Source organism: Solibacillus cecembensis, assembly GCF_050272495.1.
GTDB classification, from domain to species: domain Bacteria; phylum Bacillota; class Bacilli; order Bacillales_A; family Planococcaceae; genus Solibacillus; species Solibacillus cecembensis.
Map to the genome: position 1 here is coordinate 1 of NZ_JBNNMF010000009.1, position 57,671 is coordinate 57,671.

The 57,671-nt window shown below is 36.4% G+C and carries 56 protein-coding genes and 2 pseudogenes (1 of these 58 running past the window's edge); 4 read left to right on the top strand and 54 right to left on the bottom strand.

All coding sequences use genetic code 11. The annotated features are described in order from the left end of the window. Positions 1 to 127 precede the first annotated feature (127 nt). Together ACQKIH_RS09440 and ACQKIH_RS09445 are read right to left on the bottom strand one after the other, a co-directional pair. Entirely contained in the window at positions 128 to 559 is a 432-nt protein-coding gene (locus ACQKIH_RS09440; RefSeq protein WP_427765394.1) for a homoserine dehydrogenase, read from the bottom strand. A 463-nt stretch (positions 560 to 1,022) separates the two neighbouring features. After that, positions 1,023 to 3,248 (bottom strand): YcdB/YcdC domain-containing protein, encoded by a 2,226-nt coding sequence (locus ACQKIH_RS09445; RefSeq protein ID WP_427765397.1) that lies wholly within the window; start codon positions 3,246 to 3,248, stop codon positions 1,023 to 1,025. A gap of 264 nt (positions 3,249 to 3,512) precedes the next feature. Between ACQKIH_RS09445 and ACQKIH_RS09450 the strand changes: the two genes are divergently transcribed. Continuing rightward, the gene (locus tag ACQKIH_RS09450; protein ID WP_427765399.1) at positions 3,513 to 3,707 is read left to right on the top strand and encodes a hypothetical protein; all 195 of its coding nucleotides are present in this window, start codon (positions 3,513 to 3,515) and stop codon (positions 3,705 to 3,707) included. A gap of 93 nt (positions 3,708 to 3,800) precedes the next feature. Here ACQKIH_RS09450 and ACQKIH_RS09455 read toward each other — a convergent pair whose 3' ends face one another. After that, complete coding sequence (locus ACQKIH_RS09455) at positions 3,801 to 5,390, bottom strand: Na/Pi cotransporter family protein (protein WP_427765402.1); 1,590 nt, start codon at positions 5,388 to 5,390, stop codon at positions 3,801 to 3,803. 155 nt (positions 5,391 to 5,545) lie between these two features. Between ACQKIH_RS09455 and ACQKIH_RS09460 the strand changes: the two genes are divergently transcribed. After that, the gene (locus tag ACQKIH_RS09460) at positions 5,546 to 5,791 is read left to right on the top strand and encodes a hypothetical protein (protein WP_057982591.1); all 246 of its coding nucleotides are present in this window, start codon (positions 5,546 to 5,548) and stop codon (positions 5,789 to 5,791) included. Between the two features lie 148 nt (positions 5,792 to 5,939). Here ACQKIH_RS09460 and ACQKIH_RS09465 read toward each other — a convergent pair whose 3' ends face one another. From ACQKIH_RS09465 to ACQKIH_RS09510, 10 genes are all read right to left on the bottom strand, one after another. Continuing rightward, entirely contained in the window at positions 5,940 to 6,839 is a 900-nt protein-coding gene (locus ACQKIH_RS09465) for an alpha/beta fold hydrolase (RefSeq protein WP_427765404.1), read from the bottom strand. A gap of 184 nt (positions 6,840 to 7,023) precedes the next feature. After that, complete coding sequence (locus ACQKIH_RS09470) at positions 7,024 to 7,260, bottom strand: hypothetical protein (RefSeq protein ID WP_057982589.1); 237 nt, start codon at positions 7,258 to 7,260, stop codon at positions 7,024 to 7,026. A gap of 12 nt (positions 7,261 to 7,272) precedes the next feature. Continuing rightward, positions 7,273 to 7,803 carry a tubby C-terminal domain-like protein gene (locus ACQKIH_RS09475; RefSeq protein WP_427765408.1) on the bottom strand — a complete coding sequence of 177 codons (531 nt, stop codon included), beginning with the start codon at positions 7,801 to 7,803 and terminating at the stop codon, positions 7,273 to 7,275. 26 nt (positions 7,804 to 7,829) lie between these two features. Next, positions 7,830 to 8,744 (bottom strand): TDT family transporter, encoded by a 915-nt coding sequence (locus ACQKIH_RS09480; protein ID WP_427765411.1) that lies wholly within the window; start codon positions 8,742 to 8,744, stop codon positions 7,830 to 7,832. A gap of 146 nt (positions 8,745 to 8,890) precedes the next feature. Then, positions 8,891 to 9,583, bottom strand: a complete 693-nt coding sequence (locus ACQKIH_RS09485) for a DsbA family oxidoreductase (RefSeq protein ID WP_427765414.1) — start codon at positions 9,581 to 9,583, stop codon at positions 8,891 to 8,893. A gap of 118 nt (positions 9,584 to 9,701) precedes the next feature. Continuing rightward, positions 9,702 to 11,063 carry an aspartate kinase gene (locus tag ACQKIH_RS09490; protein ID WP_427765416.1) on the bottom strand — a complete coding sequence of 454 codons (1,362 nt, stop codon included), beginning with the start codon at positions 11,061 to 11,063 and terminating at the stop codon, positions 9,702 to 9,704. Positions 11,064 to 11,468: 405 nt separating this feature from the next. Next, the gene (cdaS, locus tag ACQKIH_RS09495) at positions 11,469 to 12,089 is read right to left on the bottom strand and encodes a sporulation-specific diadenylate cyclase CdaS (protein WP_427765419.1); all 621 of its coding nucleotides are present in this window, start codon (positions 12,087 to 12,089) and stop codon (positions 11,469 to 11,471) included. A gap of 71 nt (positions 12,090 to 12,160) precedes the next feature. Next, complete coding sequence (locus tag ACQKIH_RS09500; protein WP_427765421.1) at positions 12,161 to 13,603, bottom strand: hypothetical protein; 1,443 nt, start codon at positions 13,601 to 13,603, stop codon at positions 12,161 to 12,163. 222 nt (positions 13,604 to 13,825) lie between these two features. Next, complete coding sequence (locus ACQKIH_RS09505) at positions 13,826 to 14,767, bottom strand: DMT family transporter (RefSeq protein WP_057982578.1); 942 nt, start codon at positions 14,765 to 14,767, stop codon at positions 13,826 to 13,828. Between the two features lie 363 nt (positions 14,768 to 15,130). Beyond that, the gene (locus tag ACQKIH_RS09510; RefSeq protein ID WP_427765426.1) at positions 15,131 to 16,114 is read right to left on the bottom strand and encodes an NADPH:quinone reductase; all 984 of its coding nucleotides are present in this window, start codon (positions 16,112 to 16,114) and stop codon (positions 15,131 to 15,133) included. A gap of 429 nt (positions 16,115 to 16,543) precedes the next feature. Between ACQKIH_RS09510 and ACQKIH_RS09515 the strand changes: the two genes are divergently transcribed. Together ACQKIH_RS09515 and speG are read left to right on the top strand one after the other, a co-directional pair. After that, positions 16,544 to 17,839, top strand: coding sequence for a Na+/H+ antiporter NhaC family protein (locus tag ACQKIH_RS09515; protein WP_427765428.1), 1,296 nt, complete (start codon positions 16,544 to 16,546; stop codon positions 17,837 to 17,839). 195 nt (positions 17,840 to 18,034) lie between these two features. Further along, entirely contained in the window at positions 18,035 to 18,553 is a 519-nt protein-coding gene (gene speG, locus ACQKIH_RS09520) for a spermidine N1-acetyltransferase (RefSeq protein WP_057982572.1), read from the top strand. A gap of 610 nt (positions 18,554 to 19,163) precedes the next feature. Here the strand turns inward: speG and ACQKIH_RS09525 are convergent. The 41 genes and pseudogenes from ACQKIH_RS09525 to ACQKIH_RS09725 all read right to left on the bottom strand — a co-directional run. Then, positions 19,164 to 20,390: a PoNi-like cognate immunity protein gene (locus ACQKIH_RS09525; RefSeq protein ID WP_427765431.1), complete on the bottom strand. Its 1,227-nt coding sequence runs from the start codon at positions 20,388 to 20,390 to the stop codon at positions 19,164 to 19,166. A gap of 27 nt (positions 20,391 to 20,417) precedes the next feature. Beyond that, entirely contained in the window at positions 20,418 to 20,906 is a 489-nt protein-coding gene (locus tag ACQKIH_RS09530) for a hypothetical protein (protein WP_427765434.1), read from the bottom strand. Between the two features lie 1,017 nt (positions 20,907 to 21,923). Continuing rightward, complete coding sequence (locus tag ACQKIH_RS09535) at positions 21,924 to 22,403, bottom strand: immunity protein YezG family protein (protein ID WP_427765437.1); 480 nt, start codon at positions 22,401 to 22,403, stop codon at positions 21,924 to 21,926. Positions 22,404 to 22,407: 4 nt separating this feature from the next. Next, positions 22,408 to 22,899: pseudogene (locus ACQKIH_RS09540) on the bottom strand (DNA/RNA non-specific endonuclease); the annotation flags it as partial. A 153-nt stretch (positions 22,900 to 23,052) separates the two neighbouring features. Beyond that, a pseudogene (locus tag ACQKIH_RS09545) lies at positions 23,053 to 23,787 on the bottom strand (pre-toxin TG domain-containing protein); the annotation flags it as partial. Then, on the bottom strand, positions 23,787 to 24,665 hold the full coding sequence (locus ACQKIH_RS09550) for a phage baseplate assembly protein V (protein WP_427765439.1): 879 nt from the start codon (positions 24,663 to 24,665) through the stop codon (positions 23,787 to 23,789). The gene ACQKIH_RS09550 and the pseudogene ACQKIH_RS09545, both read right to left, overlap by 1 nt. A 189-nt stretch (positions 24,666 to 24,854) precedes the next feature. Next, a complete protein-coding gene (locus tag ACQKIH_RS09555) occupies positions 24,855 to 25,205 on the bottom strand; it encodes an SMI1/KNR4 family protein (RefSeq protein WP_427765670.1) in 351 nt (116 codons plus the stop codon). Between the two features lie 406 nt (positions 25,206 to 25,611). Continuing rightward, on the bottom strand, positions 25,612 to 25,914 hold the full coding sequence (locus ACQKIH_RS09560; RefSeq protein ID WP_427765441.1) for an SMI1/KNR4 family protein: 303 nt from the start codon (positions 25,912 to 25,914) through the stop codon (positions 25,612 to 25,614). A gap of 17 nt (positions 25,915 to 25,931) precedes the next feature. Then, positions 25,932 to 26,138 carry an HNH/ENDO VII family nuclease gene (locus ACQKIH_RS09565; RefSeq protein WP_427765444.1) on the bottom strand — a complete coding sequence of 69 codons (207 nt, stop codon included), beginning with the start codon at positions 26,136 to 26,138 and terminating at the stop codon, positions 25,932 to 25,934. Beyond that, positions 26,128 to 26,694: a pre-toxin TG domain-containing protein gene (locus tag ACQKIH_RS09570; protein ID WP_427765446.1), complete on the bottom strand. Its 567-nt coding sequence runs from the start codon at positions 26,692 to 26,694 to the stop codon at positions 26,128 to 26,130. The genes ACQKIH_RS09565 and ACQKIH_RS09570 overlap by 11 nt, the downstream gene beginning before the upstream one ends. Before the next feature lie 216 nt (positions 26,695 to 26,910). Continuing rightward, a complete protein-coding gene (locus ACQKIH_RS09575; RefSeq protein WP_427765448.1) occupies positions 26,911 to 27,330 on the bottom strand; it encodes a hypothetical protein in 420 nt (139 codons plus the stop codon). A gap of 17 nt (positions 27,331 to 27,347) precedes the next feature. Beyond that, positions 27,348 to 27,764 carry a tetratricopeptide repeat protein gene (locus ACQKIH_RS09580; protein ID WP_427765451.1) on the bottom strand — a complete coding sequence of 139 codons (417 nt, stop codon included), beginning with the start codon at positions 27,762 to 27,764 and terminating at the stop codon, positions 27,348 to 27,350. Positions 27,765 to 27,784: 20 nt separating this feature from the next. Beyond that, positions 27,785 to 29,107 (bottom strand): pre-toxin TG domain-containing protein, encoded by a 1,323-nt coding sequence (locus ACQKIH_RS09585; RefSeq protein WP_427765453.1) that lies wholly within the window; start codon positions 29,105 to 29,107, stop codon positions 27,785 to 27,787. Next, positions 29,107 to 29,835 (bottom strand): phage baseplate assembly protein V, encoded by a 729-nt coding sequence (locus tag ACQKIH_RS09590; protein WP_427765456.1) that lies wholly within the window; start codon positions 29,833 to 29,835, stop codon positions 29,107 to 29,109. Before ACQKIH_RS09590 ends, ACQKIH_RS09585 begins: the two co-directional genes overlap by 1 nt. Positions 29,836 to 30,166: 331 nt before the next feature. Further along, complete coding sequence (locus ACQKIH_RS09595; protein ID WP_427765672.1) at positions 30,167 to 30,874, bottom strand: pentapeptide repeat-containing protein; 708 nt, start codon at positions 30,872 to 30,874, stop codon at positions 30,167 to 30,169. 28 nt (positions 30,875 to 30,902) lie between these two features. Continuing rightward, a complete protein-coding gene (locus tag ACQKIH_RS09600; protein ID WP_427765458.1) occupies positions 30,903 to 31,682 on the bottom strand; it encodes a hypothetical protein in 780 nt (259 codons plus the stop codon). Positions 31,683 to 31,714: 32 nt separating this feature from the next. Next, positions 31,715 to 33,193 carry a pre-toxin TG domain-containing protein gene (locus ACQKIH_RS09605; protein ID WP_427765461.1) on the bottom strand — a complete coding sequence of 493 codons (1,479 nt, stop codon included), beginning with the start codon at positions 33,191 to 33,193 and terminating at the stop codon, positions 31,715 to 31,717. Beyond that, a complete protein-coding gene (locus ACQKIH_RS09610) occupies positions 33,193 to 33,918 on the bottom strand; it encodes a phage baseplate assembly protein V (RefSeq protein ID WP_427765463.1) in 726 nt (241 codons plus the stop codon). Before ACQKIH_RS09610 ends, ACQKIH_RS09605 begins: the two co-directional genes overlap by 1 nt. Positions 33,919 to 34,250: 332 nt before the next feature. Next, a complete protein-coding gene (locus tag ACQKIH_RS09615; protein WP_427765674.1) occupies positions 34,251 to 34,958 on the bottom strand; it encodes a pentapeptide repeat-containing protein in 708 nt (235 codons plus the stop codon). Between the two features lie 28 nt (positions 34,959 to 34,986). Further along, positions 34,987 to 35,766, bottom strand: a complete 780-nt coding sequence (locus ACQKIH_RS09620; protein WP_427765465.1) for a hypothetical protein — start codon at positions 35,764 to 35,766, stop codon at positions 34,987 to 34,989. 273 nt (positions 35,767 to 36,039) lie between these two features. Continuing rightward, a complete protein-coding gene (locus ACQKIH_RS09625) occupies positions 36,040 to 37,176 on the bottom strand; it encodes a suppressor of fused domain protein (protein ID WP_427765467.1) in 1,137 nt (378 codons plus the stop codon). 364 nt (positions 37,177 to 37,540) lie between these two features. Then, positions 37,541 to 37,975: an SMI1/KNR4 family protein gene (locus ACQKIH_RS09630; RefSeq protein WP_427765470.1), complete on the bottom strand. Its 435-nt coding sequence runs from the start codon at positions 37,973 to 37,975 to the stop codon at positions 37,541 to 37,543. Between the two features lie 418 nt (positions 37,976 to 38,393). Beyond that, positions 38,394 to 38,858, bottom strand: coding sequence for a pre-toxin TG domain-containing protein (locus tag ACQKIH_RS09635; RefSeq protein ID WP_427765472.1), 465 nt, complete (start codon positions 38,856 to 38,858; stop codon positions 38,394 to 38,396). A gap of 474 nt (positions 38,859 to 39,332) precedes the next feature. After that, on the bottom strand, positions 39,333 to 39,791 hold the full coding sequence (locus ACQKIH_RS09640) for a DUF6630 family protein (protein WP_427765474.1): 459 nt from the start codon (positions 39,789 to 39,791) through the stop codon (positions 39,333 to 39,335). A gap of 26 nt (positions 39,792 to 39,817) precedes the next feature. Then, positions 39,818 to 40,795 (bottom strand): hypothetical protein, encoded by a 978-nt coding sequence (locus tag ACQKIH_RS09645; RefSeq protein WP_427765476.1) that lies wholly within the window; start codon positions 40,793 to 40,795, stop codon positions 39,818 to 39,820. Positions 40,796 to 40,809: 14 nt separating this feature from the next. Next, complete coding sequence (locus tag ACQKIH_RS09650; RefSeq protein WP_427765478.1) at positions 40,810 to 42,261, bottom strand: pre-toxin TG domain-containing protein; 1,452 nt, start codon at positions 42,259 to 42,261, stop codon at positions 40,810 to 40,812. Then, positions 42,261 to 43,811, bottom strand: a complete 1,551-nt coding sequence (locus tag ACQKIH_RS09655) for a phage baseplate assembly protein V (protein ID WP_427765481.1) — start codon at positions 43,809 to 43,811, stop codon at positions 42,261 to 42,263. Before ACQKIH_RS09655 ends, ACQKIH_RS09650 begins: the two co-directional genes overlap by 1 nt. A gap of 32 nt (positions 43,812 to 43,843) precedes the next feature. Beyond that, a complete protein-coding gene (locus tag ACQKIH_RS09660) occupies positions 43,844 to 44,263 on the bottom strand; it encodes a DUF4280 domain-containing protein (protein WP_427765483.1) in 420 nt (139 codons plus the stop codon). 34 nt (positions 44,264 to 44,297) lie between these two features. Then, a complete protein-coding gene (locus tag ACQKIH_RS09665; protein WP_427765485.1) occupies positions 44,298 to 45,035 on the bottom strand; it encodes a hypothetical protein in 738 nt (245 codons plus the stop codon). 49 nt (positions 45,036 to 45,084) lie between these two features. Next, the gene (locus ACQKIH_RS09670) at positions 45,085 to 45,636 is read right to left on the bottom strand and encodes a hypothetical protein (protein ID WP_057982544.1); all 552 of its coding nucleotides are present in this window, start codon (positions 45,634 to 45,636) and stop codon (positions 45,085 to 45,087) included. A gap of 28 nt (positions 45,637 to 45,664) precedes the next feature. Continuing rightward, positions 45,665 to 46,879 carry a pentapeptide repeat-containing protein gene (locus ACQKIH_RS09675; RefSeq protein ID WP_427765488.1) on the bottom strand — a complete coding sequence of 405 codons (1,215 nt, stop codon included), beginning with the start codon at positions 46,877 to 46,879 and terminating at the stop codon, positions 45,665 to 45,667. After that, positions 46,842 to 48,266, bottom strand: a complete 1,425-nt coding sequence (locus ACQKIH_RS09680) for a hypothetical protein (protein WP_427765491.1) — start codon at positions 48,264 to 48,266, stop codon at positions 46,842 to 46,844. The genes ACQKIH_RS09675 and ACQKIH_RS09680 overlap by 38 nt, the downstream gene beginning before the upstream one ends. Then, the gene (locus ACQKIH_RS09685; protein WP_236706682.1) at positions 48,263 to 48,910 is read right to left on the bottom strand and encodes a hypothetical protein; all 648 of its coding nucleotides are present in this window, start codon (positions 48,908 to 48,910) and stop codon (positions 48,263 to 48,265) included. Before ACQKIH_RS09685 ends, ACQKIH_RS09680 begins: the two co-directional genes overlap by 4 nt. A gap of 47 nt (positions 48,911 to 48,957) precedes the next feature. Continuing rightward, the gene (locus ACQKIH_RS09690; RefSeq protein WP_057982534.1) at positions 48,958 to 49,731 is read right to left on the bottom strand and encodes a hypothetical protein; all 774 of its coding nucleotides are present in this window, start codon (positions 49,729 to 49,731) and stop codon (positions 48,958 to 48,960) included. Positions 49,732 to 49,778: 47 nt separating this feature from the next. Next, complete coding sequence (locus ACQKIH_RS09695) at positions 49,779 to 52,421, bottom strand: Hsp70 family protein (protein ID WP_427765494.1); 2,643 nt, start codon at positions 52,419 to 52,421, stop codon at positions 49,779 to 49,781. A 21-nt stretch (positions 52,422 to 52,442) separates the two neighbouring features. After that, positions 52,443 to 53,138 (bottom strand): iron-dependent peroxidase, encoded by a 696-nt coding sequence (locus ACQKIH_RS09700; RefSeq protein ID WP_083493561.1) that lies wholly within the window; start codon positions 53,136 to 53,138, stop codon positions 52,443 to 52,445. Continuing rightward, on the bottom strand, positions 53,129 to 54,406 hold the full coding sequence (locus tag ACQKIH_RS09705) for a normocyte-binding protein (RefSeq protein ID WP_427765497.1): 1,278 nt from the start codon (positions 54,404 to 54,406) through the stop codon (positions 53,129 to 53,131). Before ACQKIH_RS09705 ends, ACQKIH_RS09700 begins: the two co-directional genes overlap by 10 nt. Beyond that, on the bottom strand, positions 54,406 to 56,040 hold the full coding sequence (locus ACQKIH_RS09710; RefSeq protein ID WP_427765500.1) for a PP2C family protein-serine/threonine phosphatase: 1,635 nt from the start codon (positions 56,038 to 56,040) through the stop codon (positions 54,406 to 54,408). Before ACQKIH_RS09710 ends, ACQKIH_RS09705 begins: the two co-directional genes overlap by 1 nt. A 46-nt stretch (positions 56,041 to 56,086) precedes the next feature. Further along, positions 56,087 to 56,926, bottom strand: coding sequence for a PP2C family protein-serine/threonine phosphatase (locus ACQKIH_RS09715; protein ID WP_057982528.1), 840 nt, complete (start codon positions 56,924 to 56,926; stop codon positions 56,087 to 56,089). Positions 56,927 to 56,933: 7 nt separating this feature from the next. After that, positions 56,934 to 57,458 carry an FHA domain-containing protein gene (locus ACQKIH_RS09720; RefSeq protein WP_057982526.1) on the bottom strand — a complete coding sequence of 175 codons (525 nt, stop codon included), beginning with the start codon at positions 57,456 to 57,458 and terminating at the stop codon, positions 56,934 to 56,936. Between the two features lie 39 nt (positions 57,459 to 57,497). After that, positions 57,498 to 57,671, bottom strand: the final stretch of a protein-coding gene (locus tag ACQKIH_RS09725) for an FHA domain-containing protein (protein WP_427765677.1). Its footprint extends 402 nt past the window's final position; the window shows 174 of its 576 coding nt (coding positions 403-576); its start codon lies off the right edge, out of view; it ends in the stop codon at positions 57,498 to 57,500.

A 57,671-nucleotide genomic window follows, 5' to 3' on the forward strand; every position in this document is an offset into this window, starting at 1 on the left:
AAAAATTAAACGGCTTAAGCCCTCTAGAATACAGGGTTCAAGCCGCTTAAAGTATTTTTATTATTTCCGCTGTCTACTTGACAGGGAGCAGTTCACACTGAAAAATGCTTCAGTGAATTGTGGTTTTTTAATTTGTAGCTTCTGATTTATCTTCTTTATCTTCTTCTGGCTGTGATTGTACTTCTTCTTCAGCGGCAGCTTCTTCCGTTGCTGCTAAAGCCGCTTCTTCTGCTGCTTGTTTCGCTGCTTCGATTGCTGCTTTTTTAGCCGCTTCTTCTATAGGTTTGTTAATAATATCTAGGCACCATAAAAATTCTTCCCAGGCCATGTTAAAGCCCTTATAAAATTCCTCTGAGTCGTCCCATTTTACTAAGTACGTAAGGCCTTCTTCAGTTTTTACTAAAAATAATAATAAATCGGCTCCTGCACGATCGCTTACTAATTTAATTTTGCCTGTTTCATCAAAGCGCTCATCAATATTGTCCTTTTCTGTAAACGCACGACTTTGAGCAATTTCAAATAATGTATTACTATGAATACGATATTTATTCTTTTGCATCTTTTTCCCAACTTCCATCAAAAATTAAGTACTTTATATATATTACAACGTTTCCCGAAATTTATCGCCACTTTTTTCGTAATGAGCACTTATCTTTATTTTATCATAAAAAGGGATGCTTAAACTACAAATAAATACTATTTAATAGAACGTGCATTCGCAAATTGTGCGTTTTTTTTCATATTTAACTAGATTCAGTCGGGGTTCAACACCCGACTGAATTAGGGAACAAAGGCTAAACCCGTCACGTCCTGTGACAACGCCTTTGTAATCAACATCATGTTGATCCAAGCCCCGGCGGATGTCACAGATTTTTAAAGGAGCTTTTCGAGCTCGCTCTAAAAAAATCTGGACGCAATTACACCAAGGTGTAATTGCTAAGACAAAAATCCCGTAAAGTTTAGTCCTAACTTTACGGGACGTCGGAATTTCATTACAAATGTTTGTCGTTGTTTCTTGCTAATTAGTAATACATACCGGATTGTCGTTTATCCGCAATTTCATAAGCCAATTGAATAATTGAAACCGCAAGATCCGCATACGTAACTTCATGTGTTGGATTGAATTTGGATTGCTCTAATTTTTGTAGCCCCATCGCTTGTGATAATGCTACATAGCCTTTATATTGCTCAGAAACTTTTTCTTTATCCGCATAAGTTACATTATATATCCCACTATGTTTTGCAGCTTGTTCAAGCCCTAATGTACGAATGAACCAGACAGCTAGCTCTTCACGTGTCATCTTCTCATCAGGATTAAATGTTTCTTTTCCAGGTTTTAAAATCCCCATTGATGATGCATTTTCAACGATTTGGTAAAGTGGGTGCTTTGAATCAATATTGTCAAATGACATTGGCTTTTCAGTCGTTTGATTATAAGTTTCATAATAAAAATACGTTAATGATTTCGTAATTGCCGTTAATGCTTGACCTTTTGTAATGGCTGTATCGGCATTAAATTGATTTGGATCCTTTACTTCAATTGCACCTGCTTGGATTAAATAATTTAATTCCTTTTCCGCACTTGGATGAGTAATGGAAATATCGTTCTCTGCTTGAATTAAACTATTTACAAACTGTCCTGTTTTTGCATCAATATAATAGTATTCTTGCCCTTTTACGGTTGGCATATACACTAATTTATACGACTCATCCGTATTAGGATTGCCACTTATTGTATAAACTAACTTGGCAGATAACGCCTCTTTAAATGTTGCTGTAGCTTGATTTTTATCTACGGCTGTTGTAGGCTCTGGCCATTCCTTAATTTGATTCGCTACGCGGTAGTACGATTTTAATTGACCATCATTTCCAATAGATACGAATAAGCTATCCCCATTCACAATGAGCCCATTTTTAATTTTAGGGAAATTGATTTGATGAGTCCCCCCCTCTTCATCATAAGTAGGTTCGTCAATTGGTTTTGAATACTCATGTAATGAAGATGGTGCTAATTGTTTAACAGCCTCTGTAGCAAGCATGACCACCTGCTCCTTTGGTAATCTTGGTAATTTTTCTTTGTCATCCTGTGAAGAAGGATTCATGTAATCATAAAAATCAGAGTAATTCAATAATTCGCCTGTATTTTTATTAATTTCTATTGACGAGCCATACGATGAATTGCCTTTCGTGTAAGAATACGAAATCATAATAATGGCATGACCATTCGTCTCCATCTCATAAGCCGAGTCAATATTAAATTTCATACCATCCGGAACATTATTAGCCAACTTTTTAGCAACTTCTTTCGCTTGCTCTAAAGTAATCGGAGTCGCTGGTTTTAAAGGTCCGTTTGCTAACTTCTCCAATTTAGACTGTGTCGGTATGCTTTCAGATAACCCCGACATTGTATACCATTTATTCGAAGTCGCATGAAGACCAATCATCGTTGTAACCGGTTGATACGCTAATTTTGCATATGACTCTCCCGTATTTCGGTCATAATCAATTAAATATTGCAGCTCTAATTGAATATTTTCTTTCAATTTATTGGCTGCTTCAGCTGAAGTAATTAAGTTCGTTTGATCTTCAAATGCTAAACGCTTTGTCCCATTTATTGATTGATAAAAATTCGTAATTTGACCATCCCCTAAAACGCCGACACTCATCGTATTATCATAAATAGGAATACCATTTTCAGTACGAACAAATGAGTAATTATACGTAATTGGATCTGTTAAAACACGGCTCGAATAGTAGCTTGGTTCATTACTTACAAAAATATAGTCATTTCCTTTAACAACTTTTTTCATAAAGTTTTCTGCAATTTTTTGCGCTTCATCACTCGTCACTTTCCCTGGGAACAAGGCATCCTTCATATTGCTCGGTGTGAAATAATAGTTTTCCATTTCTAATTGATCGCCCGCAAAGGTAACACTGCCACTTTCGGATTTATTATTTACCGTTTTATTGAATATTAATTCATAGCGCGTCACATCATCTCCTATATAATGATGGCTCATACTATTCATTTGGAAATCACTATCTTTATACGAACTAAATTTTTCTGGAAGCACCTCTTTTAATCTTTTAATTAATTGCTCTTTCGAAACATCATTTTCATTCAATGCGACTAAAATCGGAATTCGTTCCTCCTGTTGTTGCACGATTGTTGAAGCCTCTGATATAGTAGGCGCTAATAATCCAAATGCTAAAATCGACGAGCCTACTGCTACTGACCATTTTTTCATATTAATTAATCCTCCATTTCATTCCTATTATTATAAGACGAGTTTCACTAAGTAAGAGTTTCAAATATTTAGTAAAAATGTAAAAATAAGAACTTCTACCTACTATTAGTTACTCGACATAATTGCGTCCAGATTTTTTCTGGCTTACTCAGATGCTATTAGATTAAGTTCCTCCTATTCATCCCTGCCGAAGCAAGTCAATGCACGCAGTATCATTGTATTCATAAACTCCTCGTGGTAGAATTTTTTTTAGAGGTGAAATAATTGAGCATTATAACAGCAGGATTATTAATATCTTTTTCAGGGATTGTCGTTGTTTGTTTAGGGCTATTTGACGTTCTTCCAGATGCAGGTAAAACTTTAAACTATGTTTTTATTGGTCTTGGTTGGGTGTTTATCCTTATTGGAATTGTCGTTCGAATTATTGGCATGAAGCTTGAAAAAAAACATACGCGGTAATGTCCTTATTACTATCCTAAAATAAAAAACAGGTGAATTTGGCAATTGTCCAATCCACCTGTTTTTAGTTTGACGAGTTTTATCGCGCTACCATTATAATTTATGGTGTGTTGCATCTTCGTTTATCGATTGAAATTCAGCCATTCGTGCGGTTGCTCGCCAATAATGATATACGAGGCGGTCAATCCACAATAATGCCTCCACTTTTGAAACGGCTAAATCCAATTGCGTTTCGTTGGCTACAGAACGTTCAAAGTATTGATTGCGTTTATTTCGACGCTCTTGTGCCATTTCTTGAGACGTTTGCTCTAATATTAATGAAATATCGAGCAGCTTTTCATCCTGTGAAATTTTATCCTCAATCGTTGTTAAAATTCGCTGCCACTCTTGCATCATTTTTTCTTGTAAATAAATCGCTTCGACTTTTTGCTGTTCTCGTAACACTTTAATTAAACGCGTTAAGTGATCTAACGTATGTAAAATCGAAATGAGCTTTAATCTTTCGCGTTTAGACGTCACGAGAATGCCATCTAAAAACGTCCGCGTAATCGCTATCGCTTCTTCTACTTCTAGCATTTTCTTTTCGTATTCAATCGTCACTTTCTTCATCGTAATTAACTGTTGTAGAGCTTTCGTTAATTCGACTATGATTTCTCGTAACGTTTTAAAGGAGACATCAATCGCGACAGAAGGCATCGCCACTAAACTATCATCTAAATTGCGTGTCAGTGCATTTTCACGTTCTGGTACAATTTTCATTAATAAGTTAGCAAATGGTTGCATCAACGGAATGAAAATAATTGCCCCTACTAAACTAAATAATGTATGGAAAATCGCTAGTCCTAATGTTTGTTCAAATTCCCCTGCAATTAAAATTGTAAACCATTTCGTTGCCTGTAAAAAATACGGGAAAATAAACGTGACAATAACAGCCGTAATAATATTGAATAATAAATGCGTCATGGCTGTCCGTTTTGCTGAAACCGAAGCCCCAATCGCCGCAAATAACGCTGTTGCGGTTGTCCCAATATTTTGTCCAATAACTAAATACGCCGCCTGCTCAAAATCAATGGCACCCGCAAATAACGCTGCCAAAGTTGCCGCCATTGCCGCACTAGAAGCCTGCATAATGACCGTCATCACAATTCCAATAACAATTAATAAAAATAAGGAAATAAAAGAATCAGCTGGAATAGCATCAAATGAAATCAAATCTTGTGCCGCGCCCATCCCTTGCTGCAGCATATCAATCCCTAAAAATAATAGTCCAAACCCTGCGAGTACTCCCCCAAATTTCTTCACATCATTCGGTGCGATTAATGACATAAATACACCAACACCGATAATTGGCAGTGCCATCGTTTGCAAGCTAATTTTAAAGCCGATCAATGAAATAATCCAACCTGTACTTGTACTCCCGATATTGGCCCCAATAATAACACCTATGGATTGCATAAATGTGAGTAAACCCGCACTTACAAAACCAATTGTTAAAAGCGTTGTCGCCGTTGAGGATTGGACAAGCATTGTCATGACTGCCCCTGAAATAACGGCACTAATACGCCCTTTTGTAAATGTATTCAGCCAGCGCTTTAATGCGTCTCCAGCAATTTCCTTTAAGCCATTGGTCAACATGGTCATTCCTAATAAAAAGAGACCAATTCCTCCAAAAATCGTAAGCATCCTATCACCACCATATTTTAATGATTCTTAAATAGTAATCATATCACTATCGAATAGTAATTTTAACAATATTTATAAAATTGGGGATATTCTTTAATTTAGACACAATTTAAGTTATAATGGGAAAAATAAGGAGCCGTAAAGGAGTCGATTAAATGTTCACAGCAATCATAATCGTAGGGATTGTCATGACTGTACCAATCACAGCAATCGTTACCGACCATCAACGAAGACTTGCTAAAATTAAAGCCAATATGATAAAAGATGAGATTGAACTTGAAAAAATAAGACAAAAAAACTTCATTATTGAAACTGAGAAGATGAAGATTGAGTTAGATCAGATGAGACTCGATTTTTCAACAGAAACGAATGATGTAGTGAGACTGAAGAAATTACAGTGATTTTACATAATTAAAAATACAACAAAAGGACTTGCGTTTATGACGATTCATCATAAATGCAAGTCCTTTTCACAAGCTATCATTCATCTATAAAACACAAAAACCCGCCCTGCCTCACAATACTATAAGGTGATTAAGCTTTTTCATGCTAATTTAATACGGAAGTCATTTCACGAATTGATTGAACAATAACATCAGGTCTATCCATGTGTATGGAATGACTGGATCCTTGTGCAATTATCAATTTACCTTTTGAAGTAAGATTAACCTGGTTCCTAACAAGTTCTTGCCACTTTTCTTCAAATAACCTTAGTTCCCACTCTGGTAACCCCTCCATAAGCCCTAACCTAATACAATGCTCTAGATCTCGGCTAAGCACAATTAAAGGGATATCGGGGTATTCTACCAAATTTTTTATAATCTCTCCGTCCCTCTTCCAATTGCTAATTTCTTTGTACATCGCTTTGTATAAAGAAGGATTTATTTGAAAATCTAATAAAAGTTGTTGAATATCATAGGGAAGTCGCTTTTGTTTTTCTGATAAAGCAGGGGTAATAACTTCTTTTAATTCTTCCTTTTCCATTCGAGAATAGGCATGACATTTTTTCATCCAAAATTCATCGGTTGCCCCATCATTTAAAGCGGGTAAATCCAAATCATCTAAAACCTTTAAATCAACGGAAGTCGAATCTACTAATACGATTCCAGCAACCTTTTTAGGGTGAGCTTTCACAAAATGCTGTACACAAAGCCCACCATAAGAATGACCAACTAATAGGATAGGTTCACATAATTTAAGTAAATGAATCATCTCATTTACTTCGTTAACAACTGCTTGTGTATTACGATTTTCATTGTGAATTTCACTTTCACCAAGCCCTGGTCTATGAAACATAATTACTCGATTTGATTTACTTAATGTCTCGGTCACTTCATACCATTCATCAAATGAACACCCCATCCCTGTTAGAGTTATTATTGGTATCCCACTTCCACCTTGTTGAAGTACCTCAATCTTGTTTTGATTTATCATTAAAAAATGGCGCATTTAAATACCCCCTTGTGTAAAGATCAATTAATACTAGGTGCACAAAGTAATACAGCATAAACTCGCTGCCGCTATTTACAAAAAACATCAATAAGCGCTTTCCCCTCATTGATGTTTTAGTGATATACTATTTAATTATTTTTAAGGTTGATAAAAGATAGTTAGTTAATTGATTGTCCAACATTTAAAATTGCGGCATAGTCGGGGTCTTTTTTTGCTCCGATTTCAAATAAATAACTAACTCCTGGCGATACACACCATCGACTAAATAATGATCTAATGTATGGCAATCATATTGAAACGTGCCAAAAGGAAAAGACACACTCTCCCCTTTCACAGCCTCCAATAATCCCGCTACATCATTTGACACCATTTCTAATACTTCTTCTGCTGTTTCCGTAACGACAAAAACGACATTCATTTAATTTCACTCCTATACCCCAATAAATAAAGTTGCTTGTGCAATCGCAATATAAAAGGCAGCGTTTTGAATGGGCGCCTGTTCAGACAGTTCTAAAGTAATACGAAATACATTTTGTTGCTCATCATAAACTGCTAACCATCTTGCAACAACTTGTTCGTCTACTAAGAAATTTGACCACGTTTCCATTTCTTTATCAATTTTCATTTTGAAATTTGGTGTAGAAATAAATAATTCCGGCACACCAATTCGCCAATTTTCATAATTGATAATGTACTTTTCACCTGTCACATGGTCCTTCCCTTCGAACCACACTTTCCCTCGACGGAATATCTTCTTCACTTCAAATAAACAGGACTCATCCAAATTTAATACTTCATATTTCAAAAAATACCGATGATCAAAATAACCATCTAGTAATTTTTTTAACCGATTACTATAAACGCGATGTAGTGACAAAACCGGTTGTCCTTCTTCATTCCATATCGCTTGTGGTGCGGTTGAAGTAATATCCGCTAATGCTTCATAAGTATATTTTTGCATGGATAACCCCTTCTAAATTTCGCTTTTTATGCGGTTCTCAAACGAATAAAGTAAATATTATAACGTACAAACACGTACACCACAACACATGAAGCGATGGCGATTTCGATTCCTGCAAGCCAATTAAATGAAGGAATATCCATAGCATTTGCCGTTGTTACTAAAGCCGTGGCACTAATAACGAGCGGAAATGTAAATGCTGCAAAACTCGGGTAAAAAGGAAGTTGCAATAATTTCGGCAACTGAACGAGTACAACGATATACATTGCCTGGGAAATGATGAGTAAAATAAAGACAAGCCAATTCTCATATGTATCAAATAAATTTAAATAGCCTGCCAAACAAATAGAGCCCGGTGCAGCTAAAAGCGTTAACAATGGTTTGGCTGGCTCCCCTAGTTCATGCTTCAACAAACGTACAAGAATCATTGGAAGCAAGATCATATAATTGATCAACACAATCCAAAAAATCCAATGCGCGAACTGTGGAATTTGAGTACCTGCTGTATTCGGAATAATGCCGAGTCCAACAAAAATAATAAACCAGCTTGGATAAACGTCTTGCAAAGTTAATGTTTTCTTCCAAATAAAGCGATAACCGAAATAACCAACAATCATTAATTGCATCACGACCGCTACATACCAAATGGTTGATGCCATTGGTGCTAACAATGAATAACTTTCCATAATGTTAGCAAAAACCATTGTTCCCATTGGGATTGTCGGCGAGATGGAGGCAATAATTGGATTTTGCATGTCTTTTACAACGGATGGAAAAGCAAATAGAATCTTTGCGAATAATAATATAAATAACGGAAGCCCACATAGAAAAAATAGTGCGCTCATAATGGTCATGTCCATTATGCTATAAAGTTTCGACAATGACACAAGAGCAAGCATAAGCCCGCCTGTGGCGATTGGTAATTTAGATAGAAATGCCATTTTTCAATAAACCTCCTGTAACGTTTCAAAACAACTATATCATATTCAGAAAACGATTTATTCATTTATTTTGATGTTACTCTCTCGTTTCATAGAAAAATAAAGTTCGATTTCTCGTTGCCAAGAAAACGAACTTTACTTTTTAATTAAAACGAACAACCCTCCTGACCACAAGTAAAGTCATTGCCGATTACTTCTAACCTTTTGTTTGCCACTTGCTGTGCTTGCAATAACGTTTTTGTGAAAATTTCGATGGGCTCGACACCCTTAATGCCATATTGATCTTCAAAAACGAAAAAAGGGACGCTCGTTATTTGAAGTTGTTGCGCATCATAACGGTCATTTGCTAGTTGTTCTGAAAATTGATTCGAATGTAAAACTTCAATCGCTTGCTTTCTTGGAATATTTACTTCATCACAAACGGCCAATAATTGCGCTTCATCATTTAAATTAATCCCTTTTGTAAAATACGTTTCCATCATCGTATCTACAAATTGCGCTTCCTTGCCAAGCGTTTTAGCTAATTTACTAAGGCGATGCGCATTTTCCGTATTAGCTAGTTGAATCGCATCAAAATTAAATGTTAGTCCCACCTCGTCAGCATGGGTCTGAATAGACTCTGTTAATTGCTTTATTTTTTCTTTGGATTGTCCTTTATGAATTAAATCATCATAAAAAGGGCGGGCTTCTAACTTGGAAGCTCCCGGATCTAGTTGATAAGCTTTATATTCAATTTCTACTTCATCTTCTAAATTTAATTGCTGGATTGCTTGCTGTAATCTTGTTTTTGCAATATAACAAAATGGACAAGCAAAATCCGAGAATAATTCAATTTTCATCATTTTGTCCCCTCTCATATACCCTATAACGTATATTTTACATCGAATTGATTTGAAAACAAACTAAAAAGGTATTTTGACACGTCGCCAAAATACCTCTCCGATAGATTTATTCTAATTATACAGACTGAATCGTTGCGAAAAACTCTTGATAAAGTCCTTTTAAAATCTGGTTTTCAAATTCAGATCGCACACCGAATACTAAGCTTACTTCCGATGAACCTTGATTAATCATTTCGATATTAGCTCCAGTTGATGAAATAGCCGACGCTGCACGTGCTGCAAGACCCGTATTATGACGCATTCCTTCGCCCACAATAACAATCATCGATAAATCATGGCTAAAATGAACATCATCCGCGCATAGCTCATTTTTTACGCGCTGTATAATACGCGCTTCTTTTTCCGCACATAATTGGTCAGAACGAATAATAACTGAAATATCATCTAATCCTGATGGCGTATGTTCATACGAAATATTTTCTTCTTCAATAATTTGTAGCAACTTGCGACCAAAGCCAACTTCACGGTTCATTAAATATTTAGACACGTATAAAATTGCAAATCCACCATCTGCTGAGATTCCCGTTACTGGATGATTTGATAGTTGACGAGTCGGTAAAATAAGCGTTCCTGGTGCGCTCGGATTGTTTGTATTTTTAATATTAACTGGAATTCCTTGCTTATATACTGGCATTAACGCTTCATCATGGAACACGGAGAAACCAGCATAAGAAAGTTCACGCATTTCACGGTACGTAATTTCTTTTATATCAACAGGATCATTGACAATTTTAGGGTTCGCTGCAAATACACAGTCAACATCTGTAAAGTTTTCATAAAGATCCGCGCCTACTGCTGATGCTAAAATGGAGCCTGTAATATCAGAGCCTCCGCGGTCAAACGTACGCAAAACTCCTTCTTTTGTATAACCAAAGAAGCCTGGGAAAATAATAATTTCTTTTTCATTTTTTAATTCGCTTAAATTCACATACGCTTCACGTAACGCATATGTGCGCTCTGGACGATCATTCACAATGAGTCTATCTTTTGGACTCACATATTTTGCAGGCATGCCAATAGCAGTAAAGTAGCTAGCAATAAGTTTGGCATTATTGTCCTCGCCACTTGCTTTAATGTTATCAATAAATAATTCCGTATTAGAACGATCCGCTGCCACACGCTCACGTAAATCTTCGGTAATGATTCCTGTCATTGTTAAATCAAGACCAAGATCATCTGTAATCGCTTGATAACGTGCTACCACTGCTTGAATTTTTTCTTCGACATTTCCATTAGCTAACGCCGTATCCGCTAATTCAATTAATAGATCCGTTACTTTAATATCATCACCTGAACGCTTTCCTGGTGCAGAAACCGCAACAATCTTTCTTTCAGGATTGGATTTCACAATATTTGCTACTTTTTTGATTTGTTCTGCACTCGCAACTGAAGTCCCGCCAAATTTACATACAATCATCTCATCATATCCTTACTTTCAAATTAATATTTGTACTTACCGAAAAAACATTTGATTTTACCCAGTGTACAAATTCTCACTAATTACGTCAAGACTATTCTGTGAACTCAATATTCAACCTACTCCAAATATGAATACTTTTCGAATTTGTCAGTCTATTATATGTAATTACATAGGGAATGTCTAAATATTTATGAAAATAAGCGGCATTTTGCGTAAACTTAGCAAGACAGGACCTAAACGACATAATCTATACCCGTTTCCTTAAGATTCTATTTCATATTTGAAAATTTAATCATTTAAACTTAAAAAAACATGCCCTTTTTTGAGCATGTTTCATACAATTTGAATGTTGTCGATTTCGGTATCATAAAGTGGAGAGGCTTCGAGTCATTCTACCTATCCTTATATAGTTCCATGGGTAATGATCGGGTGAAGATTTCCACCTATCGCAAATGACACTCTACCTGTTTCTTCAGATACGACAAGGACAAGAGCATCACTTTGTTCAGATAAACCTAAAGCCGCGCGATGTCGTGTACCCAATTTTTTCTCACCTATATATCGGTCTGATAACGGGAGTACATTTGCCGCAGAAACAATTTGATTTTGACAGACTAGCACAGCCCCATCATGAAGTGGATTCCCTGGAAAGAAAATGGATTCTAACAAAGAGTGGGTTAATTCTGCACCAATTGGAATACCTGGTTTCATCAAAGAATGAAGAGAATCCTCCCGCTGAATGACAATTAAACCTCCATGCTTCAACTTGGACATATTTTGTACGCAAGCTGACAATTCCGAGTACTTATCTGTAAATGGAGACAAGTAACAATTCAAATAAAAGGTAGCGGCTTTCATTTCAATCGATAAAAAGTCTTCTTTAATCTTCTCGAAATTCCCGAGTAAACAATAATTTTCATTCCCCATTGCTGCTACATTATTTTGTAGTGCAGTTATAACATGGTGAATATCTTCTTTTATCGTCTGCTCCATCGGCGAAAAATCACAACCCCCATTATCCACGAAGACACATCTCCCTTTTTAATTCACTTACATTATTTAATGTGCCTAAAGTTTGTCCATATAGGAATTATTTATTCCAATTCAATTGTTAAAAAATCGACAATCGCTATCGCTTCCCTATGGTCTGGTTGATTGACAAGTAGTATCTGCGATTCTTCCAACCATTTCGGATTTTGGCTTATTTCTTTAATTGCTGTTTCAACCCCTAGCTTTTCATGCGGCTTCCAATTCGTCACAAAGCGATTTTCCCACTCTTCCTCAGACACATTCATATAGTTCGCAATTTCTATTAAAGTATAAAAATGAGTTAGCGTTTTACTATGTGTTTTTGCATGTTTTGTATAGCGCATTAACACTTGTCCTGCAAATTCATAGTCGTCCATTTGGCTATTGTATGCTTCATATACTAATGCAAAAATAAGCTTACTGACACCTTCGAATGTCGTGCCTGTAATCGTATCTTCATGCAATTCAATATCCAATTGACCTTTTTCTGCACAAAGTAGCGGTGCATGATTGCCCCCTACAACACCCTCCACTCCATGCGTTAAAAACCATAGGCGAATTTCTTCACGCTCAGGTTCTAAAAAATTCATCGCCGCAAGTTTGCCCCAGTCTGATGTGTGTTGCGCAATTCCCCAAACATCATCATTGATATTGCGGCAACCATTTGTCAGCGCGAATAACGCTACACCAGTGAATTCTTCATGCAAAGCAATACTTTTTAGGCGTTCCTTTACATTTTCGCAATTCGTCATACCGAGTACAAGTAACGCAAATTTCACGACTTCTCGATGTGCCGCATGTTCAAGTAACCAAATCGCTTCTTTTTGAATAAGGGCTTCATCCTCCTCCACTTCGAGAAACAGCGCTACAAATTCATGGAAATAGCTGATGACTTTTTCATCCTGAATTTTTTCATACGTTGCTTTACGTGTTGCATCTGATGGATTGTCAACTTGCTGTAAAAATAGTTTGATTAACTTTTTGGTATACGTCGGCAATACAGACTCATTCACAAGCTGATCCGAAAAACCATGAGCAAATTTCATTTGACCTTCATCATACAAATAAACATCATCTGGTAATTCTTTATTGGCTAGCTTTTCATGCTCGTGAAATTGTTGCTCAAGAAACGGAACGAGCCTCTCTTTATTTTTCCAAGGGAGCATTTCAAGCGACATGCTATCTGTTAGCAATTTTTGACCGTCTACCTTCACCGTAATATGAAATTTTATAAAGCCGCCTATTTTCACATGAACTTTATGCTTTTTACCACTTTTTCCAATAAAGGTTCCACTTAATTTTGAATAAGGGAAAATATGAGACCAAATCGATTTACGAACATTTTGTGCAAGTATTTCGCCATCCACCTTTAATGTTTCTTCCAGCATTTTGTTCATTATCTCAATTGTATGTCCTTCAAAATGAAGCACCCACTGTTTTTCAACTTCCTTGGCTACATCATTCGTTGTGTTGCGCATTTCTCGTTTAAAATCTTCTTTAAAGCCCATGTTGTTGCTCCTCTCGTGCTGCATCTGTTATTTATCATAACAAGCTTTTTTAATCCTGTGTGAAATACTGGTAAAAAAACAAAATAACTGGATAAGTCACCCTTTTAAGAAACAACATGTATAGTTCTAAGCCAAAAACTGTAATAGAGAGCAAAAATCAAATAAACAAGCTAGGTACTTACTACTTAGCTTGTTTATTTGACTGATTATTAGATAGTATTCTTAAGTTATCTTGATTAAAAAGACACCGGCAATCATAATAATTAAACCAAATACTTGTATTGGTTTAATTTGATTTTTTAAAGAATGAAACAATCCGAATTTCTCTACTAACAGGCTACCGGTAATTTGACCGAATAAAGCAAGAATTACCGTTTGTCCGTTTCCGATTTGATTAACGAGAAACACATTTATTAGAACATAAGCTCCCCCTAATATACCGCCAATCCATACCCACCAAGGAGCTGAGTACTTAAAAGGCTCTTTAATACTCATGTAAGAACGATCCATTATCCCCACAATCACAATTAAAGTAATAGTACCTACAAAGAACGAAACAAGGGCAGCATGTGAAGTAGAATGAAGAACTTTTCCTAATTGACCATTGATCGCAATTTGTATAGCCATTAACATTCCTGCCATTACGCCTACTACACGCCAAATCCATTGATTTAACATGTTTTCCTTATTTATTTTAGAAGGTTGCTGTACATTTTTTGTTTCTTTTAAAGCTACAGCTAGAAAAACACCTAGTAAGACTAGTACAATACCGAGGAATCTGTTCCATCCGAAAGAATAGTGTATGGAGTTAAACCAACCGAAATTATCTATTAACATACTCATCAAAGTCATTCCTAAAATTGGCATAATCGCCGTTTGCACACTTCCTAATTTAGGAAACAAAAGTATGTTGATTGTTACCGCAATTGCACCACAAATTCCCCCAAGCCATATAAAAAACGGTTGACTCAAAAATACGTCTAATGGAATACGTAATGGCGCCCCACTCATGACTAGTGTAACTGTTAAGAAAATTAGCCCTACCGCGAATGAGATCATGGAAGCTAAAAAAGGGGAAATCACGAATCTTCTTAATTGAGCATTAATGGCTGTTTGCATAGCAAGAATGACGCCGATACTTACCCCTAGAAGTATCGCAAACATAAAATTTCACCCCAAACTTTATTAACTATAAGTTTACTTTAAGAAGGCACTATACTCTTTTCCATTTAAAGTTCAAAACCACATATCCATTAATTCCTGTCGTCTTATATAAGGTTCTTTCGATATTTTCTTCATGTGTCCTCCTAACTGTACTATTCACTACGACTGAAATTTATTCAATCGCACTGAACTCAATTTAGTTTAGTATCGTAGAAAAAAGTGCATCATAAAATTTTACATATGAATTGCATTTTAGTTGTTCCTGTTCTTTTTTAATAACTAATCGCTTTTCCGCCATTATTAATAAAAATCCCCTAAAGAATAGGCTAATTCGCATCTATCCTTTAGGGGTAAGTAAAAAAACTATTCTGTTCGCGTTTGCACGACTACTTTCCCGTTATGTTTCCCTTCGATTACTGCATCAAAAGCATTTCCCGCATGCTCTATTGAATACGTATAGCCAACAACTGGCTGAAGCTGCTTTGACTCTAGTAACGCCGCAACCCCTTTAATTAATGCTTGATGCTCCTCGCTCGTTGTATTAAACAGTACCATGCCACGCACATCGCACTCTTTTTGCATGATGAGGCGCGGATTGATTGTTATCTCCCCACGATTCCCAACAACAACTATTACTCCATATTTGGCAACAAGTTGTAAGTCTGTTTGTAAATTGACATTGGCTAAAAACTCGATTATCACATCTGGTCCTTTATCATTTGTAACTGCAAGCACTTCACTCATATTTTCTTCTGTCAGATGATCGAATACAAAATCTGCACCAGCTTCTTTCACAAGTGCCTTTCCTTCATCACGACTTGCTGTGCCAATAACCGTTGCACCAATTGCCTTTGCAATTTGAATGGCTTGTAATCCAACTGCACCACTTGCACCATGAATGAAAATCGTTTGACCCGCTGTAAGTTTTGCTTTTTGCACAACCGCTCGATAAGCAGTTAGTGCCGGAATTCCGAGTGCCGCGCCTTGCTCAAAGCTAATATGCTCGGGCAATGGATACACGAATGCTGCATCACATACAATCTCCTCTGCGAACGTCCCTGAAGTCATCCCGCTCGGCAGGCTCGCGATAAATACGCGGTCTCCGATTTTGACATGGGTTACATCTGCTCCGACCTGTTCAACAATTCCTGCACCATCTAAGCCCGGTGTATAGGGTAGCGTTGGTTTGATCGCATACGTTCCTGTCGATGTATACACATCACTTGGATTAACACCAGCCGCATAAACATTTACCTGTACTTGTGTTGATGAAATTTCAGGTAATACGACTTGTGCCATTTGTAAATTTTCAGCCGTTCCAAAATTACGAATTTGAATTGCTTGCACTTTACTCACCCCTTGTATGTAATGATTTAACGATAATCAAAATATGGCATTTTGTATAGTGCCAACTTTCAGTAAATTTGTCCCACTCAGTTATTAGCTCTTTTTTTCCACTATAATGTGAGGAGTAATAAACATAAAGCTCAATGGTAACGTTTTTATATTATTCGGAAATAACAAACAAATTGACTTGAAGCAAATTTTCTTATATTGTAAGGTTTATTTCATACAATGAATTTGATTCGATCATAATTGATATATGATAGGTAAATTGAACCTCCTTCTAATAGAAAGAATGTTTTTTCGTACCCATCCTGCAAAATTTTCTCGATAAAAAATGCACTTTTGCATATACGGTGCCTCTTCTTATTGTCTGTAGAAGAGGCCTTTATTTGTATAGCAATTGATGCACACTACTTAAAGGAGGAAAATATGCAAAAAGGAAATCCATGGGCGTTATTGCCATTTGTAGTATTTTTAATTTTGTTTATCGGCTCAGGAATGGTGTTAAATGATTTTTATGCATTTCCCGTAATCGTTGCCATTTCCATTGCGAGCGCAGTTGCTATTTTGATGAACCGCAAAGAAACGATGACGAAAAAAATTGAAGTCTTTACGACTGGTGCTGGTCATTCGAACATCATGTTAATGGTACTTATTTTCTTACTTGCTGGCGCATTTTCAGAAACCGCAAAAGGAATGGGTGCGATTGAATCTACCGTAAACTTTGCACTCTCTATTTTGCCACAAAACTTATTAGTGATTGGCTTATTCGTTATTGCCTGTTTTATCTCATTAGCAATGGGTACTTCAGTTGGAACGATCGTTGCCCTTGCCCCAATTGGTTTAGGGATTGGCGAACAAACGGATCTTTCACTACCACTGTTAATGGCTACCGTAATTGGTGGTGCGATGTTTGGTGATAATTTATCGTTTATTTCGGATACAACCATTGCATCTGTACGCTCACAAGGTGCGGAAATGAAGGACAAATTTAAAGTGAACTTTTGGATTGTGTTACCCGCAGCAATTGGTACATGTGTACTTTTAGCCCTTTTGACGCTGAATTCCACAGCCGAAGTAACACATGCTAGCTTTGAATGGTACAAAATGATTCCTTATTTATTCGTCATTATTTTTGCTTTAATTGGTGTAAATGTCTTTACAGTATTAGCAAGTGGAATCGCCCTCGCTGGAATCATTGGCTTTATGGATGGTAGTTATGAGGTGATGACCTTTATTGGCGCAATTGGTGACGGAATGAGCAATATGTTTGAAATGGCGTTTTTAGCGATGTTAATTGCGGGTATGGTCGAGATTATTAAACATAATGGCGGCATTGATTTTATCGTGCATATCGCAACAAGGAAAATTAAATCACAAAAGGATGCCCAATTTGCCATGGCGGGCTTAGTTAGTTTAACTGACCTTTCAACAGCTAATAATACAATTGCGATTATGGTTGCTGGACCGTTAGCTAAAAAAATTGCCGATCAATACGAAATTGAGCCACGTAAATCAGCAAGTATCCTCGACATTTTTTCATGCGCCGTTCAAGGTATGATTCCATACGGTGCACAATTTTTAGCAGCTGCTAGTGTCGCTGGAATTTCACCTATTTTAATCATGCAATATTCGTATTACTCCATTTTAGTTGGTGTGTGCGGAGTCATTGCCATCCTCATTGGCTATCCGAAAGCTAAAAATAAACGTATCCAAAAAACGTAAATGTGTTATTCGCATTTACGTTTTTTTTGGTCTCGATTTCTCTACCGTTGATTTTAATACCTTTACTCCACAAGTTTGCACATCAATCAATGCATCTTTTCGCACTTGATATTAGAATTTTTTATATATTCTGTGTTATCTTTAAATATGACAGTAATATTTCATACATCTTAGGAAAATGCGGAGGTTTAAAACATGACCGACAAAGTTCGATTACGTCCTTTAGAAAGAGAAGATTTGAAATTTGTCCATTCACTCAACAATAATGCACTCGTTATGTCCTATTGGTTTGAAGAGCCTTACGAAGCGTTTGTTGAATTGCAAGATTTATACGATAAGCATATTCATGCTCAGGGAGAACGCCGATTCATTGTGGAAAAGAACGGGGAAATGCTCGGATTAGTCGAGTTAATTGAAATCGACTATATTCATCGTAGAACTGAATTTCAAATTATTATTGATCCAAGGTTTCAAGGGCAAGGTTACGCAAAAATCGCAACCAATTTAGCAATGGATTATGCCTTCCTTGTTTTAAACATGCACAAGCTTTACTTAATTGTCGCTAAAAGTAATGAGGTAGCCATTCACGTATATAAAAAAGCTGGTTTCCAAGTTGAGGCAGAATTAAAAAATGAATTTTTTGTTGAAGGACAATATCGTGATATTATAAGAATGTGTATTTTCCAAGAAGAGTATATAAATAAAAGAAAATAATTATGTAGGGCTTCATGTCGTAATATGGTACCTGTAGTTAGGACTCTTGAAAAAGAGTGTGCTAATCACAGGTATTTTTTATATACGCCATTTTACCATATTGAAAAGAACGTGTGATTTTTTGGCCATCTAAACAAAATGTAGACGATACCGCTCCTAGCTCGATTCGATCGGAACTACTCGAAAGCTGCATACAATGATTTCCCCCCAGGGTTTGTCCCTGTAAGCGACAACCTTTGCATGGTCATTGACGGTATGAATCAGGCGGATATCATGCAACGTTTGAATATCATAAGGTGAGACGAGTTCCAGCTCACTGTACCCAATTGCTTCCTCATACGTTTTCACATGGATTCCCTTCTTTCTTTAAGGGCAAGGTCTATTTTTGACCATTAACTTCTTTTTTTAGTCGCCCTGAAATAAAGTTATATATTGATAGTTATGATAAACTTACCCACGAACTAACGATACCTTCCCTATAAAGGATTGGCAAGAGGCATTACTATTTGATTATTAACAACTAGTTGATTCAACACACCATACATCTCTAAAAAAATAGTGGCAGTCAGATTATCCAACTACCACCATTTCATCATTCTTTCAATTAAACTTACTTTATATCTTGAAGGGTAACTTCGTATATAGCGCTAATATCCAACTCATTTGGTACCAAAGCATAATAATTTTGATCATTATCTAATATAAATTGAACTAATTTCGTTTCTGTATCCCAATAATTTTTTAAATACGAATCGTAATCTTCCAAATCTTCTTTATAGTCCAATTGCAGTATGCAGCCTTTTTCAACCATGGCAAAAACAATTAAACTTCCTAAAAGATTTTTCCCTTCGTTTTCTTCTTCGTATTCTTCTAACAAGAACCAAATTTGCCCTAATCCCATCGTTTTTTTGTATTTTTCATAAAAACTACGATTATCCAGCTCGTTATAATCATGGATCAATTCATTGACAAATGCGTGCCACCTTGGTGGAATCACCTTTTCCAATGCCGGATTCTTTTCAATTCCTTCTATGATGTCAAGCTCCTCAATCTCTTGTTCATTGTCGTAGTCACTTAGAGAAATTGGCTTGAATTTCATTGAATTTTTGTAATGCGCCAAATCATATGGATAATGATTGTTATTTACTAGGCTTGTATCATCAAGCGCAAGAATCTTTGCTAGTGCAGCCGTTTCAAAGCTCCAATACCCTACATATCCAGGCTCTTTATGTGAATTCTTCCATTCATAATCATAATGACCTTTAAACCATTCTTTCTCCATATACGTTTGTAACCTTTTAGATGCTTCTCTCTTATCCGTTTGCGCAAGATCTATAATTTCCCTTGTTTTTGCGTATGGATTTTTTTTATCATACTGATTGCTGATTTTCGGATATCCGATGTCACTAGAACATAGTAAAAAATCAATCACTGCATCATTTATTTCCTTTTTCTCAACTACCTTACTTAATCTTTCTATATTCTTTTTATCTGTTTCTAGTAAGATGCCTAGGGAAATTGTCCACAGAATATTAATATAACCTGCTTCTTTTTTTCCTGTCTGCTCTAAATTATCGATGGCATTATGATAATCTTCTTCGATTGTACTAATGTCATCCCCTAAAGAATATTTTGCACTAATATCATTTATCTCATGTATAAAATTTGATAAATAGGTTTCTTCTATAATACTTTTATTATCATTAGGATATCTTTTGACACCGTTTTTTTCATCCTCTTCTAAACTTTCAATATCCTCCCTATTTTCTCTAATAAACTTTTTGTGATATTCTAGTCCTTTTCTACATTTTTCTTCTATACATAAACGGTCTCTCATTATATTTGATTCCTCCTAGCGTTTGATTTAAGGCCATTCTCCAATTATGTCACCGTCTTTATCTATCCTAAATGTTCTGACATTCCCATTACTATCAACTTTTGATAATACTCTTTCCACTTTGCCTTTTCTTAATAATCTTTCTATCTCCCCTGCTAATTCTTCATCTCCATCCACAGCTTTCAATATTCTACTTTTTCCAGTTTCCGAACCTTTCAACCAATTATCAGACATTTGTGGTCCATCTTTAGGCGTCTTACTTAATTGTGAACTGCCAAACTTCGCCTCATCAATAACATACTTGATACTTGAATCCTTATTCGCATTTTCGTATAATCCGTCAATCCCTTTTACTATTTTATCATTTATGCTTGATGGTGCCCCCCTACCTATTGGTTGTAAGTCATACCCAGCTTCTTTTAAACTTTTATTGTTTAATAAATTATCACTTGATATGATTTCACCAAAATTCCCCTTTTGTTTATTTGTAGCTGTTTTCGCATCAAAGTCAGCCACATTAGTTTTTTTACTACCATTACCCGTACCCTTAGTCTCGATCTGCTTTTTATCTGGCTCTTTATTTTTTGGCGGTTTTGACTCTGGCGTTTTCCCATCTAAAGACTTGGCTACCGATGTCGAATTTTTTGTTGTATTCTTGCTGCCAGCGACGATGCCAGATGCAAATTTACCGCCACGTACAGCTGCTTTTACCTGCTGATCGGTTTTTGTGACAGATTATTCTTGAGATTACGAGCTTTTGTATAAACTTTGCCAAGATTCTTTGTCTCTTTTTTGATTTTTATTTTCGCTGATTTTGCTATATTTCCGACACTTGACTACAGGTGGAATCATGCCCATAACATCGAGACCTTGTTCAAAGTCATCATCGTCTCCAGTGAATGGCGAAATGGAAACTCTGGGAGGTCTCTGTAAAATGCACTATGTTCCTCGACTGTATACGATGTTACAAGAGAAAATTACACAGCTACCTCTTTCTTTTGTGACTCATCAGAATATTTAGTCTGTTTTATATTACGTCATTGTATCTTCCTTAGGTACTTTTAATCCTTTATAAAGTAAAAGCCAGCATCCACGATTAATGAATACTGGCGCTAACATCGGCGGCATGCCGCAAACTTTTCCATTCATTCGCCGATGCATGGTTTAAAGTAGGAAAGTAAAACATATATCATACATTTCCGAGCTGTTTCTAAGTCGGGGGAATTTTCTGAAATCATTTTTAACTCCTCTTTTGAAAGAAGCCTTTGAATCAATTAAAGAGAAATGTTATGCTTTTTCATGAGAGATGCCTTTTTTCTAAATGTTGGTCTGGTCACTTACATTTTAGCAAGAAGCATCCCTTTTTGTATTTATTTTTTGGTAGAAACTAGATAATCAACATACCTATAATTTTATTCCACTCACTATATTATAAAGTGCTTCATAGGTAACTAGAATCATTGTGCAATCATATTGTTGAGGGATTAATATGAATAAGCACAAAAGTTTGGATAAAACACCTGAATTTATCCTTCAATTATTATTTTCAAATTCCTTCATTTTTTCAATTTTAACTCTATCACTTTCATCTTGTGGGAAATTATTCAGATACTTACTTTCCCAATATTCCAGCCTATCTGAAGGACCAAATTTTGATTCTCTCCATTTTGTGTAATCATATTCTATATTTAACTTTCCTTCAGATGTAAGTTTCATAGTTATTGAAAACCAAGGTTCTTGATCATTTTCTAAAAACATATCTTTCAGATTATTTGTTATTTCCAACAAACTCCTCATTGATTTATTATATTTCTCTGAATTAATATTATATTTTTTTAAAATATCTCGACAATAAACATAATCATGCTTATTTATTGGTTTGAAAAAAAAGAAAACTCCTCCTTCTCCATTTTCTACCTCACCATTAAAATAAAAATCTTCCCACTCTTCTGGTATCAATTCATTTATTGTCATTGCTATTTCTCTATATAAACCATTCATCTGCTCTTCCATCCTACTAACCTCCCGATTGATTGTGTATTGTTCTAGTGACCTCTTTTTTACTGCCTATTTGGTAAGTTACTTCGAATGTATCTGGCCGCATTGAATCCCCAGAATATACTGGATTAATTTGTACAGTAACTTTTTTCGGAGGTGTTTCTTTCAATGCATTAGCCCATTCAGTCTCCATATTGAACCATTCACCGCCTGAGCGATTAATCTGACTATTTTGCGGAACTAGGTTATCAATATCCTTTGGTCCTTTAAACTGTGCTCCTATTAAGTGTCCACCATCGTCATCAGGTAATCGGTCATTCCCACCTACCGTTCTTTGTGCGTATGTGTTTCTTTCTGCTGTACCTAACACAAGCGTTCCTTCACAGTCGGTAATACGTCCATTGCTATCTGTACGATAAGTATAACCATCTGGTGACTTGTATTCTACATTTGGTTTTAAAGCTTTTTTTCTATCATTCTTCGTAAAATGCTCACCATAACTCACCTTTACATGTGATGGTGCTCCAACTTTATCCGTACCCTTAGTCTCAATCTGCTTTTTATCTGGCTCTTTATTTTTTGGCGGTTTTGACTCTGGCGTTTTCCCATCTAAAGACTTAGCTACCGATGTCGAATTTTTTGTTGTATTCTTGCTGCCAGTGACGATGCCAGATGCAAGTCTACTGCCACGTACAGCTCCTTTGACTAAACCTCCACCAAATACAGCCGCAACTCCTACGCCACGTTCCCAGGTTTCTAGCTTGCGATTTGTAAACATTTCTTTTCCGGTGGCAATCTCAATTCCTGCTTTTATATTGCCGACTACCGGAACAAAGTCCAAAATTGCCGAAGCAGCACTCTTATAGCCGCCTTCTTTAAAGGCAGTATAGGTGTGAGCAACTTTCCCCGCCACTTTTGTCATGACCTTTTTCGTGTCTTTAACCGCTGCTTTTACCTGCTTACCAGCTTTTTTGACTGCTTTCTTCGTCTTTTGAACGGCTTTTTTCGTTGCCAGTACACTCTTCTTCGCCACTTTCTTAACCTGTTTGACTATTTTACTTTTGGACAGGTTATTGGCGGTCTTCCGAGCTTTCGTATACACTTTGCCGAGCTTTTTCTTCGCCTGTTTTGCCTTCTTTTTTACTTTCTTTTTGGCGGAACTTGCTGCTTTTTTGGCTTTTTTCGCTGTCGATTTGACTGCCTTTTTTGCTTTTTTTGCCGTTGACTTGGCGACACTTTTGGCTTTTTTGGCTGTCGACTTCGCTGCATTTCCTGCCTTTTTCGCTGTGGATTTGACCGCTTTCTTTGCTTTCTTCGCTACATCTCCGACACTTGGGATACTTCCGAGAAAACTGGCTGCCTTACCTAAAAATCCTTTGCTTTTTCCCTTCTTCGCCATTAAGCACCACCCCCTGCGAGAGGGATCATGCCTATAACGTCAAGGCCTTGTTCGAAGTCGTCATCATTATCATCATCGTCGTCTTCAGAGGATGTCGAGATGGAAACAGGGGCTTTTATAGAGCCGTCCATTTCTACAATTTGACCTTGGATATCCGTAATACCATCAAGGACGAGACTGCTCATTCCACACGTAAATCGGATGGATTCGCCCGCGCTCATGGTGATCGTTTTTCCTGAGAACGTGATGTCGTCATTGGCTTTAAGGACGATTGAGTGATTGCTGTGTACTTCAATGCCCGTCTCTTGATGTATTTTGAGGAAGGTTCCCCCTTCCTTGGCGATCACAACTACCGATTGGGGATCGAACTTGAATTCTTTACCGCGAGATGTGCCCCAATAGGCCGTTTTTGGGTCGGCGGTTTTCGGATTGGTATCTCCGCCTTTTCGGATACTGCGGCGGACAATCGCGGTTTCCTCTCGATGATTTGGAAACGCGAGCTGAACGGTATCGTCGATTTCTGGTGGACAATAAAAACCGCTATGCCCCTCTGCCGTATACAAAGTCGCCAGTGGGAACCAAGTGGCTTCTTCCTTCTTTTGGCTTTCATCGATGGCAAGGTGCAGGCGTACCTTGTCCTGCTTAACCTCTAATACTTTACCATCAAGGGATGCGCCTGGCAGTAAAGGAGCATTCAGTCGACCTTGCCGAATTCCAGCTTCCGTCACTAAATGGTACTCGTAGGTAAGAACGCCCTGTTTCATACAAGCTACTGTTTTGGCTACAATGAGCTCCTTGTTTTGTATACGAACACGATCCCCTACTACGAGTGGCTTTTTCGCTTCGATGATATACGTCACGCCATCTTTTTCTTCCATCGGGTGTTCTAAATCATTGTGTACATTATGTAAATAAAGAAAGTCTGGTCTAATAATCTCAACTTTTGTAGGAAATATAGGGATATTACCACACATAGGATTTGTATGTATAAGATATTATCTAAATAAATTGTACATACATAAAAGTATTAACCTCAATAGAAAATTTCTCTATCGAGGTTATAAACGTTATCCATTTAAAAAATGAGGTAAATTTTTTATCCATTCTTCAAAGCTTGTATTATACTCTTCAACACCAAAATCTTCACTATAATAGTAGTAATATACAGGCGATTTTGGACTGTGTTTCGCACTAATACAAAAATAATCACCGTTACCAATGTCTAGGAATGGAATCAAATTTGCATCCCACCTGCCATTATTTATCTCATAATCATAAACAAACGTTATTAAATCATTACCATTATTTTTCCCTGTTGATACATTTAGAATGCCTGGCAACACATATTTTGACATTGCTATAAAAAAACTTTTAAACTCATCACTAAATTTACAATGGAATTTATTCTCGATTTGGATAGGCTACACTTAGTTGGACAGTTTTTATAGAGGATGAGCAACAATTACTAAGCCCTTCAACGAAGAAGAGCTTTATATGGAGCAATGGGCATGATAGCCTCGTTTGACTAAGCCAGCCCTGTTTAGCTGGATACTTGGCGCAATGAATCATGCCCATAGAGGCTCCATGTCAAGCAACCTGTCCGTCCCTTATGCTTTAAAGGATCCTTTAAAAAGTTGTCCAAAAATGTTACCACTCCATTTATTAATTTAGATAGATTTTTTTTCCTTAAATCCTATACCTATTATTTCATTAATTTTTGATAGCTGGTTAAAGGGGGCGTTACTACAACTGCATTAAACTTATGAGTTTGTTCTGGTCCGTTAATTGATTCATAAGTATTCCCCCGATTAACCTTATTGTTTTTTACCAATTATCAATTCCTTCTTGAAATATGTCTATTAAATAGTCATCAAATGTATTATATCTTGGGTGTAAATCTATCCCTCCCCTTTCCAAACTAAATATTCTGTCATCATTAATATCTGCACAATACATACATCTAGCAAATTCTCCCGAACCATATTTTTTTATAAAATTGCGATAACTTAGAGGGAATTTAACTCTAAGTTTTTCTTCAGCCTTATTAATATATTCTTCTGATATTTCTCCAAAAAAATCATCTTCTTCACCATAATTTTCGATCATCTTAATAATTCTTTCATCCATAAATTAACTCACTCCTATTATTCTCTAGCACGCATTTTCCAATAGTTACTTCTAAAGTTATTATACATTTTTTCAAGTTCTGGATCATTCCTGAAACTATTTCCATTTCCAACCAAACCATGTAGCGTGGAATCGTATTTATCATGAGTTAACTCCGCAATTTCAACCATCCCACCAGGTTCTTTTTGAATTAAATGGTGTAATTCAACTTTACTACCCCCCACCCTTTACAATATATGGAGAATTACCCTTTTTCATTAATTCTCTATTCGACTTTCCTAGTGCCTTCGGATTATTAGGTACATAATTTTTATCCATCTTAATTTGGTAAACTCTTCTGGATACATCTACTTCCTTTCCACTAACTTTAACTGTTCCTTTTACTTCTACAGCGGTATACTTGTCAGCTAGCCAATCTAATTCAATTTGTTCGGAAGATAATTTTCTGGATTTAAGCCCCGTACCTTTACCCGTACCCTTAGTCTGCTCCTTCGATTTCGCAGGTGATAACGTTGTTGCACTTGCTTGCTGCTCTGCCAATGATGGTGCTTGCTGCTTTGTCGGATTCTTTGGTGTAGGCGAATCGGCCAGATTTACTGTTTTATTTTTTGCTTTGCTACTTGATATAGCCCCTGAAACAGCCTTTGCACCTAGCTTTGCACCATGTTTTACACCTTTTACTAAAAATCCACCCGCAACTGCGAGGAATGATGCTCCACGTTCCCAGCTTTCCAGTTTCTTTCCGGTAATTGGATCTCTTCTAATCGCCGCTTCAACCAATGCCTTAATGTGATGATTTTACTAAATTAAAATAGGAGAGCACAAATGAAGAACCGCTTCATTTGTGCTCATGTTTTATTTTTAATTTATACTGTTAGATTTCTATTTAACTAGAATACAACTGCAGAACATAAGCAAATTAGCTAACACAGCTTTCAATAAACTTATGTAATTCATGACATGTCTGAATTGGTGTTAACATTCCATTTGAATAATTCAATTACTTTTGAAAAACTTGAGATATTTCACTCTATTCGGACTATCAAAACATCTTCCTTCTGATTTATCATTGGCAATGCTAAAAAATTCTTTTGCTATTTCTAAATTCCCCAATTCAAAAGCTATTTCGCCATTAATATATTCCTTCTCGCCTGAATCTATTCGTGCAAAACCAGTTAAATATATTTTTTCTCCCCATTCTTTTGCTTTTTTAAAATCATTTAATACATAGTAAGTTTCAATAATATCTTTTACAATGTGATAGCTTTCTTCTGAATAAATCCCCTTTGGTTCAGGTATTAGGTTCCATGCTTCTTCTAACAGTAATATAGAGTCTTGATGACAACCATTATTAAATTGTTCATTACTTTTATCCACAAGATTTTCTAATTTTTCTTTTATAGATGACGGTAACATAGCCCTTCTTATCCTCCTTAAATTAAATCTACAATTAACTGAAAATATTTATCATCTTCATTAAAAAATATCTTATATCCTTCTAACATATAAGCTCTTAATAAATATTCTTTTGCTTTACTTAATTCCCCACATTCGAACAAACTTTCTCCTAGTCTCAGTAAGATAAAAGGATTTGATGTACCATTTGGGCAATTCAAAGCATTATATAGATGTCTTTTTACCTGCTCGTATTCGCTATTATAATAATAAGTGTCACCTAAAGCGGTATAAATCCATGTACTTGTTTCCCAATTTTCTTTCGGAAGCGGTACTAAATCCAAAGCTTCCAAATAAATTTCAATTGCCTTTTCATTTTGTTCATTTTCTACAAAAACATTTCCTTTGTTACATAATTCTACAATCCTGTTGTAAACCTGATCATCCAGTTCCAATATTAATCACCTCAATAAGATTATTTTTTGGGTGGCAAGTAGGTTTCTTTTAACTTTGCACCTGCCGATCGATTTAAACTATAGTGATCTAGTTTATAATTATTAGAATTAAGCATCCATTCTCTAACCTCTGGAGATTTTGCACCATAATATCTCCCCGTACTATTCCACCATGAAACAGCATCAGTTTTATGAGCCATATCTGCATTTTCTAGACCGTACCATTTTTCATTACTCGCCATAAATTCAGTTTCACCCTTACGTGTTGTACGAATTTTTGGTGGATCTTCTTTTTTCATTCTCTCGATTACTTCTTTACCTGTTTTCGAGCTTTTTCCAGGTGTACTACCCATATATTCCAAACGTTTAGTTAGGCCACTTGGTTCAGGTAACCCGACTTCTTTGTTACTTGCGTATTTCCCGTCAGGTCTGCGCCATTTTCCATTTACATCTTGATAATAGGCCTTAGGAACATTACCCGTACCCTTAGTCTCTGTCTGCTTTTTAGCTAGTTCGTTATTTTTTAGCTGATTTGATTGTGACGTTTTCCCACCTGAAGACTTGGCTACCGATGTCGAATTTTTTGATGTATTCTTCCCACCGGCAATGATACCAGATGCAAGTTTACCACCACGTACAGCTCCCTTAACTAAACCTCCGCCAAAGACAGCCGCAACTCCTACGCCTCGTTCCCAGGTTTCTAGCTTGCGATTTGTAAACATTTCTTTTCCGGTGGCAATCTCAATTCCTGCTTTTATATTACCAATTACCGGAACAAAGTCCAAAATTGCCGAAGCAGCACTCTTATAGCTGCCTTCTTTAAAGGCAGTATAGGTGTGAGCAACTTTCCCCGCCACTTTTGTCATGACCTTTTTCGTGTCTTTAACAGCTGCTTTTACCTGCTGACCGGCCTTTGTGACAGCTGTCTTCGTCTTTTGAGCGGCTTTTTTCGTTGTAAGCACAGCTTTTTTCGCCACTTGCTTGACCTGTTTGACTATTTTACTTTTGGACAGGTTATTTGCGGTCTTCCGAGCTTTCGTATACACTTTGCCGAGCTTTTTCTTCGCCTGTTTTGCCTTCTTTTTGACTTTCTTTTTGGCGGAACTCGCTGCTTTTTTGGCTTTTTTCGCTGTCGATTTGACTGCCTTTTTTACTTTTTTTGCCGTTGACTTGGCGACACTTTTGGCTTTTTTGGCTGTCGACTTCGCTGCATTTCCTGCCTTTTTCGCTGTGGATTTGACCGCTTTCTTTGCTTTCTTCGCTACATCTCCGACACTTGGGATACTTCCGAGAAAACTGGCTGCCTTTCCTAAAAATCCTTTACTTTTTCCCTTCTTCGCCATTAAGCACCACCCCCTGCGAGAGGGATCATGCCTATAACGTCAAGGCCTTGTTCGAAGTCGTCATCATTATCATCATCGTCGTCTTCAGAGGATGTCGAGATGGAAACAGGGGCTTTTATAGAGCCGTCCATTTCTACAATTTGACCTTGGATATCCGTAATACCATCAAGGACGAGACTGCTCATTCCACACGTAAATCGGAGAGATTCGCCCGCGCTCATGGCGATCGTTTTCCCTGAAAATGTGATGTCATCGCTGGCTGTTAAAACGATCGGATGGTTGCTGTGGACTTCAATGCCCGTCTCTTGATGTATTTTGAGGAAGGTTGCCCCTTCCTTGGCGGTCACGACTACCGATTGGGGGTCAAGCTTGAATTCTTTGCCACGAGGGGTGCCCCAGTAAGCGGTTTTCGGGTCGGCGGTTTTTGGATTCGTATTGCCGCTTTTTCGGATACTGCGGCGGACAATCGCTGTTTCCTCCCGATGATTCGGAAAGGCAAGCTGCACGGTATCATCGATCTCAGGTGGACAATAAAACCCGCTATGCCCCTCTGCCGTGTATAATGTCGCCAGTGGGAACCAGGTTGCCTCTTCCTTCTTTTGGCTTTCATCGATGGCAAGATGCAGACGAACCTTGTCCTGCTTGACCTCCAATACTTTGCCATCAAGGGATGCGCCTGGAAGTAAAGGTGCGTTCAGTCTGCCTTGACGAATGCCGACTTCCGTCACTACATGGTATTCGTATGTAAGAATGACCTACTTCTATACTACAGTCCAATATTTCTCTATAATCTTTTAAATTTTTGCAAGAGAAATGCTTTTATAATAAATGACAACTATTTTTTAGAGTTATACATATCCATTCAAAGTAGGATAACTAATGTTTACGCGACTTCAACTTATTTTGTAAACTCTAAATTTTATAAACCGCTTATATCTAATAAAAAGACATTTAAAAAGGCCCATTCCATTACAGCATTTAAGTTGGAACAAGCCTTTTTAATATAAATTTCATTTAATTGTATTTTCAAAAGTCCCAAATTAAATAATTTAAACTGTCCTACAACTTTTGTAAAACTTGTTCTTTTACATTTTCATCAAATTTCGCACCCTCCACGTTCGCTCCCTTCCAAACTACATTTTCAAGTTTAGCACCAGTAAAATCTGCTCCTTTAAAAATGCCATTCGTGAAATTTGCACCAGTAAAATCACAATTTGCGAAGTCTGTATTTATAGCTTTTATTTCAGTTAAATTTGCATTAATAAATACTGCTCCTTTAAAATTTCCGCCAGCTAAATTGGCGGATTCAAAATCTACTTCAGAAAAATTTGCTTGATTAGCATCAACTTCATATAAATTAGCAAGTCGAAATGTTGCTTGATTAAAAGAGGAGCCCATTAGCTCTCCAGAAGAAAAATCTACTTCATCAAAACATGTTGCTATACACATACTTACACTAATCTTGGCATATTGCATATTTGCTTGATAGAAATTCGCTCCGCTAAAAATACAATCTACACTATCAGCACCTTCTAAATTACAATTTCTAAAGTCTGCGGATTCAAAATTGCAATCGAGGAATGATCCTCCGATTAATGTTGAGGCTCTTAGTATCACACCATTAGCCTCCATACTATCCGCCATCATTTCTGATAGGTCTGAAAAAGAAAGGTCTACATTTTTTATTTCCAAGTTTTCAATAACCTCATGGTTCAAGTGAGATTGACATATAATCCCCATTATTCTATCCTTATTCTTTTCATTCATTTTAATTACTATCACCTATCCTCCTGTGTTATTCTTTTAAATACTTTATCCAGGCTTTATTAGGGGAAAATGATACACCCATTCGATCCTCGTCAAAACTAGGTATAGCCATGACTTGAGCTGAATCCAAATATTTCATTATATTTAACCAACCATCAAGTAAACTTTCATTGTCTACTGCAAATGGTTTATTCGCTATATCTAAACTAATTCCTCCCCAGGCTAATTTTGACACAACGCCTGGGCTTTTCATCATAAATTCCTTACCAAACATATCCAAAACATAACTACTCACATACGTTCTTGAACCTATACCTAATGGACCATTTGGAAGAAATCTAACTGGTACTGGATAAGAACTTATATCCATCCACATGTTTAGACGTTCTCTTTCGATATTCCATGGGTAGGCTGTTGGCCAAAAAACGTGTGTCACACCATAACTAGGTTTTACAACTTCTGCTATTTCATTTGAAAGCTCAAAAAAAGTTGACCACATTTTTTGGGGCATAGACTTATGAAAATCAAATTTTAAAAATGAGCGATGACTCCAGTTGATGTCAAAACTCCCTGAGTATTTCACAGTCTTATCACGATGAAGATAGATTTCAGATACCTTACCCTCTTTAATTACATTTCCGAAAATTTCATCACGATTATACGCTACCTTTACCATTTCACTGTTGCCCCAATGCGTAGGAGCAAATTTTTCGTTCGATTCAAACACATCTAGAAGACGTCCTAATGTTTCCTCTGTATTTAAAGATACAGTAGGATACATGATAATAGAAAATAAATCAGGCTTCATTAAAATCCTCCTTCTACAAAAATGAAATTTCATTATACCTTTTTCCATCTTCCTCCACCAGGTAAACGGTGATTAGACTCCCACACATGAGTAACTTTTCCATTTTCAGGATTCGTATAATAAACATCACTCGTAGTACCTAACGGTCCACTTGGTCTCGGCTGAGGAGGAACACCATTTATGTTAGGTTTGTCACTTGAAATTGTTACAACATGTCGTCCATTTTTATCTTCAAGCATCTCTCTCTCAGCGCGCATTTGACTGTCATTATGAACAGTTTGATCTTTCCCACCAGTTTTATGTTTATGATCATGAACCAAATCAATTTCACCCTTGGTATTACGTCCAATGCTATCTGGGCGCGTAACATGACCTTCACTTGATGTATACGTAACAACATCATTAGTGTTATTATCCTTTAATTCACGATTAAGATGCCCTTCCAAAGCTTTTCTCCCCTTTATTTCCTCAACCCTTCCACGTTCTCTATTCTTTCTTAAACGCTCATTGGCAGTATCCCAATCTTTTCTATCTAAAGCTTTTTCATCTTTATTTTTCTTCTCTTTTGAATAGCGTTCATATCTAGCATCATCTGCTGCTTTCTGATTCCCTCTAGCTTTAGCTTCATCAATTTTTTGTCGATAATGTTGCTCTTGATTTGAAGTCAATCCTTTTTTGTTAATAGATGAAGGTGTACCAATATTCTTTCCATCTAATGCTTTAGCTACCGATGTCGAATTTTTTGGTGTATTCTTGCTGCCAGTGACGATGCCAGATGCAAGTCTACTGCCACGTACAGCTCCTTTGACTAAACCTCCGCCAAATACAGCCGCAACTCCTACGCCTCGCTCCCAGGTTTCTAGCTTGCGATTTGTAAACATTTCTTTTCCGGTGGCAATCTCAATTCCTGCTTTTATATTACCAACTATCGGAACAAAGTCCAAAATTGCCGAAGCAGCACTCTTATAGCCGCCTTCTTTAAAGGCAGTATAGGTGTGAGCAATTTTACCGCCCACTTTTTTCATGACCTTTTTAGCGTCTTTAACAGCTGCTTTTACCTGCTGACCGGCTTTTGTGACAGCTTTTTTGGTCTTTTGAGCGGCTTTTTTCGTTGTAAGCACAGCTTTCTTCGCCACTTGTTTGACCTGTTTGACCATTTTGACCATTTTGCTTTTAGACAGGTTATTGGCGGTCTTCCGAGCTTTCGTATACACTTTGCCGAGCTTTTTCTTCGCCTGTTTTGCCTTCTTTTTTACTTTCTTTTTGGCGGAACTTGCTGCTTTTTTGGCTTTTTTCGCTGTGGATTTGACCGCCTTTTTCGCTTTTTTCGCCGTTGACTTGGCGACACTTTTGGCTTTTTTGGCTGTCGACTTCGCTGCTTTCCCCGCTTTTTTCGCTGTTGATTTGACCGCTTTCTTGGCTTTCTTTGCTACATCTCCGACGCTTGGGATACTACCGAGGAAACTAGCTGCCTTGCCTAAAAATCCTTTGCCTTTGCCTTTCTTCCCCATTAAGCACCACCCCCAGCGAGTGGAATCATACCTATCAAATCTAGACCTTGTTCGAAGTCATCATCATCATCATCGTCTTCTTCTGTCGTTGTTGAGATAGAAACTGGCGCTTTAATCGAGCCATCCATTTCTACGATTTGACCTTGAATATCGGTGATGCCATCGAGTACAAGACTGCTAGATCCGCATGTAAAACGGAGCGATTCACCTGCGCTCATGGCGATCGTTTTCCCTGAAAACGTGATGTCATCACTGGCTGTTAAAACGATCGGATGGTTGCTGTGGACTTCAATGCCCGACTCTTGATGTATTTTGAGGAAGGTCGCCCCTTCCTTGGCGGTCACAACTACCGATTGGGGATCGAGCTTGAATTCTTTACCGCGAGATGTGCCCCAATAGGCCGTTTTTGGGTCGGCGGTTTTCGGATTCGTGTCTCCACCTTTTCGAATACTGCGGCGGACAATCGCGGTTTCCTCTCGATGATTTGGAAAAGCGAGCTGAACGGTATCGTCGATTTCTGGTGGCCAATAAAAGCCGCTATGCCCTTCTGCCGTATACAAAGTCGCCAGTGGGAACCAAGTGGCTTCTTCCTTCTTTTGGCTTTCATCGATGGCAAGATGCAGACGAACCTTGTCCTGCTTGACCTCCAACACTTTGCCATCAAGGGATGCGCCTGGAAGTAAAGGTGCGTTCAGTCTGCCTTGACGAATGCCTGCCTCTGTCACTAAATGGTACTCGTAGGTGAGAATGACCAACTTCTAAACTATGGTCCATTATTTCTCTATAATCTTTTATATTTTTTCAAGAGAAATGCCCCTGTAAATAAATTACAACCCTTTTTTAGAGCTATACATATCCATTCAAAGTAGGATAACTAATGTTTACGCGACATCAACTTATTTTATAAACTCTAAATTTTATAAACCGCTTATATCTAATAAAAAGTCATTTAAAAAGGCTCATTCCATTACAGCATTTAAGTTGGAACAAGCCTTTTTAATATAAATTTCATTTAATTGTATTTTCAAAAGTCCCAAATTAAATATTTTAATCTGCTCTATAACTTTTTCAAAACTTGTTCTTTCACATTTCTATCAAACTTCGCAGCCTCCACGTTCGCTCCCTTCCAAACTACATTTTCAAGTTTAGCACCTGTAAAATCTGCTCCGCTAAAAATGCCATTCGTGAAATTTACACCAGTAAAATCACAATTTGTGAAGTCTGTATTAATAGCTTTAATTTCAGTTAAATTTGCATTTATAAATACTGCTCCTTTAAAATTTCCGTCAGCTAAATTGGCGGAGCCAAAATCTACTTCAGAAAAAGTAGCTTGATTAGCATCAACTTCATATAAATTAGCACGTCGGAAAGTTGCTTGATTAAAAGAGGAGCCCACTAGCTCTCCAGAAGAAAAATCTACTTCATCAAAACATGTTTCTATACACATGCTTACACTAATCTTGGCATATTGCATATTTGCTTGATAGAAATTCGCTCCACTAAAAATACAATCTACACTATCAGTACCCTCTAAATTACAATTTCTAAAGTCTGCCGATTCAAAATTGCAATCGAGGAACGATCCTCCGATTAATGTTGAGGCTCTTAGTATCACACCATTAGCCTCTATACCGTCCGCCATCATTTCTGATAGGACTGAAAAAGATAGATCTACATTTTTTATATCCAAGTTTTCAATAACCTCATGATTCAATTGAGATTGACATACAATTTCCATTATTCTATCCTTATTCTTTTCATTCATTTTAATTACTATCACCTATCCTCCTGTGTTATTCTTTTAAATACTTTATCCAGGCTTTATTAGGGTAAAATGATACACCCATTCGATCCACATCAAAACTAGGTATAGCCATGACTTGAGCTGAATCCAAATATTTCATTATATTTAACCAACCATCAAGTAAACTTTCATTGTCTACTGCAAATGGTTCATTCGCTATATCTAAACTAATTCCTCCCCAGGCTAATTCTGACACAACACCAGGGCTTTTCATCATAAATTCTTTACCAAACATCTCTAAAACATATCTACTCATATACGTTCTTGAACCTATGCCTAATGGACCATTTGGAAGAAACCTGACTGGTACTGGATAAGAACATATATCCATCCACATGTTTAGACGTTCTCTTTCAATATTCCACGGGTAGGCTGTTGGCCAAAATACATGTGTCACACCAAAACTCGGTTTCACAACTTCTGCGATTTCATTTGAAAGCTCCAAAAAAATTGACCACATTTTTGGGGGCATAGACTTATGAAAATCAAATTTCAAAAATGAGCGATGACTCCAGTTGATATCAAAACTCCCTGAGTATTTCACAGTCTTATCACGATGAAGATAGATTTCAGATACCTTACCCTCTTTCAATACTTTTCCGAAAATTTCATCACGATTATATGGTACCTTTACCATTTCACTGTTGCCCCAATGCGTAGGAGCAAATTTTTCGTACGATTCAAATACATCTAGAAGACGTCCTAATGTTTCCTCTGTATTTAAAGATACAGTAGGATACATGATAATAGAAAATAAATCAGGCTTCATTAAAATCCTCCTTCTTTTAAACATCTTCAATCGCTAGGTGGGAACTCACTTGATTCTACTCCACTGCAAATATAGTAACTCGATAGCTATATAAAGTGAGCAAGTGTTTAATATGCGGTAGAAATTTACGACTATTATGGTAATGTTTCAGACTAATTCCATCATTTATCCTGGATATTTTTTAGCCTCTCATAAAATAAAAACCAGCATCCAATATTAATGAATACTGGCAAAATGTTTTTCATATAAAACATATTATAAAAATGCTATTATCTATCCTATCAAACCAATGTTTTGCCTTTTTATATCAAGTACATTTGATCTATCAAATTCATCGAGTTTTTCTACTAAATAATCATGTCCCTTTTGTAAAGCAATCATTCTTTCTTCTTCATAAATCGGTAATAAAGTATAAAAATTGATTACTGTATTTTCCGAATCTATAAAACTCCCCATGCCTTCAGATTCCCTTAACAAAACACATGATAATGCTGTATTAGAAGCGAATGGCATTGGAGGTTCCCCATTTGGAAGTATGACCCCTGCTTCTAACCATCCATCATATGAATGAGGGATATGAGCGACCATTTTAAGCCACTTTAATGGCCAAAAATAATCGTTGTTCGCCATATCATCTTTAGTTATTGACCAATTTGCAGGTAATTTAATTACTAATTCTGCATACCTAAAGCCTGCACTTTCTTCTGTTTCATCCATAGCAATATCACTCATCCCTGTAGTCACAAGAGTGATAAAATCATGTTCTTGCGTTGGCATTATTATTTGAATATCAACCGCCACCTTACTTCCAGGAATAATTTCACTGATTGTATGATGAATAGGACCAAATTGTTCTGTTATATAATCTAAAATCTCAGTTGTTTTATGTTGCGTAGTATCTTTAATCTCTTCCTTATTACCAGAATCCAATAGATTTGCTATTTCTTCTTGCCCTTGTTCACGTGCAAATGCTAATGCATTCATATTTTTCATAGAAGCTCCCGTGTACCTAACACGAGTATCAATTCCATTTTCAACTAGAAGTCTAACAATTTCTACATGTCCACCACGAATTGCAGCAAACAATGGATTCCTTTCTGGTTCGCTCACATCTATTTCAGCGCCGCTAGATAATAAACATATAACAATGTCAAGATGTCCTTCAGAAGCCGCTACGTTAATTGCTCCGCCACCAAAAACACCTCCGCGTCTATTTATGTCAGCACCTAAGTCTATAAGACACTTAACTATTTCAAATTTTCCATGCGTAGCTGCAACATGCAACCAAGTTCCAAAGGTTGTAACCATATTCAAAAGTTCGACATCAGAACCAATTAACTCGACTACCCTTTCAATATTATCTTGCTTAATAGCTGTACGAATTTCTTTAGCCAATTGTATATTTTCCATAATTATCACTATCTCCTTGTAGCGGCTAATTCTTTAAGCCTTTGAACCATATCAATCACCGTCATGATTTCTCATCCCTCGAATATTATTTACTATATTTTCAAAAACAACAATACTATGGAATGCAAAAATCATTAGGCAAATTGATCTCTTTTAGTTGAAAAAAATTTATATGTGCAGTGTTATTTTGTACGAAAAAATGCGAAATTATGTTAACTTTTTACCACTCTAATTACCTATGTGTTACTAATCTTTTGTATATTCATGTACACAAAAACAACACCTACAGGCATTCTTTAACTCTAGGCAGCCTTATGTAAAAGAAACCTTGAAGAGCAAATACCCAATCAAGGTTCATACCCTATTAGCTCAAAAAATTCGGCAACTGATTTAACCATTCTTCAAAGTTATCAGCATCTTTTTCAATGTTATTATGCTCATGTGAGTAATAATAAACACCTGAATTAGGACACTCGTTTGAAAGAAGGCAAAAATAGTCACCATTACCCACACTATAAAATGGGATTAACTTTTCCTTCCATCCGCCCTGTTTCATTTCATAGTCATAAGTAAATTCAATAGTATCATTTCCGTTTTTTTTTCCATGAGAAACATTCAAGATGCCCCCTGGAAATGAATATTCAGACATTAAATCAATAAAAAATCTAAATTCCATTGGAAATTTACACTTGTACTTTTTCTCTATTCTTTCCCAATCACTTGCCGTAGGAATATCTAAATTCTCGAATTCCTTATCTAAAATGCTCGCTAATAAATTTGCAATCTCTTCTCTCTTCACTAATTTATCCCCCTTTAAATTCCCTCTCCTGGAAGTATATACTCTTTTCCTCTTTCTTTATAATATTCTCTAATTTCCTTGGTTATTTAAGAAGGAGTTAACTGCGAGGGATTATCATGACGTGTATGATTTCCTTCTCCTCTATGAGTTTTTTGTTCTAATTCATCTAATATTCCACCATTTCTAACAGGGATTTGTTGTCTATGATGTGCTTCAATATTTTTATTACCAGCGTCTTTTTAGTGGTTGGTCCAATTCCTCGACGCATTCTTTGGACTTCTTCTATTGTTTTCGGCTCATACCTTATAGGAGGTACATACATGGGTGGATCTGGATTTGGGTAATTTGATGGACTTAATTTATCGTTACCCTTACTCTCTGTCTGCTTTTTATCTGGTTCTTTATTTTTTTGCAGTTTTTATTTTGGAGTTTTCCCATCTAAAGACTTGGCTACCGATGTCGAATTTTTTGATGTATTTTTACTGCCAGCTACGAGACCAGATGTAAGTTTCCCGCCTCGTACAGCTCCTTTGACTAAACCTCCGCCAAATACAGCCGCAAATCCTACGCCTCGCTCCCAAGTTTCTAGCTTGCGATTTGTGAACATTTCTTTTCCGGTGGCAATCTCAATTTCTGCTTTTATATTACCAACTACCGAAACAAAGTCCAAAATTGCCGACGCAGCACTCTTATAGCCGCCTTCTTTAAAGGCAGTATAGGTGTGAGCAACTTTCCCCGCCACTTTTGTCATGAACTTTTTCGTGTCTTTAACGGCTGCCTTTACCTGCTTGCCGGCTTTCTTAACAGCTTTCTTCGTCTTTTGAGCGGCTTTTTTCGTTGCCAGTACACTCTTCTTCGCCACTTGCTTGACCTGTTTAACCATTTTACTTTTAGACAGGTTGTTCGCGGTCTTGCGAGCTTTCGTATATACTTTGCTGAGCTTTTTCTTCGCCTTTTTTGCTTTCTTTTTGACTTTCTTTTTGGCGGAACTCGCTGCTTCTTTGGCTAAAGTAATGTTATCATTCGCTTTAAGACGATTGGGTGATTGCTGTGTACTTCAATGCCCGTTTCTTCATGAAGTTTGAGATAGATAAGTAAATAAAACAGCCAGTAATCGGGGTGAACCGCTAACTGGCTGTCAATCAAAAATGTTATTGTTGCATTCAATATATTAGGCTAACTTAATCTGTTGAAATTGTCACATGCCAAATTAAGTATCTCCTCATATTCCTTTTAAAAATAACTAGACTTGCGAGCGCTAACCCATTCTTAACCAGGTCAAATTGAATGACCCCTTACTCCATTAATCTGTATCTCTATTTTCTGGAAATAATAACATTCTGAAGAAAAAATAAATTTAATTATAAAATTGTATATATCTCTCGCTTAAAGGGATATTTTCATTTCCAAGTAATTCAACCTGTAATAGTTTTGTTTGATTTACTAATTCCGAAATAAATAAAGCATAATAATCACCAGTAGTTGGATAAGAAAATAACCCATATCCTTTTGATGAAATAATTTTGTTTACCTCTTTAATCTTGTCGGGTAAAAACTCATATTCGAATTCACCAAGTTGCTCAAGTTCTTCTTGTGAAGCGAGCTCTATCTTATGCTTAAATTCGTAATCTAAAATATAATTCACAATCTCATAGTTTTCTTCCCCTTTATAATCAAGAAAAAGAAACCTTTTAGTTGCCATCCCATATTCTAAAATCCATGCATGGGGATCAATTACTTTGTCTAAATCTTCCTTGGCGTTCTCCAAGTTTTCCGTCTTATTAAAAATGATTGATACGATTTCTTGAAATTGCATTTTGTTTCCCTTTCATAAAAGCTATTTTAGTTTTGAAAAAGTTCCCCATATTGATTCGGAATATAATCCGGATAATTCTTCCTATAAAAACCATCTATAAGTTTTAAAAGAGGGTCCCATTCAGGATATGGTTCTGGATCATTCATTTTCATTTTCGCTTCAGGTGTATTCATTAAAAAATCATCGAATTCTTCTGGAACAGGTAATCCACGTTGTTTCCTTACGAAAAGTAAAAATAAAATTTCATAAGGGTAAAATCCGTAGCCAAAATCCCCAAATTCAATAGATTCTCCTAGCTCAGAAGCTAAAACAGAATGATACACAGACATTTTATCAGTCAAAATTTTAATTTCATCTAGCTGAGGTGTTTCCCAATGTTTTAATACTTCAGTATAGACATCTAATTCTTCCGGTATTAAACCATATTCTAAATCCATCTTTTTAAATTGTTCTCTCACAGCCTTATGAAGGTTTTGGTTTGTTCCAAAGATGGTTTTATTTCGGAACTGCAAATAAAGCTCCAATAAAAACCATGTATGTTTGTTCCAATTATTTGCCTTCATCCAGCGGCTATCAAAATGATCTACTATAAAATTAAATAATATAATCTCTTCCTTTTCCCATCCAAACATTGTGAAATGGATTAAGGTCTTAATTACGTCTTCAAAAGTATATTCGACAAACATTTTGGGATATCTACTTTTATAAAGATTTTGTACCATACATTGATGAAATATTACCATCATTATTTTGTTTAATTCAACTGAATTTTCTCCATGATTTACAAGAACATCCCTCTTCCATTTAGAAATATTATATGATTCGATTGAATCTAAATCTATTAATAAAATATGGTCCTTTTCAATCTCATTCAAATTCACAATTTGAGTAATTCTATTAAAACTTTCTAAATATGTCTCTTCTACATCCTCAAACTTTATTCCTTCAACAAAATTTTTAGTATATCTTTTATATGATAATTGTAACTTTTTAGTATTTAACAATATGTTCACCTCTATTAATCAAATTTTTTATTCCAATCCTTAACTTTTAATTCTTCTACGCCAAATCCTGTTTTCGTAATTTTAATATCTGTTTCTACCCTTATAAAATCAAATTCTAATCCTGGGTTTTCTCTCTGTAGCTTTCTATATTGCTTCTTAAAATCAGAATATCTAGAGTCAGTACTATTAAGCATTTTCGTAAAGTACTCCTCACCACCGAGCTTTTGTTTATCGGAATAGATAAAATTCGCAGCGTCTGAAGCTTTTGATTCTAACATTGTTAACTTAGGTGGCGGTCCTTTAGATAAAAATGTTCCATCAATACCGTTCCTACCTACTTGGAACAACTCTGATATATCTTCTCCTAATTCATTCTTCTTTGCTACTATTTTCGATACTTCTTCTCCAAAATCCCCTTTATCATGGGAATAATATTTAGTATTATCGATTTTTCTTTCATAGGTCTTTGCCTCCACCAAATTATATTTTTTGGTTATATTATCTGGTGTATCAAGTTTGTTTGCTAATTTATTTCTTTCACGTTGTAATTTCTTTATTTCATCTTTATTTCCTTCTTTTCTTAAATTAGCTATTTGTTGATCTAATGAATTTAGGTTTTTTTCAATACTTTTAACCTGATTTGTAGCGTTCCCTTTGCTTGTAGTTGAAGGCTTTGAATTATTAGATGGGGTTTGCTTAGGTCCCTGCCCATTTTTCTTCCCACCGGTAATGATGCCAGATGCAAATCTACTGCCACGTACAGCTCCTTTGACTAAACCTCCGCCAAATACAGCCGCAAATCCTACGCCTCGTTCCCAAGCTTCCATCTTGCGACCTGTAATCAGGTCTCTTCCGATGGCAACTTCAATCCCTGCTTTAATATTGCCCACTACTGGGATAAAGTCAGCAATAGCCGAAAGGGTTTCTTTATAACCGCCTTCTTTAAAGGCGGTGTAAGTGATGGCAACTTTCCCCGCCACTTTTGTCATGACCTTTTTCGTGTCTTTAACAGCTGCTTTTACCTGCTGACCAGCCTTTGTGACAGCTGTCTTCGTCTTTTGAGCGGCTTTTTTCGTTGTAAGCACAGCTTTCTTCGCCACTTGCTTGACCTGTTTGACCATTTTGCTTTTAGACAGGTTGTTCGCGGTCTTCCGAGCTTTCGTATACACTTTGCCGAGCTTTTTCTTCGCCTGTTTTGCCTTCTTTTTGACTTTCTTTTTGGCGGAACTCGCTGCTTTTTTGGCTTTTTTCGCTGTGGATTTGACCGCCTTTTTCGCTTTTTTCGCCGTTGACTTGGCGACACTTTTTGCTTTTTTTGCTGTCGATTTCGCTGCTTTTCCCGCTTTTTTCGCTGTTGATTTGACCGCTTTCTTTGCTTTCTTCGCTACATCTCCGACACTTGGGATACTGCCGAGAAAACTGGCTGCCTTACCTAAGAATCCTTTGCTTTTTCCCTTCTTCGCCATTAAGCACCACCCCCTGCGAGTGGGATCATGCCTATGACGTCGAGGCCTTGTTCGAAGTCATCATCATCATCATCATCATCATCGTCTTCTGTCGTTGTTGAGATAGAAACTGGCGCTTTAATCGAGCCATCCATTTCTACGATTTGACCTTGAATATCGGTGATGCCATCGAGTACAAGACTGCTAGATCCGCATGTAAAACGGAGAGATTCACCTGCGCTCATGGCGATCGTTTTCCCTGAAAACGTGATGTCATCACTGGCTGTTAAAACGATCGGATGGTTGCTGTGGACTTCAATGCCCGTCTCTTGATGTATTTTGAGGAAGGTTGCCCCTTCCTTGGCGGTCACGACTACCGATTGGGGGTCTAGCTTGAATTCTTTGCCACGGGGGGTGCCCCAGTAAGCAGTTTTCGGGTCGGCTGTTTTTGGATTCGTATTGCCGCTTTTTCGGATACTGCGGCGGACAATCGCTGTTTCCTCCCGATGATTCGGAAAGGCAAGCTGCACGGTATCATCGATCTCAGGTGGACAATAAAACCCGCTATGCCCCTCTGCCGTGTATAATGTCGCCAGTGGGAACCAGGTTGCCTCTTCCTTCTTTTGGCTTTCATCGATGGCAAGATGCAGACGAACCTTGTCCTGCTTGACCTCCAACACTTTGCCATCAAGGGATGCGCCTGGAAGTAAAGGTGCGTTCAGTCTGCCTTGACGAATGCCTGCCTCTGTCACTAAATGATATTCATAGGTAAGAACGCCCTGCTTCATACAAGCCATTGTTTTAGCTACAATGAGCTCCTTGTTTTGTATACGTACACGGTCCCCTACTAACAGCGGCTTTTTCGCTTCGATTACATACGTCACGCCATCTTTTTCTTCCATCGGGTGTTCTAAATCATTATGCGCAGTATGTAAATAGATGGAGCGATCCTTCGTAATCGTATACCAATCATCCGGTAGCTCCTCAGCACGTCCGTCGGGTAGACCAAACCATAGCTTCGGCGTATCGGCATCTACTGCTGGTACGAGTACAGTCCGAAAATGAGACGCCATGCGCTTCAAAAACTGCCAGTCTGTCTCCTTATATTGTAATATAAATTGCTTGAGCGGTGTACCCTTTGAAGCAACATCAATGACATCCGCACCTGAATAATTGGCAAGCACTTGGTCAAGCATTCCCGTATACGTCATTTTATCGTTTTGGAAAGAGCGAGCAATCTTCTTACAATCTAAGCGAAATGTAGACGATATCGCTTCTAGCTCGATTTGATAAATACCTCTCACCGTTCGAATGGCCATTTCTGTTATTTGCCCTTTGAAAAGACACCGAACGCGCTGTCCATCCTTTGTTTGATAGAGCTCGATTCTATCGAAACTGCTGGCAAGCTGCATACAACGATCTTTCTTGTCCTCGGGGATCATCCCCGTAATCGACAACCTTGCATGGTCATTGACAGTATGAAACAGGCTGAGATCATGCAACGTTTGGACATCATAAGGGGATACGAGTTCAAGCTCGCCGTACCCAATTGCTTCCTCATACGTCTTCACATGAATTCCCTTCTTTCTTTAGGTGATGAGGTCTATTCCTGACCATCATCTTCGACTTTGATTGTCCCACTATAAAGGCACATATTGATGCATATATTGATAAGTGCCGGAGACTTCTCCACCAATTGATCATCTTTTCCGTTAATCCAGGGCATTGTCACGACAGGTGTACAAGGTACTGGTGTAAGAACGCCATTGTTCGCTGCTGTTGCTGCGGCTACGGCTGGATTTGCAAGTGTTTGACATAAACCAAACGGCTGAATATTGATATGAGGCTTAAAATCCATAATGTTCATTTGAGCCTTGTTCTTCGTATATACTCCATGACTGAAAGGCATCGCTAAAATACTTGTTTGATCTCCTTGAGAGCATGAAAGCGTTGCACCAGCAACCACATAACTTCGCTGATCACTCCCTTTTGTCTGCATTTCATCTGAACCTGATTGCGTCATCCCTACCCACTCCCTTCTAATCCCTTACTTTTTATTAAAATACAAAAAACTCAAATTGTTGCTCTTGCCCTTGTTCGAATAATTCAATATACATAATTTTTTCATCACGATCCTCAAACTTGCCAATAGAAATTTGTACTACTTGTTGTGAATTCTCGTCACCTATCCGATAGAAATGACCGTTCCATCTTCCAGTAATCGTTTGCTGATCCGAAGCAACTATTTCCTCAACATACGCCAACTCACCTACATCACTATGAATGGTGTTCCCATCCTCGCTAATCGTTAGCTCCCTGACAATTGCCGATGATGGATTAAGAATAGTAGGCTGTTCATCCGCTCTCGTAATGGTAATCTCGCTTTCACCAATTTTTCCAAATTGCAAATGTTGATCAGCTTGGAGCAAAAAATCGTATTCTTCTTCCGTTAGTCCTAGCTTTTCGTCATAAGGAAATGCCTCCCCCTCCTCCAAACTTGCAAGTGTCTCAGAGTACCACACTTCATTTTCAGCAATAGCCATCTGCATCTTTCCTGTAATTTTTTCCATCTTCCCACTCAATTCTGCTGTTAATCCTAACGTCATAATATCAGCTGGATATGTTCCCTCTGCAAAGATTTTTGAAAAATTGGATTTACTAATATCCATTTTCGCACTAGCTGAACTTTCTTGTACCTCTCCGTCTACCTCTTTGTTAACTTGTTCAGTACTATCAGATCCACAGCCTGCCAGTACCAATGCTGCCAAAATTACCGGTATCCACTTGCTTTTCATATTGCTCTCCCCGCTTTCAAATTTTCCATGACGATTCTACATCAAAGCTTTAGCTACTAAACACCTTGTTCCATGTACCTTCTGTTTGTACTTTTACTAAACGAACACCTCGAAACGCTCGGCGTAGTAGACTTTCTGCAAGCTCGATATTAATAATCAAATAATCTTCTCTAATACCTTCAATTTTAAAAATAGTATACGGGGCAGCTAACGCCTCATCAATAACGAGCTTTTTCAACGTCCCGTCCCGATGGAACTCGGTTTGTGCTGACAAACACGCTAATTTTGGTGGGATAATAAGCCAATAGAGTACCTGACTTAACTTGGGCATATCCATTAAAACTACTGATTTGAATGGTAATTGTGGTTCATATTTCTCTACTAATTTTTTAATAGGGTCTGATAAGAGAGCGATGGGCTTTTCAATAAAGTCTATATAGTCATTCGTGCTTTTATCCAGTATTGGGAATTGACGATCCAGCTCTTCTAACTCGTCCATTCTTTCTTCTGTTAAGTACTCTCCTTTGATCACCTTAGATATGCCAATTGGTTCTACAACATTTGAAATCCGGTCATCCTGAGATAGGATATAATAGTTCACCTTTTAACCTCCTTTTCTCAATACATCTCTACTTCCAAATGACGGTAGCCGATTGGAATGGATCAAGCTTCAGATGTTCTCTAGCTTCTTTGGAAAATATAGCTTTCTCTAAATTTGCACCTGTAAATTGCGCATTTTTTAAATTTGCGTTTAAGAAACAAGCTCCTCGTAAATTTGCCAACTCAAAATTTGCACCTTCTAAATTTGCACCTGTAAAACGGACTGGAAGGTATCCTGGCATTTCCCAAGTCTCTCTATCAGCAAGTCCACTTGCCCCTTGTACTTGTTGGAAACTAGCACCTTGAAGTTCTGCTTGTCTAAAATCTGCTTCATAAATACTACTAAAACTTAAATCTGCTTCTATTAGATGGCTCTCCTTAAAATTAGCGCCAATCAGCTGACAATCTCGCATTTGACTATGTGATAAATTCGTTTTTTGGAAAAACGCATAGCGTAAATCTACATTTTCATAGTTCCCAGAAGATAAATTTAAGTGACTAAATACTTCATATGGATATTCTTCTTCGAGCTTTTGATTAAGCCACATCTTGATTTCTTCCGTATCCTTCTGTGAGAAATCATCAATATAAACAGCTTCACTTATATCCATGTACTCGCCTATACGAATTTCTACCGTTTGAGCTCTGTTCAATGCTACGTATTCTGGGCATCTAATCATATCAGCAAGCGCATACCTCACGAGGCTAATTACATACTGATGAAAATGAGTAGCTTCTTTTATCTTGATTTGTTCAATATCTGATTTCGTAATCGCTCCCATAAATGTCTTACTATACAAATATAGCTCTTCTATGAATTGTTCTAAAAAACGAAATGCCCAGTTTGCATCATAAGTAGCTAGAACGGGATGCATGTCAAAAAACCAATCCTCATCTGTCCCTTCAACTATATAAATATGACTGCCTTCCAATAGTTCCGTGCGCAACATCGAAAAGGTAATATGTCCTATAGCCCCCTTCTGTTGTTGTGACTGCTGCTTTTGCAACTGGAGACAAATGCTTTGAAAAGATCTTTTGAATTGTTGTGCAATCTCCTCTTTAGAAGCTTGAAAGAAATCTTCTAATGCCAATAAATAATTCAACCGTCTTTTTTCTACTTCTTTTTCATAGAAATGCTGTAAAACTCCCTCAGCTTGCATATACATCGCTCCCTTATCTTCGTGAAGAACTTTACAACTCCATTCACTAATTGGCTTTGACTTCTTTTCCGAAGATTTCGACACTTCCATTCATGATTATTTTACTTTCTTTACATTTTAAAGAAATTTCTTCCTCTGCAGATAAAAAAATTTTCTTACTTGCATTTACAGAAATATCCTCTTCTGAAATCAGCTTAATTTCCTTTTTACTGAAAATTTCAATACCACTGTCTTCATTCAGACGAATATAAATATCCCCATCCTGTGCCGTAATGACAATTTCAGTGGGACTCATTTTAATTTCTTTACCAAAAGCTGTCCGATAATATTTAATAGAAGGATCATCTACTTTATTCGTTTTGCTGGCTTCCAAATCTTTGCGAATCGAACTGCTCGCTAGGCCTTCTTCTTCCTTAACCGATGGGAAATATACATGGACATAATCATTGATTTCAGGCATACAATACCAGCCACTATGCCCCTCCGCTGTATAAACAGTCGAGTAGAAAAACCAATGCGCTTTTGATTTGTCTTGTGACTTATCAATATTAAGATGGACTTTTATATGGTCTTTTGCCACCTCTAGTACTTTTCCTTCAAGCGATAAACCAGAAACAGCTTGGTTAAAGACTTCACTTTTGTTCATGCCTTTTTTTGAAGATAGCGTATAAATATGCTTGAGCAACCCGTCTTTCATCGATGTATGAGCCTCATATACATACAAGGTTTGTTCACTAAAGGATACATGATCGCCAATATTTAAAAATTTGTCCGTTTCAACCTCATAATAAATAAAATCATTTTCTTCAATGCCTTCATTACCGTTCTCTGTATATAGTAGATATTCAGCTAGTTTTTTTCTTGTTGTATAGTGATAATCTTCTAGTTTCCCTTTTGCACTTCCAGCAGGTATTCCAAAGTAAAACTTTGGCTTATCAAAAATCGTAGCAGGAACTAACCCTGTATTAAAACGAGATGCGAGTCGTTTCAAAAATTGCCAATCTGTTTCTCGATATTGCAGTGTAAACTTGTCCAACTTACTTCCTTTAGTGGCTTCATCAATAATATCAATCCCTGGGTAAGGTTCTCCTATTTTTTTAAATAGTCCTTCATAAGTTAGGTCTTTATCTTGAAACGAACGATTGATTTCTTTTATATCTAAGTGGTACGTATTTGAAGCAGCTTCAACTTCAAGATAGTAAATCCCCCTAACAGCACGCACTTTAATAGCTAAAATAACGCCTTTAAAGAACGGAATCGGATTTCCCTCATTATCAAGCTGATTTACCTCAATTGCAGCATTGGCTTCCGTCATTTGAACATATTTATCCTTAACATCCTCTGGCACAACCCCTGTGAACCAAAGTGTTGCATGATCATTCATTTTCTTCGTTAACGAAAGCTCTTGCAGATGTATGAGTTTAAAAGGTGACACTTGTAAATTATGATAAGCTGTTACTGTGAGACTCATAGATTTGCACCTCCATTGATGTCATTACGAACAAATTTCAATGTATCCATCATCGCTTGCGCAACAGGACGCCACTCTTCGACATCTTCCTCCATACAATTGAATGTCCCAATAAGTGCTTTTCCATCTATCGAAGCGAAGAACATCAAATTATAAATATCCCCATCCAGCGCTGGTGTTATAATTTCGAAAAAGCCGATATTTTTCCCGTCTATTTCCTTACTATCATTGTCGAGCCATTCTGCTGTGGGCTGTGCTTGCTCTAATACATCTGCCATATTTTCTTGAAATTCCGCGATTTCCATCTCTGTTACTGAATGTGTTGTCATATTAAAAGCAAGGTTGATTGTTGACGATTCATCCGTATAAATCAAGTTAGGTCTTCGCTCAGATGGATATTTTAAAGATGCCAATTCAGGAAGCATTATTGTAAAGATTTCAGGCATCCGTAAAGTGACTTTCCCATCTAGAATACTTTGATCGATTATTTGAATTTCTTCACCAGCAATTTCAACAAACGGCTGGTAAATATCTAGCTCTTGTTGTGATTCATTTAGAGTAACTTCCGCTTCTTCCTGAACAGGTCTATTGTTTTCACGCATCTCATTTCTTAGTGCAATGATTCTTTCATCTAAAAATTTCAATTTGTCCCCCACCTTCTTTAACGAATTTTTATAACAAACAACCATTTTTAATCAACGATCATACGTTTGGAACGTCCATAAGTTAGCTCTGAAGATTGTTTTTTTCCACTTGATTCTAATAAAATTCGACTTAAATACTTATGAATTTGCACATTCGTATAATCTTTGAACTCCAAACCTAATCTGTTACTTACATAATATAAAATCGTATCACGCTGGATTCGATCTTCATTTATACAAGAAAAGGCAAAGCTTATATCATAGGCGTTCGTAGGTCGATTATTTAAAAGCTCTCTTGCAAAATATTGCAAAATGATTGGATGATACGTACTTTTTTGAAAACCAGCATATTGACAATGAATGTAATTGAATGTGTTATATTCCGTTGCAAAATCAAGGAAGTCTTCGTGCTTTGAACGTAACCTCGCACCTGATTTTAATTTGAATCGACCTAGTTCTAATTCATTACTCGCTACTTCACTAAACTCATCAAGTACAATAGTTGCTGTAAAACAATTAAAATCGAGCTCAACAATTTCCTCTTGAAACTTTATTTTTAACATTGTCTCTTTTCCGGTAGCATGATAAGGAATTACATAATTATGAAGGAGGAGATAAAGTCTATTTTTATGCTTGATAATTCCTTTTGTAATAACAAGCGTATCTTCCTCAATAACAACTTCTACCCCCTCAATAATCCCATCTGAATAATCTTGGAAATATATATCGAGAAAGTCCCTTGGGTAATCTCGTAAGTTTTCCAACATTTCTCGCTTTAAAATTCTCCCTTTATGAAAAAGTGGATATTGATTGGAAAACAATTATTTCTTTCATCCTCTCTCATTTGCTTTTTGGTTAATATAACGGACTACTTTAATCCATCAAAGAAATCCAATTCCGATAGATCTGGTTCAAAAGCAAAAAATTCTTTTTTTCCTAAAAATAACTGTTCATCGATTCTAGCCACAGGTACAACATGGAATCCCCAATTTTCTTCAGCAAAAACGAAAAATTTCACTTCGCCATTTTTAATGTAATCTGTTTCATTTTGGGGAATGTTAGCCTGATAATACGATGCAATCGTCTCGTAAAGTACAGGTACATAATTTTCTTTTCTATTGAAATAAACATATTTATGCGAAGTATTATATTCACTGTCCCTTAAGTAAAATTCAACTTCTATAACTCCCCATGGTCGAGAGATAGAACCGTGAATCTGATTTAGACGTTCTAAACTGCTAATGAGTAATTTTTCCTGACGATTATGTGTGAAAGCACTTACTTCATAAGGTACAACTGGTGCCTGGTTTGTAACATTCATTTCAATCGTGCCAAATTTTTTCGCATTCAGATAACGTAACGCACCTCTTAAACATGCAAGCTTCAATTCTGCTACTTTTCCGAAATCATCGGCCTTTTGTCTAAACTCAATACTACGTCCAGGTACAAATTCCTTTAACGCTTCTCTAAACGCATCGATCTTACATGATTGACCAGTCAGTTTAATGATAGAATATTCAGCGAGTTCTCCGTTCTCATAAAACTCTTCTAAAAATATCCTTACTATATCGTAAATATCAGCCTTTATTAGATGATTGATTTCTTTAATGTTGAAAAAAACATTTGGATAATCATATACATCTTTGAATTGGCTATTTTCCCATAGCGACAAATACCAATGTTCAACAGTTGTCACGTTTATATCACTGTCATGATCTAAATCATTTTCTGAATAGAATCGACTTCTTAGAATACCCGTCTTCCTAAAGAACTCTTTCTTCATCCCTTCAGCCATTTCCCATAAAAAATAATAATTATTTCTAACACGTAAATATTCATCACGTGTCCTATTTTCAAATTCTTTAAAACGCGTAGGTATAATATGCTCTGCCTCAGCAAAGGCTGCTTCAAATTGTTCATAGACTGCTTCAACACCAAATTCATCTACATGTCTATAAATATCTTTACTCGGTATATCTATTATTACATCAATGTCATATGCTTTTTTTCCACGACTATAATAATTGGCAAAAACAATTTTCATGAATTGAAAAATACGATATGTAATGTTGTTTCCGCCAAAATTTGTATCTCCATTTTCATATGTCGTATTAATATCTATTTTATAAGAGATATGCCCATCCTCTATACGGAATTTACAAGAGGAAAGATCCGTTGTTCCTCCTCCACAATCAATGACGAGTGCTTTATACTCTTTACCATCAAGAAAACTATTATTCTCTATTTGATTGGCAATCGTATTATAAAGGACCGCCATCCCTTCATCGAGGGCATACTCAGACTCAATCTCATATTCAGGTAAAATATCATTGAACATATTAATAAATTGCGTCTTTAGCTTGACTGGACTTGAAATATGTATATGTTTGAAACGGCATTTTAACTGGTGCTCTGCCATCCGAATAATATACAGTATGAATTCTCGTAAAATTTGACTTCTTGGAACGAGTGCCGTGTTCCCATGCCCATCAATAATTTCTTCCAGCTTATCGTAATTATTGACCCATCTTTTTATACTTTGAAATTTTGTAGCAAGACTTGTATAGCTATTTTTTTTCATAATTTTTAATGCTTCATAGCCATAATAATAGCTTACTTGATCGGGATTCGAGCAATCTGCTACGCTCATAACGGTCGGCACTACTTCTATCCATTCATCCTCATTCATCGGATCTTGAAAGGATACAAAGTTAATGCTATTTAAATGGATTCTTTGATTTAATAAATCATGGCTGCATGGTGAGGAAACATAATCACTATCCAAATAAGCACCAGCCGTCGTATTTGTTGTACCAAAATCAATGGCAAGAATTGCATTTGTTGTTTCTAACTGCTTGATCTCTAAATCCGGTATGGGAATTTTATAATAGTGAAGATTAGTAGGTGGAAGTGGATTCTCCTGATAGTATGTTTTATATATGTACTCCGAATCCTGCTTTCTTAAGAAAACAAAACTATAACTCTTATTTGTCGTCTCTCTAATCCCTATTTCTTGATCAGCTGTAAGATAAAAAAGATTAGGGTTTTGATGATTTCTTAATAGATTAAGGATTCCGCACAATTCAAGTTCTTCATTAATTAGTAATACATTCGATTCCACAAGTCGACCACCGGTTTCTACATAATATTGGTCAGCTTTATCTATCTTCATGCCTTTATAGATACTCATTTTTGCGGGGACCTTGATTTCTCCATTATCTGAGAGCACAGTTTTTAAATGTTTTTTTAATGCTGCTTCTACTCGGTCGAAACCACCTTCCTTTTTCTCTAAAATAAGGAAAGTATCATCAATACTTCGGTATTTTAATATTGTCGAAATTAACATATCTCTTGTAAGATTATTAATCAGACCTGTGACAAGCTTTTCTTTATAACATATATTTCTCAACTGAAAAGTTGTCATCTCCATTAATTCCGTTTTTGTATACATCATATATTTCTTATCAAGGTGTTTTTTGTTAATATGTAAATTATATGAATATTTATTCAAACCTAAATCCACCTCCAAAAGTCAGTAAGTAACTATTCTATCTAATTTCATTGTCTCTTCTACATCAATAATGCCAAAATGATTTTCCCAATAAATCTCTATTTGAAATCCAATTGGCAAGAATGTTTCTAGAACTAATTGAACCTTTTGTTGAATCTGGTCATATTTCTTTTGTCCAAGATAGACAAGTAATTCATCTTTCTCCTCTGATTTAACATACAAAATACAATCTTTAAAAAGTCTCTTCATTGTATCTTTTAACAGAAAGAATTCATCGCCAGTTTGATATAGTCTTATAACATTTAGTGCAATTATCTCTTTCTCTTGTTTAGTAAATAATTGCATTTTATCCCTAATACTTTCACCAAAAATATTCGCTTCAATATCTCGTAATAAAAAACGTACAAAAAACTCTTGTTTATTCATTCCTTGCTTACGATCAATTTCCGCTAAAAAATGAAGCAACAAATCAAGTAAACTTTCTCTTAATTCCAGCTCTTCAATATTTTCAGGATGAAACAAATTTTTAAAAATATCATGATAGCGATAATAGGGGTTTACCTCTACTGACTTTTCTACAAAATCTGCATTTATAAGTTCCGGACTAAGCTCCATATATGGTGAATACGTTTTCGCAAGATTAAAATAGATATCTTTCTTCGATAACCCCTCGTTTTCAGCCCTAATTAATAGATCCCATATATAATTCATACCCAGGCCCCTTCACACTTATATTCAAAAAAGTGTCTTTGCACCTCTGAAACAAAAAAGTTTAAAATATCATTCGAAATAAAGCTTTTTTCTTCTTTCGCTTTAAAAAGTAATAACATTACTTTTTTCCCACTATGCTCTCCAATAGGGTCCATTAAGAACGGATTCATCGGATTATAAAAGCTTTCTCCTTGAAACTCATTTAATATTTTCACATCTACAAGTTCCATCTTTTCCGCGGCTTCAAAAGTATTAACGAGACGAATAATTTCTGCTTTTGTCTTTACACTAACCATATATTTATTTGCAAATTTGTTCATGAAGCTATCTACTCTCCGATTAGAGACGACCTCATAATTAAACTCTCCAATTTTATCCTTGTTGATTTCTGTAATTTTCAGGAGCTTCCATAGTCCTGATTTATCTTGCGGTGAAACAATTGTCAATTCATTTTCTAAACGCTTTATATAGCGGATGTTCTCTCCCTCCACATCCACAAGGTAGCCATGTTGACTTCCTGTCTTTCTAATAGAAAGAACGTGCTCATAGTTTACTTTATCTAATGCAGGAATTGGAAAACCTATATTCTTTAATTCAAGCCTTTCAATATTCCATATCGGCACCATATCTAATCGTTTTTTATTTTCAAATTCCTCTAAATTAATAGTGAATTCTTTTATTTCAGTATCTGCATTCAATGATGGACAATCTACTAAAACAACATCATAAAACTTATGGATATATGGGTTATTAACTGTTTTCCAATATAAACCGTTCACTAAAAAAAGTTGGTATAAATGACTTATTTCCCGTATATAGGATACATTTTTTTTGAGATTTACCTTTACCTCTACTACTTGCCCATCTGTAGTATGAAGCTGTCCATTAAATACTCTTTGTTGTGCATCCAATTGTTTAAGTTGTATCGAATCACACTGTAAAAATATAGTGAAAAATGGGATAGGTTGATTTTTACTAAACGAATCTAATACTTCTTTCATATCTATTTTATGTTGTTCAAGATTGGCTGGTATGATTGGGAACAAATAATCATGAATCGGATCAACTTCATCCTTTGAACTCAACGTCACGTAAATATCAGTTTTGCTTTCCCGATCTTCAATTTCATTGAAAATCCGATTCTCTAGCTTGCTGTTCATCTCTTCTTGATAATTAATTAAATTTACCAATACGCCCCCTACGATATCTTTTAATAGTTGACGTTGCTCAAGGTTTTCTATTTTGCGTAACCGTTCAAATATTATCTCTTTCATCATTCTACCCCCTCTTCTTTAGAATCCTGATTTTCTTCTGTCACTTCATCAAGAGGGAATCCAGCTTTATCGTACATTATTTCAGGTACTTCTACTAAAGGGGGGGGATTTAATTTATCATTAGCATTCATAATTTTACGTTCTAGTCCTAACACCTTCGCTATTAAATTTGTTTCCTGATAAATTTCTTGTGCTATTGTATAGGATTCAACTGCTTTAGAATATTCTTGACGAGCATAGCTTTGATCTCCACTTTTTTCTAAACCTTCTGCTCTTAGTTCCTTCTGTGCTTTTTCCAATTCAGCGATTTTCCCTTCAGTTTCTTCAATTTTCTGCTTTATAGCGGAGTCGCCACTAAAGGAAATTTCAAGTGCTTGTTTTCTAGCTTTTTGATAAAACTCAAGCGCATTAGTATAATCTTCTGCTTCAAATTTAAAATCGCCTTTCTTTACAGCCTCTAGAATTTGTACAATGGAGTCCATATCGGTAATTTTCTGTTCAATCTCTTCTTTACCGAAATTGCCTATTATTTTTCCTTCTTCATTAGCTTTTTCATATGTCTCCACCGCTCCTGAAAACTCCCCAGCTTCTGCTGATTGATTTCCATTAATGATTAGTTGCGTTACCCTTAATTTTTTTGCTAATAAATTTCTATGTACTGGATTTTTTAATTTCTTAGCGGCATTTCTGCCCTCACTATATTCCATTAAAGCATCTTCGTAATTACCATCTTGAAAATGAAGATTCCCCGTTTTTTCATGCTCAATCATTTCAGCTGATAATTCAGCCATTGCTTTTGCTTGTTTAGCTTGATAGAAAATAGTACCTCCACCAACAACCAGAGCTAATAACATTGTAGCTACTATAAGTTTAAGATATTTCATCTTTTTCTTATTGTTCTCTTGATATACTTTATTGGTAAAAATAGTAGCGATTGTATAGTTATTCACTATTTTCTTCTGTCTACTTAAAAATACCTCCTCTAGCACATCCACGTACTGCTCCGGCTCTTTAGCATTCTCTAATGCGTCAGCCATTTCTATTTCACTTACTTCTTCCCAAAATCCTGATGTACAAAGCAATAACACATCGTCATCCATCAACTTGATTTTCTTTGAAACAACTGGTTGAAAGCTATTTGGTTTTCCAAGATAATTTAACAGATTACTTCTCTCTTCATGTTGACTTATATCGATTGCATAATCCCTTTCATAAGCCCATTTTTGTGCTAAGCTCTGATCGCTACTTTTATAAGATAGTGTGCCATTCCGAAAATGATACACCCTTGAATTACCTGCTGTTGCACAAATCATCTTTGAATAATCTGATACTACGATGACAATACTTGCTTTCAATCTTACTCTTAAACTCTGTGCTTGTAGCAAGTGTTGGGCATTTTTTAAATACTTTTTGATTCTTCTTCTTGACATAGATGGATTTTCTATAAACTTTTCTAGTATTCCTTTTGCTGCCAATTCAGCACTATTAATCTCCTGATCGGAATCTAATCCTTTTACGGCAACCCAACAAGCTACATCATCGAGTTCTGTATATGCAAAGTAATCCTTATTTTGCATATAGGAACCTGCCTCTGACAAAAAAGCAGTTTTAAAATTACTATTTTCCTTTCGCATATCGTTCCTCCTTATTCGCTCAAAAATAGATAATCAACCAGTCTTACTACCATTTTTTCTCTAAAATTAAAATGGTCGCATTATCCTGATTTTTTAAGCGTTTTTGTTCAACTGTTTTGATAGTGTTTTGAGCAATATCATAAGGAGATACTTGCTGAGAAAAAATATTTTCCATTTCTATTTCTGTCAAGCTATCGTATATACCATCGCTAAATAAACATACTTTGTCTCCCTTGATTAACTTAATCGGTGTTTTACCGATATCTAAATTTTTAAATCCTTCGTACCCTAAATAGTTAATTAATCTTTTTTTAAAGGGATTTTCTTGAATTTCTAATTGGGAAATCTCCCCCGCTATATAACGGTCCTTTAATACTGATTCAAAAATATGTTTTTGATTAATAGCTATAAATTCTCCATTTCGAAATATTGAAATAACACTATCTCCTACAGCTCCCCAATATAAATGTCCATTTTCATCAATAATAGCAGCCACTAATGTAGTTCCTCCATTGGAACCATTGAGATTTTGAACAATTCGATTATTACTATGTAAAGCTGTCGTTTTAAAAAAGGAATCAATATTTTCAAGGTTATCCAGTTTCTTAAATTCTTGAATAAATGTAGTTACGGCAACAGTACTTGCCATTCTCCCGTTTGCTAACCCACTTATACCATCAGCTAACACAGCAATTGTTCCATGCTTAGTCTCTTCTGTTGAAAAATAGTCATCTTGTTCTTCCCGTCTCCCTATCGTCTGACCATTTCCAATTTCGATTTCTTTAGTTTCTACTAAATTTACAATAATGTTTCTAATTAATAGTAAGCATAAAAGTACAAAGATGATTCCAAGTACGATTATGTATGGTACTAAAGTTTGTTCCATTTCTCGCTCATTCCTCGCTCTGGTTGTTTTCCCATTCAAAATGAATTCCACATAGTGGGATAAAAAGAAACTTACTCATTCCCAGTTGTATAACGTCGTATGCTGCTAATTCTATAGGCGTGTATACTGCCTCATTATTGAGGTATGCTAATCCTGAAGCATCTCCTGGAAGTAAAAAGAAATTCCTTTTTTTAGGGTCGTAAACAATAACCGCATGATTACGTATAGAAATGGTATTATCACCAATAATCCTAATGTGCATATCTTCTGATCTTCCAATAAAGTTTTTTTCAGCTAATATTCTATAGTCACGACCCATTTGTGCCCCTTCAATACAAACTAACCACCCTGTGACAGGATCAACCCCATCCATCTCACCTAAGTAGGGCATTGTTTTATCATCTTCTACACTAACAAGTGGATGACTATTTACTTTTGCTTCCTGTTCAACCATCACATTACAATATGGGCAAACATTTTTATGTCTTCTTGAACTAAACATATGGCCATTTGTACATCTAATCAAACTCATCTACTATTGCTCCAATCTATGTTACAATCTTAGTTTCTTTTATCTTACTAAAATTCGAGTATTTGCTATGTATATTGTATCTCCAACATTTATGCGACAAGGGATGCCTTGTTTCAATCTAATTTTTACACGTTTATCAGCTTTTTTAATCCCTACCCCACTCACAGAATCAATATCTTCTATGAACCATGCATTTGCTACACAATTTAATAC

Coding starts and splice junctions, on each gene's coding strand:
- ACQKIH_RS09640 (WP_427765474.1), bottom strand. CDS start 39,791: ATGCAATTTCAAGAAATCGTATCAATCATTTTTAATAAGACGGAAAAC.
- ACQKIH_RS09550 (WP_427765439.1), bottom strand. CDS start 24,665: ATGGAAGAAAAAGATGGCGTGACGTATATCATCGAAGCGAAAAAGCCA.
- ACQKIH_RS09470 (WP_057982589.1), bottom strand. CDS start 7,260: ATGAATGTCGTTTTTGTCGTTACGGAAACAGCAGAAGAAGTATTAGAA.
- ACQKIH_RS09720 (WP_057982526.1), bottom strand. CDS start 57,458: ATGAGTTTGATTAGATGTACAAATGGCCATATGTTTAGTTCAAGAAGA.
- ACQKIH_RS09445 (WP_427765397.1), bottom strand. CDS start 3,248: ATGAAAAAATGGTCAGTAGCAGTAGGCTCGTCGATTTTAGCATTTGGA.
- ACQKIH_RS09465 (WP_427765404.1), bottom strand. CDS start 6,839: ATGCGCCATTTTTTAATGATAAATCAAAACAAGATTGAGGTACTTCAA.
- ACQKIH_RS09525 (WP_427765431.1), bottom strand. CDS start 20,390: ATGAGAGACCGTTTATGTATAGAAGAAAAATGTAGAAAAGGACTAGAA.
- ACQKIH_RS09665 (WP_427765485.1), bottom strand. CDS start 45,035: ATGAAAAGCAAGTGGATACCGGTAATTTTGGCAGCATTGGTACTGGCA.
- ACQKIH_RS09625 (WP_427765467.1), bottom strand. CDS start 37,176: ATGGAAAATATACAATTGGCTAAAGAAATTCGTACAGCTATTAAGCAA.
- ACQKIH_RS09505 (WP_057982578.1), bottom strand. CDS start 14,767: ATGTTTGCGATACTTCTAGGGGTAAGTATCGGCGTCATTCTTGCTATG.
- ACQKIH_RS09490 (WP_427765416.1), bottom strand. CDS start 11,063: ATGATTGTATGTAAATTTGGCGGGACTTCAGTTGCGAGTGCAGAACAA.
- ACQKIH_RS09605 (WP_427765461.1), bottom strand. CDS start 33,193: ATGGGGAAGAAAGGCAAAGGCAAAGGATTTTTAGGCAAGGCAGCTAGT.
- ACQKIH_RS09680 (WP_427765491.1), bottom strand. CDS start 48,266: ATGAGTCTCACAGTAACAGCTTATCATAATTTACAAGTGTCACCTTTT.
- ACQKIH_RS09440 (WP_427765394.1), bottom strand. CDS start 559: ATGCAAAAGAATAAATATCGTATTCATAGTAATACATTATTTGAAATT.
- ACQKIH_RS09620 (WP_427765465.1), bottom strand. CDS start 35,766: ATGAAGCCTGATTTATTTTCTATTATCATGTATCCTACTGTATCTTTA.
- ACQKIH_RS09715 (WP_057982528.1), bottom strand. CDS start 56,926: ATGGAACAAACTTTAGTACCATACATAATCGTACTTGGAATCATCTTT.
- ACQKIH_RS09480 (WP_427765411.1), bottom strand. CDS start 8,744: ATGGCATTTCTATCTAAATTACCAATCGCCACAGGCGGGCTTATGCTT.
- ACQKIH_RS09560 (WP_427765441.1), bottom strand. CDS start 25,914: ATGGATGAAAGAATTATTAAGATGATCGAAAATTATGGTGAAGAAGAT.
- ACQKIH_RS09600 (WP_427765458.1), bottom strand. CDS start 31,682: ATGAAGCCTGATTTATTTTCTATTATCATGTATCCTACTGTATCTTTA.
- ACQKIH_RS09705 (WP_427765497.1), bottom strand. CDS start 54,406: ATGAAAGAGATAATATTTGAACGGTTACGCAAAATAGAAAACCTTGAG.
- ACQKIH_RS09660 (WP_427765483.1), bottom strand. CDS start 44,263: ATGACGCAATCAGGTTCAGATGAAATGCAGACAAAAGGGAGTGATCAG.
- ACQKIH_RS09500 (WP_427765421.1), bottom strand. CDS start 13,603: ATGGGCTTTAAAGAAGATTTTAAACGAGAAATGCGCAACACAACGAAT.
- ACQKIH_RS09615 (WP_427765674.1), bottom strand. CDS start 34,958: ATGAATGAAAAGAATAAGGATAGAATAATGGAAATTGTATGTCAATCT.
- ACQKIH_RS09455 (WP_427765402.1), bottom strand. CDS start 5,390: ATGCTTACGATTTTTGGAGGAATTGGTCTCTTTTTATTAGGAATGACC.
- ACQKIH_RS09710 (WP_427765500.1), bottom strand. CDS start 56,040: ATGCGAAAGGAAAATAGTAATTTTAAAACTGCTTTTTTGTCAGAGGCA.
- ACQKIH_RS09485 (WP_427765414.1), bottom strand. CDS start 9,583: ATGAAAATTGAATTATTCTCGGATTTTGCTTGTCCATTTTGTTATATT.
- speG (WP_057982572.1), top strand. CDS start 18,035: ATGACCGACAAAGTTCGATTACGTCCTTTAGAAAGAGAAGATTTGAAA.
- ACQKIH_RS09635 (WP_427765472.1), bottom strand. CDS start 38,858: ATGGTTAAACAGGTCAAGCAAGTGGCGAAGAAGAGTGTACTGGCAACG.
- ACQKIH_RS09460 (WP_057982591.1), top strand. CDS start 5,546: ATGTTCACAGCAATCATAATCGTAGGGATTGTCATGACTGTACCAATC.
- ACQKIH_RS09575 (WP_427765448.1), bottom strand. CDS start 27,330: ATGTTACCGTCATCTATAAAAGAAAAATTAGAAAATCTTGTGGATAAA.
- ACQKIH_RS09595 (WP_427765672.1), bottom strand. CDS start 30,874: ATGAATGAAAAGAATAAGGATAGAATAATGGGGATTATATGTCAATCT.
- ACQKIH_RS09475 (WP_427765408.1), bottom strand. CDS start 7,803: ATGCAAAAATATACTTATGAAGCATTAGCGGATATTACTTCAACCGCA.
- ACQKIH_RS09515 (WP_427765428.1), top strand. CDS start 16,544: ATGCAAAAAGGAAATCCATGGGCGTTATTGCCATTTGTAGTATTTTTA.
- ACQKIH_RS09650 (WP_427765478.1), bottom strand. CDS start 42,261: ATGGCGAAGAAGGGAAAAAGCAAAGGATTCTTAGGTAAGGCAGCCAGT.
- ACQKIH_RS09585 (WP_427765453.1), bottom strand. CDS start 29,107: ATGGCGAAGAAGGGAAAAAGTAAAGGATTTTTAGGAAAGGCAGCCAGT.
- ACQKIH_RS09535 (WP_427765437.1), bottom strand. CDS start 22,403: ATGGAAGAGCAGATGAATGGTTTATATAGAGAAATAGCAATGACAATA.